This window comes from Streptomyces triculaminicus (assembly GCF_017349075.1).
Taxonomy (GTDB): Bacteria; Actinomycetota; Actinomycetes; order Streptomycetales; family Streptomycetaceae; genus Streptomyces; species Streptomyces triculaminicus.
Window position 1 is genome coordinate 1,031,192 of sequence record NZ_JAFMOF010000003.1, and the last position, 57,671, is coordinate 1,088,862.

Annotated in this window: 46 protein-coding genes and 1 pseudogene (2 of these 47 running past the window's edge); 26 read left to right on the forward strand and 21 right to left on the reverse strand. The window is 71.5% G+C overall.

Annotated features, from left to right (window positions below; all coding sequences use genetic code 11):
* Nucleotides 1-103, reverse strand: partial view of a PP2C family protein-serine/threonine phosphatase gene (locus tag J1792_RS23095; RefSeq protein ID WP_242646350.1) — the 5' end (the start) only. 965 nt of this gene lie to the left of the window's left edge; only the first 103 of its 1,068 coding nucleotides appear in the window; its start codon is at nucleotides 101-103; its stop codon lies off the left edge, out of view.
* 398 nt (nucleotides 104-501) lie between these two features.
* Here J1792_RS23095 and acnA point away from each other — a divergent pair, with 398 nt between their 5' ends.
* The 4 genes from acnA (at nucleotide 502) to J1792_RS23115 (ending at nucleotide 5,515) form a co-directional block, all read left to right on the forward strand.
* Nucleotides 502-3,216, forward strand: coding sequence for an aconitate hydratase AcnA (gene acnA / locus J1792_RS23100; protein WP_086573906.1), 2,715 nt, complete (start codon nucleotides 502-504; stop codon nucleotides 3,214-3,216).
* 291 nt (nucleotides 3,217-3,507) lie between these two features.
* Nucleotides 3,508-3,780 carry a hypothetical protein gene (locus tag J1792_RS23105; protein ID WP_086573908.1) on the forward strand — a complete coding sequence of 91 codons (273 nt, stop codon included), beginning with the start codon at nucleotides 3,508-3,510 and terminating at the stop codon, nucleotides 3,778-3,780.
* 39 nt (nucleotides 3,781-3,819) lie between these two features.
* The gene (locus J1792_RS23110) at nucleotides 3,820-4,152 is read left to right on the forward strand and encodes a hypothetical protein (protein ID WP_086573910.1); all 333 of its coding nucleotides are present in this window, start codon (nucleotides 3,820-3,822) and stop codon (nucleotides 4,150-4,152) included.
* Between the two features lie 97 nt (nucleotides 4,153-4,249).
* A complete protein-coding gene (locus J1792_RS23115; RefSeq protein ID WP_207248084.1) occupies nucleotides 4,250-5,515 on the forward strand; it encodes a hypothetical protein in 1,266 nt (421 codons plus the stop codon).
* Here J1792_RS23115 and J1792_RS23120 read toward each other — a convergent pair.
* Nucleotides 5,487-5,705, reverse strand: a complete 219-nt coding sequence (locus tag J1792_RS23120; protein WP_207248085.1) for a DUF397 domain-containing protein — start codon at nucleotides 5,703-5,705, stop codon at nucleotides 5,487-5,489. The genes J1792_RS23115 and J1792_RS23120 overlap by 29 nt on opposite strands.
* Nucleotides 5,689-6,534 carry a helix-turn-helix domain-containing protein gene (locus J1792_RS23125; RefSeq protein ID WP_086573913.1) on the reverse strand — a complete coding sequence of 282 codons (846 nt, stop codon included), beginning with the start codon at nucleotides 6,532-6,534 and terminating at the stop codon, nucleotides 5,689-5,691. Before J1792_RS23125 ends, J1792_RS23120 begins: the two co-directional genes overlap by 17 nt.
* An 80-nt stretch (nucleotides 6,535-6,614) precedes the next feature.
* Between J1792_RS23125 and J1792_RS23130 the strand changes: the two genes are divergently transcribed.
* Nucleotides 6,615-7,772, forward strand: a complete 1,158-nt coding sequence (locus tag J1792_RS23130; RefSeq protein WP_207248086.1) for a serine hydrolase domain-containing protein — start codon at nucleotides 6,615-6,617, stop codon at nucleotides 7,770-7,772.
* Nucleotides 7,773-7,823: 51 nt separating this feature from the next.
* On the opposite strand, the gene J1792_RS23135 is transcribed toward J1792_RS23130, so the two are convergent.
* Both J1792_RS23135 and J1792_RS23140 read right to left on the reverse strand, forming a co-directional pair.
* Entirely contained in the window at nucleotides 7,824-8,792 is a 969-nt protein-coding gene (locus J1792_RS23135; RefSeq protein ID WP_207248087.1) for an FG-GAP repeat domain-containing protein, read from the reverse strand.
* A 119-nt stretch (nucleotides 8,793-8,911) separates the two neighbouring features.
* Nucleotides 8,912-12,799: a GH92 family glycosyl hydrolase gene (locus J1792_RS23140; protein ID WP_207248088.1), complete on the reverse strand. Its 3,888-nt coding sequence runs from the start codon at nucleotides 12,797-12,799 to the stop codon at nucleotides 8,912-8,914.
* Nucleotides 12,800-13,345: 546 nt separating this feature from the next.
* On the opposite strand from J1792_RS23140, the gene ngcE reads away from it, so the two are divergent.
* From ngcE to J1792_RS23185, 9 genes are all read left to right on the forward strand, one after another.
* Nucleotides 13,346-14,800, forward strand: coding sequence for an N-acetylglucosamine/diacetylchitobiose ABC transporter substrate-binding protein (gene ngcE / locus J1792_RS23145; protein ID WP_207248089.1), 1,455 nt, complete (start codon nucleotides 13,346-13,348; stop codon nucleotides 14,798-14,800).
* 12 nt (nucleotides 14,801-14,812) lie between these two features.
* Entirely contained in the window at nucleotides 14,813-15,730 is a 918-nt protein-coding gene (locus J1792_RS23150) for a carbohydrate ABC transporter permease (RefSeq protein ID WP_207248090.1), read from the forward strand.
* Complete coding sequence (locus J1792_RS23155; protein WP_086571377.1) at nucleotides 15,730-16,659, forward strand: carbohydrate ABC transporter permease; 930 nt, start codon at nucleotides 15,730-15,732, stop codon at nucleotides 16,657-16,659. Before J1792_RS23150 ends, J1792_RS23155 begins: the two co-directional genes overlap by 1 nt.
* Nucleotides 16,660-16,879: 220 nt before the next feature.
* Nucleotides 16,880-18,082: an ROK family transcriptional regulator gene (locus J1792_RS23160; protein WP_307843064.1), complete on the forward strand. Its 1,203-nt coding sequence runs from the start codon at nucleotides 16,880-16,882 to the stop codon at nucleotides 18,080-18,082.
* A gap of 159 nt (nucleotides 18,083-18,241) precedes the next feature.
* The gene (locus tag J1792_RS23165; RefSeq protein ID WP_086571363.1) at nucleotides 18,242-19,348 is read left to right on the forward strand and encodes a substrate-binding domain-containing protein; all 1,107 of its coding nucleotides are present in this window, start codon (nucleotides 18,242-18,244) and stop codon (nucleotides 19,346-19,348) included.
* 119 nt (nucleotides 19,349-19,467) lie between these two features.
* Complete coding sequence (locus J1792_RS23170) at nucleotides 19,468-20,259, forward strand: ATP-binding cassette domain-containing protein (protein ID WP_086571386.1); 792 nt, start codon at nucleotides 19,468-19,470, stop codon at nucleotides 20,257-20,259.
* Nucleotides 20,256-21,554: a sugar ABC transporter permease gene (locus J1792_RS23175; RefSeq protein ID WP_086571361.1), complete on the forward strand. Its 1,299-nt coding sequence runs from the start codon at nucleotides 20,256-20,258 to the stop codon at nucleotides 21,552-21,554. The genes J1792_RS23170 and J1792_RS23175 overlap by 4 nt, the downstream gene beginning before the upstream one ends.
* Nucleotides 21,555-21,799: 245 nt before the next feature.
* The gene (gene dxs, locus J1792_RS23180) at nucleotides 21,800-23,737 is read left to right on the forward strand and encodes a 1-deoxy-D-xylulose-5-phosphate synthase (protein WP_086571384.1); all 1,938 of its coding nucleotides are present in this window, start codon (nucleotides 21,800-21,802) and stop codon (nucleotides 23,735-23,737) included.
* Nucleotides 23,738-23,944: 207 nt separating this feature from the next.
* Nucleotides 23,945-25,468 carry an amino acid permease gene (locus J1792_RS23185; protein ID WP_179198945.1) on the forward strand — a complete coding sequence of 508 codons (1,524 nt, stop codon included), beginning with the start codon at nucleotides 23,945-23,947 and terminating at the stop codon, nucleotides 25,466-25,468.
* 63 nt (nucleotides 25,469-25,531) lie between these two features.
* Here the strand turns inward: J1792_RS23185 and J1792_RS23190 are convergent, their stop codons facing one another.
* Entirely contained in the window at nucleotides 25,532-25,924 is a 393-nt protein-coding gene (locus J1792_RS23190) for a PIN domain-containing protein (protein WP_086571357.1), read from the reverse strand.
* 112 nt (nucleotides 25,925-26,036) lie between these two features.
* On the opposite strand from J1792_RS23190, the gene J1792_RS23195 reads away from it, so the two are divergent.
* Nucleotides 26,037-27,140 carry a hypothetical protein gene (locus tag J1792_RS23195; RefSeq protein WP_086571355.1) on the forward strand — a complete coding sequence of 368 codons (1,104 nt, stop codon included), beginning with the start codon at nucleotides 26,037-26,039 and terminating at the stop codon, nucleotides 27,138-27,140.
* A gap of 47 nt (nucleotides 27,141-27,187) precedes the next feature.
* On the opposite strand, the gene J1792_RS23200 is transcribed toward J1792_RS23195, so the two are convergent.
* A complete protein-coding gene (locus J1792_RS23200) occupies nucleotides 27,188-28,210 on the reverse strand; it encodes a hypothetical protein (RefSeq protein WP_086571353.1) in 1,023 nt (340 codons plus the stop codon).
* Nucleotides 28,211-28,228: 18 nt separating this feature from the next.
* Between J1792_RS23200 and J1792_RS23205 the strand changes: the two genes are divergently transcribed.
* The 5 genes from J1792_RS23205 (at nucleotide 28,229) to J1792_RS23225 (ending at nucleotide 34,629) form a co-directional block, all read left to right on the forward strand.
* The gene (locus tag J1792_RS23205; protein WP_086571351.1) at nucleotides 28,229-29,374 is read left to right on the forward strand and encodes a CapA family protein; all 1,146 of its coding nucleotides are present in this window, start codon (nucleotides 28,229-28,231) and stop codon (nucleotides 29,372-29,374) included.
* A 168-nt stretch (nucleotides 29,375-29,542) separates the two neighbouring features.
* Nucleotides 29,543-31,747 (forward strand): cache domain-containing protein, encoded by a 2,205-nt coding sequence (locus J1792_RS23210; RefSeq protein WP_242646351.1) that lies wholly within the window; start codon nucleotides 29,543-29,545, stop codon nucleotides 31,745-31,747.
* Between the two features lie 4 nt (nucleotides 31,748-31,751).
* Nucleotides 31,752-33,020: a poly-gamma-glutamate synthase PgsB gene (pgsB, locus tag J1792_RS23215; RefSeq protein WP_207248091.1), complete on the forward strand. Its 1,269-nt coding sequence runs from the start codon at nucleotides 31,752-31,754 to the stop codon at nucleotides 33,018-33,020.
* On the forward strand, nucleotides 33,017-33,499 hold the full coding sequence (locus tag J1792_RS23220; RefSeq protein ID WP_086571348.1) for a poly-gamma-glutamate biosynthesis protein PgsC/CapC: 483 nt from the start codon (nucleotides 33,017-33,019) through the stop codon (nucleotides 33,497-33,499). Before pgsB ends, J1792_RS23220 begins: the two co-directional genes overlap by 4 nt.
* Before the next feature lie 29 nt (nucleotides 33,500-33,528).
* A complete protein-coding gene (locus J1792_RS23225; RefSeq protein ID WP_207248092.1) occupies nucleotides 33,529-34,629 on the forward strand; it encodes a C40 family peptidase in 1,101 nt (366 codons plus the stop codon).
* Nucleotides 34,630-34,712: 83 nt separating this feature from the next.
* Here J1792_RS23225 and J1792_RS23230 read toward each other — a convergent pair whose 3' ends face one another.
* From J1792_RS23230 to J1792_RS23250, 5 genes are all read right to left on the reverse strand, one after another.
* The gene (locus J1792_RS23230; protein ID WP_207248093.1) at nucleotides 34,713-36,839 is read right to left on the reverse strand and encodes a 3-hydroxyacyl-CoA dehydrogenase NAD-binding domain-containing protein; all 2,127 of its coding nucleotides are present in this window, start codon (nucleotides 36,837-36,839) and stop codon (nucleotides 34,713-34,715) included.
* Nucleotides 36,836-38,056 carry a thiolase family protein gene (locus J1792_RS23235; RefSeq protein WP_086571343.1) on the reverse strand — a complete coding sequence of 407 codons (1,221 nt, stop codon included), beginning with the start codon at nucleotides 38,054-38,056 and terminating at the stop codon, nucleotides 36,836-36,838. Before J1792_RS23235 ends, J1792_RS23230 begins: the two co-directional genes overlap by 4 nt.
* A 248-nt stretch (nucleotides 38,057-38,304) precedes the next feature.
* A complete protein-coding gene (locus J1792_RS23240; protein ID WP_086571341.1) occupies nucleotides 38,305-39,582 on the reverse strand; it encodes an HRDC domain-containing protein in 1,278 nt (425 codons plus the stop codon).
* A gap of 78 nt (nucleotides 39,583-39,660) precedes the next feature.
* Entirely contained in the window at nucleotides 39,661-40,320 is a 660-nt protein-coding gene (locus tag J1792_RS23245) for a response regulator transcription factor (protein ID WP_086571339.1), read from the reverse strand.
* Nucleotides 40,321-40,604: 284 nt separating this feature from the next.
* Nucleotides 40,605-41,264: a DUF3000 domain-containing protein gene (locus tag J1792_RS23250; RefSeq protein WP_086571337.1), complete on the reverse strand. Its 660-nt coding sequence runs from the start codon at nucleotides 41,262-41,264 to the stop codon at nucleotides 40,605-40,607.
* A 91-nt stretch (nucleotides 41,265-41,355) separates the two neighbouring features.
* On the opposite strand from J1792_RS23250, the gene hemE reads away from it, so the two are divergent.
* Nucleotides 41,356-42,444 (forward strand): uroporphyrinogen decarboxylase, encoded by a 1,089-nt coding sequence (hemE, locus tag J1792_RS23255; protein ID WP_086571335.1) that lies wholly within the window; start codon nucleotides 41,356-41,358, stop codon nucleotides 42,442-42,444.
* A gap of 6 nt (nucleotides 42,445-42,450) precedes the next feature.
* On the opposite strand, the gene J1792_RS23260 is transcribed toward hemE, so the two are convergent.
* The 4 genes and pseudogenes from J1792_RS23260 to J1792_RS23275 form a co-directional block, all read right to left on the reverse strand.
* Nucleotides 42,451-43,821, reverse strand: a complete 1,371-nt coding sequence (locus tag J1792_RS23260; RefSeq protein ID WP_207248094.1) for an FAD-dependent oxidoreductase — start codon at nucleotides 43,819-43,821, stop codon at nucleotides 42,451-42,453.
* A 39-nt stretch (nucleotides 43,822-43,860) separates the two neighbouring features.
* The gene (pcaG, locus tag J1792_RS23265) at nucleotides 43,861-44,409 is read right to left on the reverse strand and encodes a protocatechuate 3,4-dioxygenase subunit alpha (protein ID WP_207248095.1); all 549 of its coding nucleotides are present in this window, start codon (nucleotides 44,407-44,409) and stop codon (nucleotides 43,861-43,863) included.
* Nucleotide 44,410: 1 nt separating this feature from the next.
* Nucleotides 44,411-45,162: pseudogene (pcaH, locus tag J1792_RS23270) on the reverse strand (protocatechuate 3,4-dioxygenase subunit beta).
* Nucleotides 45,163-45,260: 98 nt separating this feature from the next.
* Nucleotides 45,261-46,454 carry a thiolase family protein gene (locus tag J1792_RS23275; protein WP_207248096.1) on the reverse strand — a complete coding sequence of 398 codons (1,194 nt, stop codon included), beginning with the start codon at nucleotides 46,452-46,454 and terminating at the stop codon, nucleotides 45,261-45,263.
* Between the two features lie 130 nt (nucleotides 46,455-46,584).
* Here J1792_RS23275 and hemG point away from each other — a divergent pair, with 130 nt between their 5' ends.
* Both hemG and hemQ read left to right on the forward strand, forming a co-directional pair.
* A complete protein-coding gene (gene hemG, locus J1792_RS23280) occupies nucleotides 46,585-48,018 on the forward strand; it encodes a protoporphyrinogen oxidase (protein WP_086574243.1) in 1,434 nt (477 codons plus the stop codon).
* Between the two features lie 4 nt (nucleotides 48,019-48,022).
* Nucleotides 48,023-48,739, forward strand: coding sequence for a hydrogen peroxide-dependent heme synthase (hemQ, locus tag J1792_RS23285; protein WP_086574244.1), 717 nt, complete (start codon nucleotides 48,023-48,025; stop codon nucleotides 48,737-48,739).
* 42 nt (nucleotides 48,740-48,781) lie between these two features.
* Here the strand turns inward: hemQ and J1792_RS23290 are convergent, their stop codons facing one another.
* From J1792_RS23290 to J1792_RS35885, 3 genes are all read right to left on the reverse strand, one after another.
* A complete protein-coding gene (locus J1792_RS23290) occupies nucleotides 48,782-50,344 on the reverse strand; it encodes an alpha/beta hydrolase (RefSeq protein ID WP_207248097.1) in 1,563 nt (520 codons plus the stop codon).
* A 154-nt stretch (nucleotides 50,345-50,498) separates the two neighbouring features.
* Entirely contained in the window at nucleotides 50,499-51,452 is a 954-nt protein-coding gene (locus J1792_RS23295) for a DUF1996 domain-containing protein (protein WP_372446156.1), read from the reverse strand.
* The gene (locus J1792_RS35885) at nucleotides 51,394-52,335 is read right to left on the reverse strand and encodes a DUF4142 domain-containing protein (RefSeq protein WP_372446157.1); all 942 of its coding nucleotides are present in this window, start codon (nucleotides 52,333-52,335) and stop codon (nucleotides 51,394-51,396) included. Before J1792_RS35885 ends, J1792_RS23295 begins: the two co-directional genes overlap by 59 nt.
* 362 nt (nucleotides 52,336-52,697) lie before the next feature.
* Between J1792_RS35885 and J1792_RS23305 the strand changes: the two genes are divergently transcribed.
* On the forward strand, nucleotides 52,698-53,387 hold the full coding sequence (locus tag J1792_RS23305; protein WP_179199111.1) for a nuclease-related domain-containing protein: 690 nt from the start codon (nucleotides 52,698-52,700) through the stop codon (nucleotides 53,385-53,387).
* Nucleotides 53,388-53,405: 18 nt separating this feature from the next.
* Here J1792_RS23305 and J1792_RS23310 read toward each other — a convergent pair whose 3' ends face one another.
* Nucleotides 53,406-53,807 carry a BlaI/MecI/CopY family transcriptional regulator gene (locus J1792_RS23310; RefSeq protein ID WP_086574590.1) on the reverse strand — a complete coding sequence of 134 codons (402 nt, stop codon included), beginning with the start codon at nucleotides 53,805-53,807 and terminating at the stop codon, nucleotides 53,406-53,408.
* 112 nt (nucleotides 53,808-53,919) lie between these two features.
* Here J1792_RS23310 and J1792_RS23315 point away from each other — a divergent pair, with 112 nt between their 5' ends.
* Entirely contained in the window at nucleotides 53,920-56,049 is a 2,130-nt protein-coding gene (locus J1792_RS23315; protein ID WP_242646353.1) for a transglycosylase domain-containing protein, read from the forward strand.
* A 21-nt stretch (nucleotides 56,050-56,070) separates the two neighbouring features.
* On the opposite strand, the gene J1792_RS23320 is transcribed toward J1792_RS23315, so the two are convergent.
* Nucleotides 56,071-57,333 carry a polysaccharide deacetylase family protein gene (locus J1792_RS23320; protein WP_242646354.1) on the reverse strand — a complete coding sequence of 421 codons (1,263 nt, stop codon included), beginning with the start codon at nucleotides 57,331-57,333 and terminating at the stop codon, nucleotides 56,071-56,073.
* Nucleotides 57,334-57,489: 156 nt separating this feature from the next.
* On the opposite strand from J1792_RS23320, the gene J1792_RS23325 reads away from it, so the two are divergent.
* Nucleotides 57,490-57,671, forward strand: the 5' portion of a protein-coding gene (locus J1792_RS23325; RefSeq protein ID WP_207248100.1) for a hypothetical protein. 61 nt of this gene lie beyond the right edge of the window; only the first 182 of its 243 coding nucleotides appear in the window; the start codon lies at nucleotides 57,490-57,492; the stop codon falls past the right edge of the window.

Sequence of the window (57,671 nt, forward strand, 5' to 3'; positions counted from 1 at the left end):
CGGCCGTGTAGAAGGCCTCGGCGCTGAAGTGGGGAGAAGTGGAGTAGTCGAGGAAGGCGCCGCCGACGAGCAGGAGGACGGGCAGCCACTGCAGGTGGCTCAAGCATCCGCGCCTGATCGCGTCACCTCCCGCGCCCGGTGCCCTCACGTAGCCGCTCCCGCTCCCGCTCTCGCGTGCCGTGCGGTGCCGTGCCCGCCGCCGTGCGGTGTTCCGTACACCACGCTCAAGCATCCTCGGGCCGGTTTGGGGCTGCCAGTCAGGGCATGGCTGTGGGGTTACGCGCCGTATGTCCCGGTCTGTCGACACCGGACGGCCCATCCGGACATGACCGTGCGGCCTCGATGTACTAGAGTTATCTCGACATCGAGATATCTGCCGAGAGGCGTACCGCCGTCGCGCCAGTAAGGCGTACCTAACTTAGGCACACCTTAGCGGATGCGCGCGGTGGGGTGGCGGCAGGATTGCCGCAGTACGCGAATTCATGCATGAAGGAGACTGTCGTGTCGGCGAACAGCTTCGACGCCCGCAGCACGCTGCAGGTGGGCGACGAGTCGTACGAGATCTTCAAGCTGGACAAGGTCGAGGGTTCCGCTCGCCTTCCCTACAGCCTGAAGGTGCTGCTGGAGAACCTGCTCCGCACGGAGGACGGCGCGAACATCACCGCCGACCACATCCGTGCGCTGGGCAACTGGGACTCGCAGGCCCAGCCCAGCCAGGAGATCCAGTTCACGCCGGCCCGCGTGATCATGCAGGACTTCACCGGCGTCCCCTGCGTCGTCGACCTCGCCACCATGCGTGAGGCCGTCAAGGAGCTCGGCGGCGACCCGGCGAAGGTCAACCCGCTCTCCCCGGCCGAGCTGGTCATCGACCACTCCGTCATCGCCGACAAGTTCGGCACGAAGGACGCCTTCGGCCAGAACGTCGAGCTGGAGTACGGCCGCAACAAGGAGCGCTACCAGTTCCTGCGCTGGGGCCAGACCGCCTTCGACGACTTCAAGGTCGTCCCCCCGGGCACCGGCATCGTCCACCAGGTGAACATCGAGCACCTGGCCCGCACGGTCATGGTCCGCAACGGCCAGGCCTACCCCGACACCCTGGTCGGCACCGACTCGCACACCACGATGGTCAACGGCCTCGGCGTGCTGGGCTGGGGCGTCGGCGGCATCGAGGCCGAGGCCGCGATGCTCGGCCAGCCGGTCTCCATGCTCATCCCGCGCGTCGTCGGCTTCAAGCTGACCGGTGAGCTCCCGGCCGGCACCACCGCCACCGACCTCGTCCTCACGATCACCGAGATGCTGCGCAAGCACGGCGTCGTCGGCAAGTTCGTCGAGTTCTACGGTGAGGGCGTCGCCGCCACCTCGCTGGCCAACCGCGCCACCATCGGCAACATGTCGCCGGAGTTCGGCTCCACCGCCGCGATCTTCCCGATCGACGGCGAGACCCTGAACTACCTCAAGCTCACCGGCCGCTCCGAGCAGCAGGTCGCGCTCGTCGAGGCGTACGCCAAGGAGCAGGGCCTCTGGCTCGACCCGGCCGCCGAGCCCGACTTCTCCGAGAAGCTCGAGCTCGACATGTCCACGGTCGTCCCCTCCATCGCCGGCCCGAAGCGCCCGCAGGACCGCATCATCCTGGCCGAGGCCGCCGCGCAGTTCGCGCAGGACGTCCGCAACTACGTCGACGAGGTCGACGAGGCGGGCAAGGAGTCCTTCCCGGCCTCCGACGCCCCGGCCATCTCCACCGGCGCCCCGTCCAAGCCGGTCACCGTGACCGCCCCCGACGGCTCGACCTACGAGATCGACCACGGCGCCGTCACCGTCGCCGCGATCACCTCCTGCACCAACACCTCGAACCCCTACGTCATGGTCGCCGCGGCGCTCGTGGCCAAGAAGGCGGTCGAGAAGGGCCTGACCCGCAAGCCGTGGGTCAAGACCACCCTCGCCCCGGGCTCCAAGGTCGTCACCGACTACTTCGACAAGGCGGGCCTGACCCCCTACCTCGACAAGGTCGGCTTCAACCTCGTCGGCTACGGCTGCACCACCTGCATCGGCAACTCCGGCCCGCTGCCGGAGGAGGTCTCCAAGGCCGTCAACGACCACGACCTCGCCGTCACCTCGGTGCTCTCGGGCAACCGTAACTTCGAGGGTCGCATCAACCCCGACGTCAAGATGAACTACCTGGCGTCGCCGCCGCTGGTCGTCGCGTACGCCCTCGCCGGCTCCATGAAGGTGGACATCACCAAGGACGCCCTGGGCACCGACACCGACGGCAACCCGGTCTTCCTCAAGGACATCTGGCCCTCCGAGGCCGAGGTCAACGACGTCGTGGCGAACGCCATCGGCGAGGACATGTTCAACAAGTCCTACAGCGACGTCTTCGCGGGCGACGCCCAGTGGCAGGCCCTGCCGATCCCGACCGGCAACACCTTCGAGTGGGACGCCGAGTCCACCTACGTCCGGAAGCCCCCGTACTTCGAGGGCATGACGATGGAGACCACCCCGGTCACCGACATCACCGGCGCCCGCGTGCTGGCGAAGCTCGGCGACTCGGTCACCACCGACCACATCTCCCCGGCCGGTGCCATCAAGGCCGACACCCCCGCCGGCAAGTACCTCACCGAGCACGGTGTCGAGCGTCGTGACTTCAACTCCTACGGCTCGCGCCGAGGCAACCACGAGGTCATGATCCGCGGTACGTTCGCCAACATCCGCCTGCGCAACCAGATCGCGCCGGGCACCGAGGGCGGCTTCACCCGCGACTTCACGAAGGACGACGCCCCCGTCTCCTTCATCTACGACGCCTCGCGCAACTACATCGAGCAGGGCATCCCGCTGGTCGTCCTGGCCGGCAAGGAGTACGGCTCCGGCTCGTCCCGCGACTGGGCCGCCAAGGGCACCGCGCTCCTCGGCGTCAAGGCCGTCATCGCCGAGTCCTACGAGCGCATCCACCGCTCGAACCTCATCGGCATGGGCGTCCTCCCGCTGCAGTTCCCCGAGGGCGCCTCGGCGGAGTCCCTGGGCCTGACCGGCGAGGAGACCTTCTCCTTCGCCGGCGTGACCGAGCTCAACGACGGCACCACGCCGCGCACGGTCAAGGTCACCACCGACAGCGGTGTCGAGTTCGACGCGGTCGTCCGCATCGACACCCCCGGTGAGGCGGACTACTACCGCAACGGCGGCATCATGCAGTACGTGCTGCGCAACCTGATCCGCGGCTAGCGGTTCCGGTAGCAGAGCGGCGAGGGCCGCACCCCGTTTCGTACGGGGTGCGGCCCTCGTGCGTTTCCCTTGCGAACACGGCACCTTGAGGAACGCGGCACCTTGAGGAACGCGGCGCTTTGACGAACACGGCGCTCCCGGGCGCGCGTTCACCCCACCACCCTCCCGGGGCATCCCTCAACACGACCGGGTGATCGGGGGGTTGGGGAAGTGTCGGGCGTTACCCCGCTGGTTAGGCTCCCCGCCGGGACGGAGCGACTGCTTCCTCCCAGAGGGAGGGATTTGTCAGCGATGGGATCCGCCGTCACCTTCGGGGAGCTTGCCGGGATCTCCGGCGAGGAACTTCCCCCGCGGATCGCGCTCTCGAGCGTGTTGCTGCCCGCGGGCACCGATCAGCCCGTGTTTCCGACGCTGGTGCGAACGGATCACGGAACGACGGTGGCCTACGCCTGCCAGTACCGGCAGGACGCCGGCAGCCCCGGCCTTCTCGTCGCGCTGGGACTGGCTCCCAGCTCTCCCGGCTACAGCACCACCTGCATTCCTGCGGCCATTTCCAGCCGCTGATCTTCGTCATTCGAGCGCCATTCGAGAAGGGGAACGCACATGGTCAACGCCATCAGCTTCGAGGAACTCGCCGACATCGCCGGTGAGGTGCTGCCCGAGCGGACCGTCATGGGCGTCATCGCGACGCCGCTCGGCCTCGCGGATCCCGGCCCCAGCGGGGCGGGCGCCGGCGCCGGCAGCTCCAGCTCCGCGGCGGCCACGGGCGGCGGCGTGTTCGCCCCCGTCCCGCACGACCACGGCACGACGATGCTCTCGGCCTGTCAGGCCGTCGACCGGCAGGGCACCCCGGGCCTCCTCGGCTCGCTGGGCCTGCCGTCCACCAACCCCACCACCAGCATGACGTGCATCCCCACGGCCGTCTCCAGCCACTGATTCCCGCCTAGCGGCTCGCCGTACGCGTTCGGGGAGGGGCCGGGGCATCCCGGTCCCTCCCCGGCCCGTCCCGCCAGCAACCCCACGGAGTGCGCCCATGTCACCGCCCACGCTCGTGGCCGGCATCGAACTGGTCGGTGAGTTCGAGGACTCCGGCTACTGCGAGCCGCCCCACCTGGTCTGCCGCCCCGACGGGCAGATCGTCCGGCTGCCCGCCCTGCTCTACCAGGTCGTCCGCGGCCTGGACGACAGACACGCGCGTCGGGCTGACGGGGAGACGGCCATGGCACGGGTGGCCGCCGAGCTGAGCCGGGAGACCGGCCGGCACTTCGCCCCCGAACACGTCGCCTACCTCATCGACGAGAAGCTCGCCCCGCTCGGCATCACCACCCACAGCGACGGCTCACCGCCACCGCCCACCGCGAAGAGCGACCCCTTCCTCGCCTTCCGCTTCCGGCTGGCCGTACTCCCGGAGCACGTCACCTGGTTCCTCTCCGGCCTCTTCGCCTGGCTGTTCCGCCCACTGCTGGTCGCCTTCGGTCTCGGCGCGTTCCTGGCCTGCGAGATCTGGCTCTGGGCGACCCAGGACACCGGCGCCGCCCTGCGGACCGTCCTCACGTCCCCGACCGGCGTCCTCCTCGTCGTCCTCCTGGCCATCGCCTCCTGCGCGTTCCACGAGATGGGCCATGGTGCCGCCTGCCGCTACGGAGGCGTACGGCCCGGCGAGATGGGATGCGGCATCTACCTCGTGTGGCCCGCCTTCTACACCGACATCACCAACTCCTACCGGCTGGGCCGCGCCGGCCGCATCCGCGCCGACCTCGGCGGCGTCTACTTCAACGCCCTCTGCGCGCTCGCCCTGGGCCTGGCGTACGCCGCGACCGGCTTCCCGCCGCTGCTGGTGGCCATCGTCTCCGTCCACCTCGAGATGATTCAGCAGCTGCTTCCCACGCTCCGCTTCGACGGCTACTACATCGTCGCCGACCTCGTCGGCATCCCCGACCTGTTCAAGTACATCGGGCCGATCGTGAAACGGGTCGTGCTGCGGCGCCCGGCGGACGAGCGGCTGCGCGCCCTCAAGCGATGGCCGCAGGTGGTGGTGGCGGCGTGGGTGCTCTTCCTGATCCCCGCGCTGACGTTGCAGCTGGGCATGGTCCTCGTCAACATGCCGCAGCTGCTACGGGCCGACTGGGCAAGGATCACCCTGCTGGTGGCCGACGCGGGCGCCTCCGGCAACGTGGCGGTCGGGGTGACCGCGGCGTTCCTGCAGATCGTGCTGCTGGTCCTCCCCGTCGCCGGGGTGGTGCTGGTGCTGGCCCAGCCGGTACGGGCCCTTATCCGCCGATGCCGTCGTTCCGCTTGACGGTACGGATGAAGGCCGCCCAGCTGGCGGTGGGGAAGGTGAGGGCGGGGCCCCCGGGAGCCGTCTTGGTGTCGCGGACGGGGATGATGCCGGGAAGGTTGTCGGCGATTTCGACGCACATCCCGCCGTCTCCGTTGGTGTAGGAGGACGTGCGCCAGTTCGCCATGCTTAAGTCATGTGCGGTGCTCATGGGTCGCCCATTCCTTTGCCGCCGAATCGATCAGGGCCAGGGACGCCTCCGGCGACAGTGCGGCAGCCCTGGCCAGATCGTAGGCCGATTGGCACTGCGCGACCAGGGCTGGGTCTTCGATGAGCTGCCCGTTGTACGCGCTTTCGGTGTAGACGACCGGTGGCGCGTCGTTGAAGTGCATCACTGCAAGGCTTGTGCTCATGAACGGATGGGCGCCAGCTGCGAAGGGCAGAATCTGCAGCACCACATTCGGCCGGGCCTGTACTGCTTGGACCAGGTAAGCGAGCTGTTCGCTGATCACGGTGGGGCTGCTCACGGGTACGCGAAGCGCTGCCTCGTGAACGATGGCCCAGAAAACCGGGGCAGTTGGGCCATCGAGTAGGTGGGCGCGCTCCAGCCGGGCATCGACAAGTTGCTCCACCACCTGGTCCGGGGCGAAGCGTTGCGCTGCACGGGTCACAGCGCGTGCGTATGCCTCTGTCTGCAGCACTCCTGGCACGAACATGACTGAAGACTCGCTGATGCTCTTCGCCTGTCGCTCGAGCTCCGCCGCGTCGGCGAAGTAGTCGGCGACCTTCGAGTTACGCGCGAGCCGGCACAGGCGCTGGAGGTGCTCGCCACTTCCCAGCACTTCGTCGAGCAGCTTCGAGATTTCCAACTGGGGCCGCCGTGCCGCTGTCTCGAACTGTCCGATGTACGTCCCGGAGCAGAACGCGCGCTGACCGAGCTGGTCCTGAGAAAGGCCAGCATCCTCTCTCAGACGGCGCAGTTCCGATCCGTAGAACGCTCGAGCGTCGGCGTACGGGTCCGTGTTCCTGGGCTGGGTCACCGGGCCAGCGTAGCCCCGGCGACAGGTCAATTCCTCGCATTCCATAGGATCGACGAACAGTCGAACTCCTGGGGGAATACGTGAGATTGAGACTTCGCTCCATCGTGGCGACGGCCGCGCTCGCCATCGGCCTGGCCGTCCAGCCCGGTACCGCGACGGCCGACTCCGAACTCGACGGCAAGGCCCTGCAGTCCGCCCTCGACAAGCTGACCGCCGCCGGCGCGCCCGCCGCACTCGCGGAGGTGCGGGTCGGGGGAAAGACGTGGTCGGGGGCCAGCGGGGTGCGGGACACGCGGACCAAGCGTCCCGCGCGGCCCGGTGACCGGTACCGCGTGGCCAGCGTGACCAAGTCGATGGTCGCGGCCGTCGTCATGCAACTCGTCGACGAGGGGCGGCTGAAGCTCGACGATCCGGTGTCGCAGCACCTGCCGGGGCTGCTGCCGTACAAGGAACCGATCACCGTACGACAGCTGCTCAACCACACCAGCGGTGTGCCGAATTACTTCGACCAGCTGTATGCGGAGACGGGCGACAAAGAGCTCGAGGAGATGGAGCGGAACCGCTTCCGCTATTTCCCGCCGCGCGATCTCATCAAGATGGCGACGGGAAAGCCGCTGGTGTCCAAGCCCGGCACGGAATTCCATTACTCCAACACCAATTACCTCGTCATCGGGCAGCTGATCGAGAAGAAGACCGGTCGTTCTCTCGCGACGGAGCTGGAGCGGCGGGTGTTCCGCCCGGCGGGCATGAAGGACACGTCGTACCCGGCCGTGAATCCGTATCTCGCCGGCCCGCATGTCAACGGCTATCACCTCGTCGAGGGCCGGCCCGCGCGGGACGTCACGGTCTACACACCGACGGTGTGGGGAGCGGCGGCGGGGGTGGTGTCGACCAACGCCGACCTCAACCGGTTCTTCAAAGCGTTGTCCGACGGCACGCTGCTCTCATCCGCCCGGTGGGCCGAGATGCGGGAGTTCACGGTGGCGCCCTACGCGTTGGGTGTGGCGCCGGGAGGCGACCTGTGTCCGGCGCGGCCCGGCGAGTACCTGTGGGGGAACACCGGCAACGGGTTCGGGTACCGCACGATGTCGTTCAGCTCCCCGGACGGCCGGCGGCAGCTGAGCTTCAGCTGGACGCTGTCGGTGTCCGAGGTCGACGGCCCGCCTGCCGTGAGCAAGGCGGTCCAGGAGATGGTGGTGGCGGCCGTCGGCGCCACCTGCCCGAAACCGGCGAAGTAGATGCGAAAGGGCCGCACCCCCTCATCAGGGGGTGCGGCCCTCGCGTCAGGCTCAGAACATCCAGCGGTACTGGTTCCAGCCGGAGTTGCCGACCTTCTCGCGGGACTTGAAGGGGGACGAGGCGTTGCCCGTGCCCTTGTAGAGCCACAGCGAGCCGTCGCCGTTGCGGGCGATCAGGTCGGAGCGGCCGTCGAGGTCGACGTCACCGGTGGCGACCAGCTCGTTGAACTGGTTCCAGCCGGGGCCGATCTTCGTGCGGGCCTCGAACGGCTTGGTGGAGTCGCCGGTGCCCTTGTAGAGCCACAGCACGCCGTCCTTGTCGCGGGCGACGATGTCGGTCTTGCCGTCGCCCGTCAGGTCGCCGCGGCCGGTGATCTCGGTGAACTGGCCCCAGCCCGGGCCGACCTTCTTGCGGCCGGACAGCGAGCCGTCGGCGTTGGCCACGTAGAGGAAGAGCACGCCGGAGCGGTCGCGGACGAGGATGTCCGACTGCTTCGAGCCGCCCAGGTCGCCGGGGGAGAAGAACGCGTCGTACTGGCCCCAGTCGTCGGCGACACGCTTTCCGTTGCCGCCGTCGGAGTACCAGACCTCCTCGGCCTTGCTCAGGACGTACGTGCCGTCGGCGACGCCGTTGCCGTCGTGGTCGACGTGGGTGGCCGCGCGGATGGAGTCCCAGCCGGTGTCGACGAGCTCGCGGGAGGTCAGGCCGCCCTTGCCGTCGGGGCCGTAGAAGTACAGCTCGCCGGCGTCGTTGACCGCGCCGAGCGGCATGACCGGGGCCTTGGCCGAGGGGGCCGCCACCGCGCGGGGGGCCGCCAGGCCCTTGGCGGTGCTCTGCTGGGTCGCCGGCGCGGCGGAGACCTTGGACAGGCCGCGGGCGGCGTCACGGGCAGCGGTGGAGCCCGCCGGGGTGGCCGCCATGGCGGTCCCGGCGGTGGTGCCGGCCAGGGTTGCGGCTATCGCCGCGGTGACGAGACGCGACAGGGCGCGCCCACGCGAACGGCCGGAAGATCGAGCCATGTATTGCTCCATCAGTTCGAAAGGAAATGTCGTGGTACGCCCGGATAAAGCCGGGCGCACCACGTGATCAGCGCGATCCTTTCACACGGCCTTTACGAGTCAACCGGTTTGGGTACCCCTCAGATCCCCTTGCTCCCGAGCAGTTCCACCTCCGCCAGGACGGCCTCCCCGCCGCCCAGCGGCTCCAGCCGGTAGTGGCGGTACTCGCCGGGGGAGCGGAGCCGGAAGACGCGGGTCTGCCGGTCCCAGGCGAAGGCCTCGTCCGCGCGGCGGTCGACCTCCTGCCAGCTCCGCCCGTCCGCCGAGCCCGCCAGCACCCAGCCGTGCGGGGCCTTGGCCCGGTCGGCGGAGGTGAGCGTGTAGGAGTCGACCCGGGCGCCGGGGGCGACCTCGAAGCGGGTCGTCGTGAAGGTCGTCTCCGTGCGGGAGCTGTCGTCGGTCAGGGCCGTGGCGCCCGGCACGGTCAGGTCCGCCGGCGGCACCGGCACCTTGTCGTCACGGGTGATGGAGGTGGGGCCGGCGTCCTCTCCCGAGCCCCACGACGATGGCCGGGGCCCCATGGCGAACTCCAGCGTGCCGCCCTGGGCCAGCAGGGCGTGCGGGAGGGCGGTGGAGGTCCAGGGCCGGCCGTTGAGGCGCACGTCCTGGACGTAGATGTTGCGGGCGCTGTTGCGCGGCGCCTTCACGACGAGGTCGCGGCCGCCCTCGAGGTGCAGGGTGGCCTTGGTGAAGAGCGGGGAGCCGATCGCGTACTCGCCCTGCCCCATCACCAGCGGGTAGAAGCCCAGCGCGCTGAAGAGGTACCAGGCGGACATCTCGCCGTTGTCCTCGTCGCCCGGGTAGCCCTGGCCGATCTCGCTGCCGAGGTAGAGGCGGGAGAGGACCTCGCGGACCTTCTCCTGGGTCTTCCAGGGCTGGCCCACGGCGTCGTAGAGGTACGCGATGTGGTGCGAGACCTGGTTGCTGTGCCCGTACATGCCCATGCGCACGTCCCGGGCCTCGGTCATCTCGTGGATGACGCCGCCGTAGGAGCCGGCGAACTTCGCCTCGCCGGTCTCGGGGGTGGTGAAGTAGCCGTCGAGCTTCTTGGCCAGGCCTGTGCGGCCGCCGTACAGCGCGGCCAGGCCCCGGGTGTCCTGGGGGGCGGTGAAGGCGAAGTTCCAGCCGTTGGTCTCGGTGTAGTCGTGGCCCCACACGCGCGGGTCGTAGGCGCCGGGCTGCAGCCGCCAGGCGCCGCTCGCGTCCCGGCCCTGGAAGAAGCCGGTCCGGGTGTCGAAGAGCCGGACGTAGTTGCGGGCGCGGCCCAGGAAGTACTCGGACTCGTCCAGGTAGCGCGTCTTGTGCGTCCGCTCGTACAGCGCCCGGCCCATCCTCGCCAGCCCGAAGTCGTTGAGGTAGCCCTCCAGCGCCCAGGACAGGCCCTCGCGGGTGGCGGTGCTGGTGTAGCCGAGGAAGACCGAGGTGTCCATGCCCTTGCGGCCGGTGCCGGGGCTCCCGGGCGCCACGGTCGCGTTCTTCAGCGCGGCCTCGTACGCCGCCTCCGCGTCGAAGGAGACGCCCTTGACGTAGGCGTCGGCGAAGGCGACGTCCGAGCTGGTGCCGGTCATCAGATCGGCGTAGCCGGGGGAGGACCAGCGGGAGATCCAGCCGCCGTCCTTGTACTGCCGGACGAAGCCGTCGACGAGCCGTCCGGCGCTCTTGGGGGTGAGCAGGGTGTAGGCGGGCCAGGTGGTGCGGTAGGTGTCCCAGAAGCCGTTGTTGACGTACACCTCGCCGTCGACGACCTTCGCCCCGGTGGCGGTGGGGGTGTTCTGGCCGGCGGGCGGGGAGAAGGGGCTGGCGTAGCGGGGGCGCGGGCGGGCGGCGGAGCCGGTGTTCTCGAAGCCGGAATTGGGATAGAGGTACAGGCGGTAGAGGCTGGAGTAGAGCGTCGTGAGCTGGTCGCGGGTGGCGCCCTCGACCTCGACGCGGCCCAGCACGGCGTCCCACGCGGCGCGGGCGCGGTCGTGGACCCGGGCGAAGGAGGCGCCCGCCGGGATCTCCTGCTCGAGGTTGGCACGGGCCTGCTCGGTGCCGATGAGGGAGGTCGCCAGGCGCAGCGTGACCGTGCGGTCCCGGCCGGCGTCGAAGCGCAGGTAGCCGGTGACGCCCTCGCCGCTGCCGGGGCCGTCGCCCTTGAGCCTGCCGCTCGCGGTGACCGGCCGGTCGAAGACGCCGTAGACGAACAGCCGGCCCGCGCCCGTGGACAGCCCGCTCCTGACGTCGGAGTAGGCGGTGAACGAGCGGCGGTCGGCGTCGAGGGTCAGCCCGCCCTGGTTCTTGACGTTGTCGAGGACGACGGCCGCGTCGTCGCCGGGGAAGGTGAAGCGCATCATCGCCGCGTGGTCGGTCGGGGCGATCTCGGCCTTGAGGCCGTTCTCGAAGGTGACGCCGTAGTAGTGGGGCCGCGCGCTCTCGCGCTGGTGCCGGAAGGGCAGGGCGCGGGCGGCGCGCGAGGCGTCGGGGGTGCCGGCGGCGGCCGAGGGCATGACCTGGAAGGTCTGCCGGTCGCCCATCCAGGGGCTGGGCTGGTGACTGGCGGCGAAGGCCTGGACGGAGGGGAGGTTGGCCGCGTTGTTGGTGGCCGCGTACTGGTAGAGCCAGTCGGTCGAGCCGGCGTTGGTGACCGGCGTCCAGAAGTTGAAGCCGTGCGGGACGGCGGTGGCGGGGAAGGTGTTGCCCCGGGAGAAGTTGGAGCTGGAGTTGGTGCCGCGCGTGGTGAGGGCCCGGTCCGCCGGGTGGGCCGGGGGCCGCTCCGCCGGGGCCGGGCCGATGGAGATGTCGTCCACCCAGCCCCGGAACTTCGCCGGGCCCACGGGGGAGTCGTAGGCGATCAGGATCCGCTCGACGGTCTTGCCGGCGGCCACGGCCCCGATGTCCGCCTCCTTGTTGTTCCACTGGTTGACGTAGAGCGTCTTGGAGGCGGCCTGCCCCTGCGGCGTCAGCTCGGCCCCGTGCTGGTCGACGGCGCCGAGCCGGCTGAGGTACGTACCGTCGGTGAACGCCAGGTCGAGGGAGACGTGCGTGGCGGGGTAGCGGGCGTCGGCCTCGGGCAGGGCGGGGAAGACCTTGTACGCCAGCAGGGTGTTCCGGGCGATCTTGGTGTTCACCGCGAACACCTTGTTGTACGAGTAGCCGCGGCCGGTCGCCTGGTGCATGCCGCCGTAGCGCAGGGCGTGGGTGCCGGTGAAGCCCGCGCGGGCCTTGGCCGTGGGGGAGCCGGTGGGGCCGCGGTCGATGTGGCTGCGCATGTCGGCGGGTGGCGGGGTGCCGCCGCCGGCGGTGGCCAGCTGCACCTCGGCGAGCTGGAGGATGGGCTCGCCGCTGTTGCGCGTTATCTCCAGCCGGAACTGCCGGTAGGGGACGGCGCCGTCGAAGGCGAACTCCCGTGTCTGCAGGCGGCTTTCGAAGCTCTCGTCATGGCGGGTGTCCAGCACCTTCCAGTTCTTGCCGTCGTCGGAACCCTTGAGCGTCCAGTCCCTGGGGTCACGGCCGGGCGCGTCGTTGGCCGAGGTCAGCGCGTACCGCACGGCCTTGACCGGCTCGGACAGCTCGAACTCCAGCCAGGCGGACCGCTCGAAGTCCAGCCACTTGGTGGCGCTCTCGCCGTCGATCAGGTTCTCCTTCACCTCGCCCGCCTCGGCGTGCTCGCCGCTGGCGCGGACGGTGGTGACCTTGTCCGTCACATTGCCGGGGATGCCGCTGGAGTCGTCGCCGTCGATGCCGGCGGAAAGCCGCCGTCCGTCGTGGTCGGTCTCGACGGTGTTGCGCCAGTCGGGCTGCGGCTCACCACTCTCGAAGGAGGAGGCGAAGCGCTCGGTCGCGGCCCCTTTGGGCCCTTCGGGTGAGGCCGCCACGCCCATGGCGCCTTGCGTGACCTGAGCGGTCGTCATCACTACGGTGGCTGCGAACAGAGCGGTGGGGCGGGCGAGCGTACGCCATCGGAGGTACCCGAGTCTGTGTCGCATCCCTTGCCTCTCCACCAGGCCGACAACGTTGTCATACAAGCCGCGCAGTGTTAAGTAGGGCGTGAGACACCAGTGGTGTCAAGGGTCTCGGCGCTGGTGTCGCCGGGCGGGCGCCGGGTGCCGGTGGCGGTGTGCCGGGGGGCCGCCGGGTGTGCGCCGGGAGGCCGCGGGCGGTGCGCCACGAGGTCTCAACTCGGGAAAGATGCGCGGTCGAAGCCGCTTGCGATCTTGCCCAGTTGATCGAAGTGGACTATACCTGTCGGCGTCCGGGACGGGTTTTTCCGGCCCGCCGCGCGGACCGCGCAACACTCCGCGCTTCCGGTTCGCGTACGCCCCGCACCATCCGGTTCACGTAGACCCCGCACATCCGGTTCACGTACGTCTCGCACCATCCGGTTCTACGCACATCTCGCACATCCCGCACCATCCGGTTTCACGCACATCCAGCTTCAACCGACGCGCGGTGTCGGGCCCTTCGTCGACGGCGAACGCCCAAGGGGAGAGGTGTCACACCGCCTGAGTCCTGGAGAAGGCGAGGACTTGAGCATGGGATCCACCCCGGAACACGGCCGGCGCCCGGAATACGGCCGACGCGACCTGATCAAGCGAGCGGCGGCGATCGGCCTGATCTCGGTGCCGGCCATGAGCGCGCTCAGCGCCTGCGCGAGCGGCGGGGACGGCGACGGCGGCAAGCAGGTGGACAAGGGGAAGAAGAGCGAGAAGAACCCCCTCGCCGTCAACGAGAAGGCGGCCCTGGACGTCGTCATCTTCGACGGCGGATTCGGCCAGCAGTACGCCAAGGACGCGGAGGCCGAATACCGCAAGGCCTTCCCCGACGCCCAGGTCAAGCACTCCGCCACCCAGGAGATCCAGACCCAGCTCCAGCCCCGCTTCAACGGCGGCACCCCACCGGACCTCATCGACAACTCCGGTGCCAAACAAATGGACATGGGCACCCTGGTCGGCAAGAACCAGCTCACCGACCTCACCGCCCTGCTGGACGCGCCCTCCTACGACGACCCCGCCAAGAAGGTGCGCGACACCCTGCGCCCCGGCGTGGTGGAGATGGGGCAGTTCGAGGGCAAGGAGACCTGGATCCTCTACTACGCCTACACCGTCTACGGCGTCTGGTATTCGAAGACCAATCTCCAGAAGCTCGACGCGCAGTACCCCGAGACCTGGGACGAGATGCTCAAGGTCTGCGAGGCCGCGAAGAAGAAGGGCATCGCCGGCTGGACGTACGCCGGAAAGTACCCGTACTACGTGCCGTTCAGCCTCTACCCCTTCATCGCCAAGATCGGCGGCGTGGAGGTGCTGAGGAGAATCGACAACCTCGAGCCCAACGCGTGGAAGGACCCGGCCGTCAAGGCCGCCTTCGAGGCGTACTACGAGCTCTACAAGAAGGGCTACATCCTCCAGGGCTCCCCGGGCCTGACCCACATCGACTCGCAGACCGCCTGGAACCAGGGCAAGGCGTTGTTCCTCCCCAACGGCTCCTGGGTGGAGAACGAGGCGAAGAAGACCACGCCGCAGGATTTCCGGATGGCGGTGGGTGCCCCGTCCAGCCTCGACAAGAACAGCGACAAGATGCCGTTCGGCACCATCTGGGCCTCCGGCGGCGAACCGTTCATCGTGCCGAAGAACGCCCGCAATCCGCAGGGCGGCATGGAACTGCTCCGCGTCATGCTGGGCAAGAAGTCCTCCCGGAACTTCATCAAGTCCGTCTCCTCGCTCACCTCCCTCAACGGCGGCACCGAGGGCCTCACCCTCCCGTCGGGGCTGGCCTCCTCGCAGCAGGTGCTCGAGGCGGCCGGGAAGAACGTGGTCAACCCGCGGCTGCAGGACTGGTACGTCGCCCTGCAGAAGGAGAAGATCGGCGTCGCCGCGATCGGCGAGATGATGGCGGGCCGCCTCACCCCCGACGAGGCCATCACGAAGATCCAGCGCTTCGCCGACGAGACCGCCAAGGACGACTCGGTCAAGAAGTACAAGCACAAGTGAGCGGTGGCGGCCATGCAGCACGGTAAGTACCGTTTCATCGCGGGGTTTCTGGCCCTCCCGCTGGCGATCTACGGCATCTTCGTCATCTCGCCGTTCGTCCAGGCCATCTACTACTCCTTCACGGACTGGACCGGACTGAGCCCGGACTTCCGCGTGACCGGGACCGACAACTACCGGCGGCTCTGGAACGACGACGTGTTCTGGACGTCCGTCGGGCACAACGTCCTGTTGCTGCTGGTGCTGCCGCTGGTGACCATCGGGCTCGGACTCTTCTTCGCCTTCATGCTCAACGTCGGCGGCCGCCGCAGGAAGAACGCGGCGGTCGCCGGAGTCCGCGGCTCCGGCATCTACAAAGTCGTCTACTTCTTCCCGCAGGTGCTCTCGATCGCGATCGTCGCCCTGCTGTTCCAGTTCGCCTACAACCCCAACAGCGGCGCCCTGAACTCCTTTCTGAGCGCCGTCGGCCTGGACTCCGTACGCCCCGAATGGCTGGGCGACCCGGACCTGGCCCTGTGGTGCGTGATGGCGGTGATGGTCTGGAGCAACGTCGGCTTCTACGTCGTGCTCTTCTCGGCCGGAATGAGCTCCATTCCCCGGGACTTCTACGAGGCCGCGCTGCTGGACGGCGCCAACCGCCTGCAGACCTTCTTCCGGATCACCCTGCCCCTGCTGTGGGACACCGTGCAGACGGGCTGGGTCTACATGGGCATCATGGCGCTCGACTCGTTCGCCGTGGTCCAGATCATGACCATCGGGCCCGGCGGACCGGACTACTCCACCGAAGTGCTCTCCTTCTACCTCTACACCAAGGCGTTCCGCGACGGCCAGGCCGGATACGCGACCACGCTCGGGGTCGCGCTGCTCATCGTCACGCTGCTTTTCGCGGGCATCGTCATGAAGCTCGGCCGGCGCGAGCGACTGGAGTACTGATGCGCGTACGTACGACCACCGATGCGGCCGATGCCGCGGCCACCGGAATTCCGGCGCAGCGCGGACGGCGGGCGCGGGGCCCAGGGGGCCGCGTCGGCAGCGAGGGCGGACTGCTCAACGTCTTCTCGCACGGCGTCCTCCTGCTGTGGGCCCTGATGGTCACGCTGCCCCTGCTGTGGGCGGTGATGAGCGCCTTCAAGACCGACAAGGAGATCTTCACCTCGCCGTGGTCGCCCCCGAGCGGCCTCCACGTCGACGCCTGGGGCCGGGCCTGGTCCCAGGCCCACATGAGCCAGTACTTCCTCAACTCGGTCATCGTCGTGGCCGGTTCGCTGGTCGGCACCATGCTGCTGGGTTCGATGGCGGCCTATGTGCTGGCCCGCTTCGAATTCCCCGGCAACCGCTTCGTCTATTTCCTCTTCGTCGCCGGAATGAGCTTCCCCATCATCCTGGCGCTCGTCCCGCTGTTCTTCGTGATGGAGAACATGCAGCTGCTCAACACCTATCCCGGGCTCATCCTCGTCTACATCGCCTATTCGCTGCCGTTCACCATCTTCTTCCTCAGCGGCTTCTTCCGGACCCTGCCCACCTCGGTCGCGGAGGCGGCACTGATCGACGGGGCGTCGCACACCCGTACGTTCTTCCAGGTGATGCTCCCCATGGCCCGGCCCGGCCTGATCAGCGTGGGGATCTTCAACTTCCTGGGGCAGTGGAACCAGTACCTGCTGCCCACGGTGCTGAACGTCGGCGACGACGACAAGAAGCTGCTGCCCCAGGGCCTGGTGGCGCTCGCGGTCAGCCAGGGCTACAAGGGCGACTGGTCCGGGCTCTTCGCCGGCCTGGTCATGGCCATGCTGCCGGTCCTCGGCGCCTACATCGTCTTCCAGCGCCAGGTCCAGGCGGGACTGACGGCGGGGGCGCTGAAGTAGGGAGCCGGCCGTTTCCGGCCGGTGCGGCGGTGGGGCCGGCCCGGGCCGCCATGCCCCAGCCCTACGATGAGGCCTCAATCTGCTTCAAGGCCTTGACGGGCTCTCCTCCTCGCGGCTGAGCTTAGAGTTCAGATGTTGTATGGATGGCCGGGCTTCAGAGTCGCAGTCCGGCCCATGGGGCGGTCGTCGTGCCGTCCCGGTGAGGCAGGAGTGGATGGGCGTGGAGACTCCGGGGTCGCAGTCGTCGCTGCACCGGGCCAACCTGGAGCGGGTCGTGCGCGCGGTGCGCATGGCGGGGTCGCTCACGCAGGCGGAGATCGCTCGGGCCACCGGCCTGTCGGCGGCCACGGTCTCCAACATCGTCCGGGAGCTGAAGGACGGCGGGACGGTGGAGGTGACGCCCACGTCCTCCGGTGGGCGGCGGGCCCGTAGCGTTTCGCTCTCCGGTGACGCCGGGATCGTCGTGGGTGTGGATTTCGGGCATACCCACCTGCGGGTGGCGATCGGCAATCTCGCCCACCGGGTGCTGGCCGAGGAGGCCGAGCCGCTGGATGTGGACGCCTCCGCCGCGCAGGGCCTGGCCCGGGCGGAGCACCTGGTCAAGAGCCTGATCGCGGCGGCGGGCATCAGCCCGGACAAGATCGTCGGGGTGGGGCTCGGTGTGCCCGGGCCCATCGACGTGGAGTCCGGGGTGCTGGGCTCGACCGCGATCCTGCCGGGGTGGGCGGGCACCAACCCGCGTGACGACCTCGCCGCCCGCCTGGGCGTGCCGGTGCACGTGGACAACGACGCCAACCTGGGCGCGCTGGGCGAGCTGGTCTGGGGTGCCGGCCGGGGTGCCGCCGATCTGGCGTACATCAAGGTCGCCAGCGGTGTGGGCGCCGGACTGGTGATCAACGGGCAGATCTACCGGGGGCCGGGCGGCACTGCGGGCGAAATCGGGCACATCACTCTGGACGAGTCGGGTCCGGTGTGCCGTTGCGGCAACCGCGGCTGCCTGGAGACGTTCACGGCTGCCCGGTATGTCCTGCCGTTGCTGCATTCGGCTCATGGAGCCGACCTGACCATGGCCAGGATGGTGCAGCTCGCGCACGACGGCGACCCCGGCTGCCGGCGGGTGATCGCGGACGTAGGCCGGTATATCGGCAGCGGCGTGGCGAATCTGTGCAATCTGCTCAATCCCAGCCGGGTCGTGCTCGGCGGAGACCTCGCCGAGGCGGGCGATCTCGTGCTCGCGACCATCCGCGAGTCCGTCTCGCGCTACGCGATTCCCAGTGCGGCGCGGCAGTTGGAGGTCGTACCGGGCGCGCTGGGCGGCCGGTCGGAGGTGCTGGGCGCGCTGGCGCTCGTCCTCAGCGAGATGGGCGACTCGACCCTGCTGGACGACGCCGGGGCCGGGCACGTTCCCGCGTTCGGCCGCTGAGGCATGCCCGTATTGCGTCGTTCTTGAGTTCAAACAGATAACGAATGGCATCGTTGCCATCTCGTTAAGGATTTACTTCTTGACGGTCACTTGGCGGCCGAGTTGACTTCCAGCCACCTCGGCCGCAACGACGCGGCCTCGTCAGGGAGGTATCTGCACATGAATTCTCATCTGCGTCGGGCCGCGGTGGCCGTTGCCGCCGTTTCGATGGCCGCCGGACTGGCCGCTTGTGGCAGCGCCAAGGAAGCGGCGGGCGGGGAAAAGAAGAAGGACAAGGACGGCCCGCTGACCATCGGCCTCCTGCTCCCGGAGAACCAGACCGCGCGTTACGAGCGGTTCGACAAGCCGCTGATCGAGAAAAAGATCAAGGAATTGGCGGGCGCGGACACCGTCGTCCTCTACGAGAACGCCAAGCAGGACGCCTCGGTCCAGCAGCAGCAGGTCGACACGATGATCACCAAGAAGGTCGACGCGCTGATCGTCGACGCGGTGGACGCGAAGTCGATCGCCTCCTCGGTGAAGAAGGCCGCCGACAAGGGCATTCCGGTCGTCGCCTACGACCGCCTCGCCGAGGGCCCCATCAAGGCCTACACCTCCGTCGACAACGAGCGGGTCGGCAAGATCCAGGGTGAGTCGCTGCTCAAGGAGCTCGGCGACAACGCCTCCAAGGGCGAGATCGTGATGATGAACGGGGCGATCACCGACCCGAACGCCAAGATGTACAAGGACGGCGCCCACTCCGTACTCGACGGCAAGGTCAAGGTCGGCAAGGAGTACGACACCAAGGAGTGGAAGCCGGAGAACGCCAACGAGAACATGAAGGGCGCCATCTCCTCGCTGGGCAAGGAGAACATCGTCGGCGTCTACTCCGCCAACGACGGCATGGCCGGCGGCATCATCACCGCCATGAAGAGCGCCGGCTTCGACAAGCTCCCGCCGGTCACCGGCCAGGACGCCGAGCTCTCCGCCGTGCAGCGCATCCTCGCCGACGAGCAGTTCATGAGCGTCTACAAGCCCTACAAGCCCGAGGCGGACGCGGCGGCCGAGCTCGCCGTCGCCCTGGCCAAGGGCAAGGGCGCCGAGAGTGTCGCCAAGTCGACCGTCGACAGCGGCACCCAGAAGAAGATCCCCGCCGTCATCGTCACCCCCTTCGCGCTGACCAAGGCCGACATCGGGAAGTACGTCGGCAAGGAGGGCTTCTTCGGCCTCGACGAGATCTGCACCGACAAGTACAAGGAGCAGTGCGACAAGGCCGGGCTGAAGTAGCCCCCGAAGCAGCCCCGCCCCCTCTCGAGACTCCGTCCGGCGCCCTCCCCCGGCGCCGGGCGGAGCACCCCCCCGCCGGTTTCCGGCGGAGCAGTCCGCCGGTGAAGCCGGCGAAGGAGATGATGCACGTGTCCGCTACGCCCGTGCTGGCGTTGCGCGGGATCTCCAAGCGGTTCGGCGCCGTCCAGGCGCTCACGGACGTAGAGCTGGAGATTCACGCCGGTGAGGTGGTCGCCCTGGTCGGCGACAACGGTGCCGGAAAGTCCACCCTGGTCAAGACCATCGCCGGAGTCGGTCCCGCCGACGACGGCGTCATCGAGTGGGACGGCCGCCCCGTCACCGTGGACCGGCCGCACGCCGCCCAGGAACTGGGCATCGCGACCGTCTACCAGGACCTCGCCCTGTGCGACAACATCGACGTGGTCGGCAACCTCTTCCTCGGGCGCGAGATCGTCCGCGCCGGGGTGCTCGACGAGGTCGAGATGGAACGCCGCTCGCGCGAGCTGCTCTCCACCCTCTCCATCCGGATCCCCAGTGTCCGGATCCCCATCGCCTCGCTCTCCGGCGGGCAGCGGCAGACCGTCGCCATCGCCCGTTCGCTGCTCGGCGAGCCCAAGATCGTCATCCTCGACGAGCCCACCGCCGCGCTCGGCGTCGAGCAGACCGCCCAGGTCCTCGACCTCGTCGAGCGGCTGCGCGAGCGAGGCCTCGGCGTGATCCTGATCAGCCACAACATGGCCGACGTCAAGGCCGTCGCCGACCGGGTCGCCGTGCTGCGCCTGGGCCGCAACAACGGCACGTTCGACGTCGCGACGACCTCGCAGGAAGAGATCATCTCCGCCATCACCGGCGCGACGGACAACGCCGTCACCCGCCGCAAGGCCCGCACCACTGCGGAGGGCACCAAGTGACCACCGACCTGTCCAAGGACCCCCAGGACACCCCGCAGGAGCCCGAGGACACCCCGCAGGCCGCCGCGGCGGCCGTCACGGCCGTCGACCCGCGCCTGCTGGTCCGCCAGGAGGGCTTCGCCGGCTACTGGAGCGAGTTCCGCCGCAAGCTGCGCAGCGGCGAGCTGGGCTCGCTGCCCGTGGTGGTCGGCCTGATCATCATCGGCCTGGTCTTCCAGCTGCGGGACTCCGCCTTCCTCGGCGCCGAGAACCTCTCCAACCTCTTCGTCACCGCCGCCGGCACCGGCCTGATCGCGGTCGGCATCGTCTTCGTGCTGATCCTCGGCGAGATCGACCTGTCCGTGGGCTCGGTCAGCGGCCTGGCCGCGGCCACCTTCGCCGTCCTCAACGTCAACCACGGCATGCCCGAGTGGCTCGCCCTGGTCGTCGCGATCCTCTCCGGCACCGTCGTCGGCGCGCTGCACGGCTTCTTCTTCGCCCGTATCGGCGTGCCCGCCTTCGTGGTCACCCTGGCCGGCCTGCTGGGCTGGAACGGCCTGATGCTGCAGGTCCTGGGCTCCAACGGCACGATCAACCTCGACGACTCCGGCCTGGTCGCGGGGCTGACCAACCACTACTTCAGCGACGTCGCCGCCGCCTACGGGCTGGCCACGCTGAGCGTCGTGGCGTTCCTGCTGGTGTCCCTGCGCGACGCCAAGCGGCGCGAGGCGGCCGGCGTGCCCAGCCGTCCGGTCAGCGAGATCGTCCTGCGGACCGCCGCCCTGGCGGTGCCCGCCTACGTGGTGGCGTGGCTGTTCAACGAGTACAAGGGCCTGCCGATGGCCGTGGTGATCTTCCTCGGGGTGGTGGTCGCGCTGGACTTCGTGCTGCGCCGCACCTCCTACGGGCGCAAGGTCTTCGCCCTGGGCGGCAGCGTCGAGGCGGCCAGCCGGGCCGGCATCAACGTCGCGGCGGTCCGGATCTCCGTCTTCGCGCTCTCCGGCACCATGGCGGCCCTCGGCGGCATGTTCCTGGCCTCCCAGATCAACGCCGCCAACCAGTCCTCCGGCGCCGGCAGCCTGCTGATGAACGCCATCGCGGCGGCCGTCATCGGCGGCACCAGCCTCTTCGGCGGCCGCGGCAAGACCTGGTCCGCGCTGCTGGGCGTGCTGGTGATCCAGTCCATCGCCTCCGGCATGGCCCTGCTGGGCATCGCCTCGGCCGTCCAGTACATGATCACCGGCGCGGTGCTGCTGGCCGCCGTCGTGATCGACTCCGTCTCCCGCCGGACGCAGAAGACGGCCGGGCGGGCGTAGGGGCGGCCGGACGGTCGTCACGGACCGTCCCCCGCGAACGGGTGGGCGCCGGCCAGTGGGGGCCGGCGCCCACCCATGCCCCTTTGCGGCGATTTACGGGGTGGCTGCGCCGATCGCGTGACATTGGTCGCATCACCCGTTCACCGCCACTCCGGGCGGAACATTAGACTCGACGGATCTAGAAGGCCCGCATGCGGCGTCTAGAGCTCGACAACGGCGACGACAGCTCGATGAAGGAGGCACGGGTGGCCCTGCTGACCCGCATCAGGGGACCGCGCGATCTGGACCGGCTGAGCCCGGAGCAGCTCGACCGGCTCGCCGCGGAGATCCGCACCTTCCTCGTCGACGCCGTCTCCAAGACGGGCGGCCACCTCGGCCCCAACCTCGGCGTCGTCGAGCTGACCATCGCCCTGCACCGCGTCTTCGACTCGCCCAAGGACAAGGTCCTCTTCGACACCGGCCACCAGGCCTACGTCCACAAGCTGCTCACCGGCCGCCAGGACTTCTCCCAGCTGCGCGCCAAGGGCGGCCTGTCGGGCTACCCCTCGCGCGAGGAGTCCGAGCACGACGTCATCGAGAACAGCCACGCCTCCACGGTCCTGGGCTGGGCCGACGGCCTCGCCAAGGCCAACCAGGTGCTGGACAGGTCCGACCACGTCGTGGCCGTCATCGGCGACGGCGCGCTCACCGGCGGCATGGCCTGGGAGGCGCTGAACAACATCGCCGCCGCCAAGGACCGCCCGCTCGTGATCGTCGTCAACGACAACGAGCGCTCCTACGAGCCCACCATCGGCGGCCTCGCCAACCACCTGGCGACCCTGCGCACCACCGACGGCTACGAGCGCTTCCTGGCCCGCGGCAAGGACCTCCTCGAGCGCACCCCGGTCCTCGGCAAGCCCCTCTACGAGACGCTGCACGGCGCCAAGAAGGGCCTGAAGGACTTCATCGCCCCGCAGGGCATGTTCGAGGACCTGGGCCTGAAGTACGTCGGCCCGATCGACGGCCACGACATCGAGGCCCTGGAGTCCGCCCTGCAGCGCGCCAAGCGCTTCGGCGGCCCCGTCCTCGTGCACTGCCTCACCCAGAAGGGCCGCGGCTACAAGCACGCCGAGCAGAACGAGGCCGACCGCTTCCACGGCATCGGCGCCATCCACCCCGACACCGGCCTGCCCGTCGCCTCCGGCGGCGCCAGCTGGACCTCCGTCTTCGCCGACGAGATGGTCAAGCTCGGGCAGGAGCGCGAGGACATCGTGGCCATCACCGCCGCGATGATGCAGCCCGTGGGCCTGGGCAAGTTCGCCAAGGCCTTCCCCGAGCGCGTCTACGACGTCGGCATCGCCGAGCAGCACGCCGCCACCTCCGCGGCGGGCCTGGCCACCGGCGGCCTGCACCCGGTCTTCGCCGTCTACGCCACCTTCCTCAACCGCGCCTTCGACCAGGTCCTGATGGACGTCGCCCTGCACAAGTGCGGCGTGACGTTCGTGCTGGACCGGGCCGGCGTCACCGGCGACGACGGCGCCTCCCACAACGGCATGTGGGACATGTCGATCCTCCAGGTCGTCCCCGGCCTGCGGATCGCCGCCCCGCGCGACGCCGACCAGGTCCGCGCCCAGCTGCGTGAGGCCGTTCAGGTCAAGGACGCGCCCACCGTCGTGCGCTATTCCAAGGGCACCGTGGGCCCGGCCGTCGAGGCCGTCGGCCGCGTCGGCGGCATGGACGTCCTGCGCGAGCCCGCCGAGGGCACGGCCCGGCCCGACGTGCTCATCGTCTCCGTCGGCGCCCTCGCCCCGATGTGCCTGGAGATCGCCGACCTGCTCGACAAGCAGGGCATCTCCTCGACCGTCGTCGACCCGCGCTGGGTCAAGCCCGTCGACGAGGCCCTGCCCGGCCTCGCCGAGAAGCACCGCGTCGTCGTCACCGTCGAGGACAACGGCCGTGTCGGCGGCGTCGGTTCGGCCGTCTCCCAGGCGCTGCGCGACGCCGGCGTCGACCTGCCGCTGCGCGACTTCGGCATCCCGCCGCGCTTCCTCGACCACGCCTCCCGCAAGGAGATCATGGCGGAGATCGGGCTGACGGCCCCCGACATCGCCCGTCAGGTCACCGGCCTCGTCGCCAAGCTCGACGGCCGCTACGAGGACACCCCCGAGGACCCGGCCGAGACCGCCGGCGCCGTCCGGGACTGACGCTCACTCATATCGCCGTAGCCGAAGGGCCGGCCGCACCACCTTCCGAGGGTGGTCCGGTCGGCCCTTCCGCACTGGTGCGCCGGACCTCCATCGGGTGAATCCTGGACGGGGTGGCTGTGGCCGCCCGGGAACGGCCCCGAACATCGCGGACACTCGCTCAGTTCAGAGGAGGACGAGTGACGCCGAGCAGGTGGAGGTGAGCCGATGAGCACAGCGCATTCCGACCGGAGCGGCCGCGGCAGGAGCGGCATGTTCCGGACCAAGACCGTGGAGCAGTCCATCCAGGACACCGAGGAGCCGGAGCACGCGCTCCGGAAGGACCTCTCCGCCCTGGATCTGACCGTGTTCGGAGTCGGTGTCGTCATCGGCACCGGCATCTTCGTCCTCACCGGAAAGGTGGCCAGGGAGAACGCCGGCCCCTCGGTGGCGCTCGCCTTCGTCCTCGCCGGCATCGTCTGCGGGCTCGCCGCCCTGTGCTACGCCGAATTCGCCTCCACCGTGCCGGTGGCCGGCTCCGCGTACACCTTCTCGTACGCCTCGCTCGGCGAACTCCCCGCCTGGATCATCGGCTGGGACCTCATCCTGGAACTGGCGCTGGGCTGCGCCGTGGTGGCCGTCGGCTGGTCCGGCTACATCCAGTCGCTGATGGCCAACGCCGGCTGGTACCTGCCCGGGCCGCTCACCGGGGCGCACGACGGCACCTTCGGCTTCGACCTCCTCGCCTGCCTCCTGGTCCTGGTGCTGACGGCCATTCTGGTCGCCGGAATGAAGCTGTCCTCGCGGGTGACGGCGGTCGTGGTCGGGATCAAGGTCACCGTCGTCCTCATCGTCATCATCGTCGGCTCCTTCTTCATCACGGGCAGCAACTACCACCCGTTCATCCCGCCCACCCAGGAGGCCGCGTCCAGCGGCGGGCTCGCCGCCCCGCTGATCCAGACGATGTTCGGGTTCACCCCGTCCAACTTCGGCGTCATGGGCATCTTCTCGGCGGCCGCCGTCGTCTTCTTCGCCTTCATCGGCTTCGACATCGTCGCCACCGCCGCCGAGGAGACCCGCAACCCCCAGCGCGACCTCCCGCGCGGCATCCTCGGCTCGCTGCTCATCTGCACCGTGCTCTACGTGGCCGTGTCCATCGTCGTCACCGGCATGGAGAAGTACGACCGGCTCTCCGTGAAGGCACCGCTCGCCGACGCCTTCAAGGCCGCGGGCCACCCCTTCTGGGCGGGCCTCATCAGCTTCGGCGCGGCCGTCGGCCTCACCTCCGTCTGCATGATCCTGCTGCTGGGACAGAGCCGGGTCTTCTTCGCCATGAGCCGCGACGGCCTGCTGCCCCGCTTCTTCTCCATCGTCCACCCCCGCTACGGCACGCCCTACCGCTCGACGATCCTCCTCGGCGTCATCGTCGCCGTGGTCGCCGGCTTCACCTCGATCGACGTGCTGGCCGAACTGGTCAACATCGGCACGCTCTTCGCCTTCATCGTCGTCGCGATCGGCGTGGTCCTCCTGCGCCGCGCCCGGCCCGAGCTGCCCCGCGCCTTCCGCACCCCGTTCGTGCCCTACGTCCCCGCGCTGTCCGTCCTGGCCTCGCTGTGGCTGATGCTGAACCTGCCCACCGAGACCTGGGTGCGGTTCGCCGTGTGGATGGTCATCGGCGTCGTCGTGTACTTCGTCTACGGACGCCGCAAGAGCCGGGTCAGCCAGGCCGCCGACCGGCGGCCCACCGTCTGACCCGCTCCTCGCGGCTTCCCCCGCCGTTCGCGCCCCGCCCGGGACGCGGACGGCCCCGCGGCCCTACGGCCGTACCGTGCGCGGCCCGGTCACCTCGGCGCCCAGCGCCCCGACCCGCCGCCGCAGCTCCCGGTCCGCGGTCACCACCACACAGCGCCGGCCCGCCGCGCGGCCGGCCACCACCTCCACCACACGGTCGTCGCCGCTGCCGCCGGCCGCCGCCACGTCCACCCCCGGCACCGGCTCCACCCCGAGTGCCGCGCCCTCCACCACCAGCACGACCTCCAACGGCCCCGGCAGCGGCGGATCGACCGTCCCCGGCGGCAGCCCGGACTCCGCGTACGCCGCCAGCGCGTCGCGCAGCCGCCGCGCCGCGCCCGCCCGGTCGCGCCACCAGCCGTCGGGCACGGATCCCACGACGTTGGCGGCGTCCACGACAAGAAGGGGGAGGGTCATGGCGACAGCCTGGCACGGCCCGGCGCGCTCCCGACGGCCCGGCAGCCGCGGGGAAACGCAATGTTATTGTCGAGGGTCGACAAAAAGCTCCAAGAGAGGCTGGCAGCGAGTCATGGCAGTGCGGACGTCCACCCCCACCACCGGCTGGTTGCTGCGGGGCAAGGACGGACGGCTGACGGCCTACGCGCCGGCGTCCGGAGGCCTCGTCCGCTGGACCGAGACGCGCCCCGGCGGTCCCGAATGGACCGGCCCCGAGCGCTTCGAGGTGCCGGGCCTGGAGCCCCACCTGTCCATAGCGCAGAGCCCCGAGGGCTACGTCAGCCTGGCCGGCCTGCGCCGCCGCGCCCATGACGACGGCCGTGCCGAGACCGACGTGGTCTACACGACCCAGTTCCAGCCCGGCCGCGCGCTGACCACCTGGCGCTCGATCGGCACCCCCTACGGCCAGGACTGGCAGCGCGCCGACCAGATCGGCGCCCCCACCGCGGTCGTCGACCGCGTCGGCCTGCACGTCTTCGTCCGCAACGCCGGCGGCGGCGTCTGCGGCCGGCGCCAGGACGCGCGCGGCATCTGGGGCCCCTGGACGGACATGAAGGGCAGTCACGTCCTCGACACCATGTCCGCCGCCGTCACCGCCGACGGACGCGTCGAACTCCTCGCCCCCGCGAGCGAGTTCGTCCTGCGCTGGCGCCAGGAGGAGCCCGGCGGCCCGCTGCGCCGCGTCCTGAACACCCCCGCCAAGCCGCTGGCCGGCTCGGCGTCCTCGGCCCCCGCCGCCGACGGCGCCATCGCCCACCTCTGGCGCGACTCCGCCGACCGCGTCCTGCACGTCCAGCGCCCCGCCGCGCCCACCGGCCCCGGCAGCCAGGAGGGCGCCGAGGCCCCCGCGCCCGTGGCCGTCCCCTCCCTCGGCGGCGACGCGAGCGGCCCCGTGGCCGTGCTGCGCACCACCCTCGACGGGCGGGAGTGCACGATCCTGGCCCAGCGCGCCGGCTCCGGCCTGCCCGCCGTGGCCGCGTACGCCGGCCAGGAGGACGAGGCCGCCGAGGCCACCTGGTCCGAGACCGGCGAGGAGTGCGTGGGCGCGCCCGCGCTGGCCCTGGACGCCAAGGACCGGGTGGTCGTGGCCGCCCTCGGCGCGGACGGCGTGCTGCGCGTCGCGCGGCAGCGCGTGGACGAGCCGGGGCTGGCGCTGGGGCCCTGGACGCGGGTGTAAGGACCCCACTGAGCGGTCTCTCCGCAAGCACCGGAGAGACCGGCGGTCTAGGTGCGCCCCGCGCTCCAGCGCTTGGTCACCTCGGTCAGGGCCCGTACGGCCTTCGCCACCAGGTCGTCGCTCATCCGCACCCGCCGGCTGTGCTCGACGTGCAGGAACGGCACCCCGACCGCGTCCGCGTGGTCGCCCTCGACGTTGGTGCGGCCCTCCAGGCGGCCGCAGTAGCGCTGCCAGACCTCGCAGACCCGCAGCTGCTGCTTGCGGAGCCCGGAGGCGAGGCGGCGGGCGGCGGGCAGGCCCGCGTCGCCCTTGCCGGGCGAGACGACCACGTCGTGGTCCGGGAGGCTGCTGTCGGCGAAGCCGTGGACCTGCACGGCCGGCAGGCGGCGGTCGGCGAGCGCGTCGGAGACGGCGGCGAAGACCGAGTCGGAGCGGTGCGCGACGTCGGCGGGGCCGGACCCCTCCTCGCCGTCGCCGCTCTCGGTGCCGGGGCCGGCGGCGCGATGGGCTCCCGCCAGGATCAGCACCCCGCCCGGCGAGCTGCGCAGCAGCCCGATGCCGAGCTGTTCGGTGCGCTGGTCGGCGCTGGGGTGCGGCACCTGGACCGACCAGTGGGCGGGCCCGTGCAGGTCCACGTAGACCCGGCCCCAGCCGCGCGTGGTCTCGCCGTCCTTGGTGGCGTCGGCGATCTCGGCGAACTCGCGGCCGCCGTCGCGGTCGACGAGGGTGCGTACGGTGTAGCCGGCCCTGGCCAGGGAACGCTCGGCGGCGGCGTGGTCGCCGTCGAGGAGGAAGCGCACGCCGTCGGCGATGGCCCGGCGGTCGCCGGGGGCGGGGATCCGGTACTGGCCGCCCTGTGTGATGCGGTCGGTGAAGGACGTGATCCAGGCCGCGAGGTCGACGGAGCCCGCCGGAGCCGGTGAGACGGTGTGCCGGGAGGAGCCGTCCGTGGCCGACCGGACGGGGCCGCCGGGTCTGGCGCAGCCGCTCGCCCCGGCCAGCGCGGCCAGCGTCGCCGCGCCGAGCAGGGCGGGGACGACGCGGGCGGCGATTACCGGCTTGAGCCTCATGGCGGTAAAACTACCCCGGTGAAGCTCTTCCCCCGCCGCCGCCTCGTCCCCGCCATAGCCGCTGTGGCCCTCGTCGCGACAGGGACGGCGGGCTACGTCTGCCTCGGCGGGGGCGACGACGCCGTCGAGGCGTCGTTCACGCTCGCGGCGGGCGGTGACGTCCTGATCCACCCGGAGATCACCGACCAGGCGAACAAGGACGCCAAGGAGGCGGGCCGCCCGGGCCCGGACTTCGGCGCCGTGATGGCCGGGATCAAGCCGGTGGTCGGCAAGGCCGACCTCGCGGTCTGCCACCTGGAGACGGTCATGGCCGACCCCAGGGGCCCCTTCCTCGGCTACCGGAAGTTCAGCGTGCCGCCGCAGATCGCCGGCACGCTCAAGGACATCGGCTACGACACCTGCTCGACGGCCTCCAACCACACCCTCGACCACGGTCCCGAGGGCGTGAAGCGCACGCTGGACACGCTCGACAGGGCGGGGATCAAGCACACGGGCTCGGCGCGCGACGCGAAGGAGGCGGCCACCCCGAACATCCTCGACGTGAAGGGGGTGAAGGTGGCGCAGCTGTCGTACGCGTACGGCTTCAACGACACGACCGTGCCCAAGGACAAGCCGTGGCTGGTCAACGAGACCGACGTCAAGCGGATGGCGGCGGACGAGAAGGCGGCGCGGGCGGCGGGCGCCGAGGTGGTATTCGCCAGCGTGCACTGGGGCAGCGAGGGCCACAACGAGCCCAGCAAGACACAGCTGCGGCTGGCCCGGCGCATCGCGAAGGAGACCGGCATCGATCTTGTCATCGGTCATCACGCCCATGTGGTGCAGCCCTTCGAAAAGGTCGAGGACACCTGGGTCGCCTATGGGCTGGGCAATCAGGTGGCGCGGCACGCCGAACCCCTCGGGATCACCGAGGAGGGCGTGACGGGCTGGTTCGAGTTCAGCAAGAGAAACGGCAAGTGGTCGGTTTCGGACGCCCGGTTCGTGCCGACGCTGGTGGAGCTGGAACCGGAGATCCGCCTGGTGGACGTGGGGGCGGCGCTGCGTCGCGAGGACCTCACGAAGGAGCGGCAGGCGCGATATCGGACGGCGTACGAGCGCACGCGCGGATTCGTCCTCAATCGTGGGGCGGATGCCGACGGATTGCGGCCGCTCACCATCACAGAATAGTCACGACTAAAGGGATGAATTTGACCGTGGGCACACAAATCCTTTTGTCAAGACTTTAGTAATTGTCTACAATCCGAACGATTCACGCTAGAACGACGCAGTGCGGCCGACAGTTCAGGAACCTCGTGGTCCCGGCATGCCCGCGTGCCGTGACCGAGAGGAAGACCGTTGTCCGCTTCGCGCGGCGCCCGCCGTCGCAAGGTCCGCCGCCGCGCCGACATGCCCCTGCTGGGCGGCGCCCGGCCGCCGATAGCCGCGCTGCTGGCACTGCTGCTGGCCGTGGCGGGCACCACGGCGCTGGTCCTCGGCGACCGTGACCGGTCGGCGATCGACACGGCCGTCCTCACCTCGCAGCAGCACGTCGCCGAGGACGGCGCCCTCTCCCTGCGCGCCTCGCTCGACGAGAGCATCACCGACCTCCAGCGCGCCGCCGCCGTCTACGCGGGCTCCGACCCCGACGCGGTCCTGGACAAGCTCGGCAAGGTCTACAACAAGTGGCGCGGCACCGCCGTCATCGACCCGGCCGGCGGCACCCTGCTCGCCGCGCGCGGCGAGAACATCCCGCTCGCCACCGTCCTCAAGGGCAGGACCGGCAAGGACGGCAAGGACGACGACCCGCTCGGCCCGCGCCTGGTGAAGCTGCCCTCCGGTGACACGCGCATGCTCGTCGTGGCCGCCCTGCCCGGCGCCGCGGCGCCCCGGTTCCTCGTCGCCTCCGGCACCCTGAACGTCCCCGGCATCTCCTCCGGCGAGGACCGCTCCCTGCTGGTCGTCGACTCCGCCGGCACCGTCCTGGCCAGCGACGGCCCGTCCGTGGCCCGCAAGGCCTGGGCGAAGACCGCGCGCAAGACCGCCGCGGCCGACTCCGCCAAGACGCCCGAGGCCGGCGGCCACCCCGGGGCCAGCGGCCACCTGATGGGCGACAAGCGCGGCGACGTCCGTACGGCCGTGGGCTACGCGGCCGCCGGCCGGCTGCCCGGCGAGAGCAGCGCGGCCGGCACCCTCGGCCTGTCGGTGATCACCTCGGTCGACGTCACCGAGGACCCGGCCGTCGTCCGCACCCAGGCCTTCGGCCTCGTCGCCGCCGGCGTCCTGCTCGTCCTCGCCCTGCTGGTCGGCTGGGTGCTGCTGCGCACGGTCCAGCGGCCGCTGCTCCAGCTGTACCTGGAGAGCCGCCGGCTGGCGCGCGGCGAGCTGGACCGCCCGGTGGCCCGCTTCAAGGGCCGCGAGGCGGCCCGTACCGCCGCCGCCCTGGAGAGCCTGCGCCGCCAGCTGCTCGGCGGCCGCCCCACCCGCACCGGCCGGGCCCGCGGCGGCATCGGCGCGACGGCCACCGTCCTGGTGTGCGCGGTGGTCCTGCTGGCCTGGGCCGGACCGCTGCTGCTGCTCGTCAACCGCGCGGGCAGCACCGTGGCCGTGCCCCAGCAGCTCGTCGACGACCAGCGCCGGCGCACCGACACCGCCTCCGACCGCGTCCGCAAGGCCCTCAACGAGGGCTGGGCCGACGTGGCCTCCGTGGCACAGACCCTCGCCGGCGGCGAGGCCAAGGAGGACGCCGAGAAGGCCGTCCTGGACAAGACCCTGCGCGAGCACGGCCGCTACCGCGCGGTCTACGTCATCGACGGCCAGGGCAAGATCCTCTCCCGGGCCGGCGACTCGCCCCGCCACCCGGCGGGCAAGCCGCCCCGCCCGGACTCCGTCGCCCAGCTGAACACCTCCGGCAAGGAGCCGGCCGTCGCCGCCTACGCCGCCGTGCCCGGCGCCAAGGACCGCACGGTGGTCGGCGAGTACGACCCGCAGTTCCTGATATCCCTGGTCACCCGGCCGGGCCTGGGCCAGGTCTGGCTGATCGACAAGGGCCACCGCATCATCGCCGCCGACCGCGGCCACGGCTTCCGGGCCTTCTCCAAGCTCCCCGGCGGCCACCTCGACGACCTCGCGGTCACCGCGCGGAACCACACCACCAAGACCTCCGGCACCGCCATCCTCCACCGCGGCGACGGCTCCTCCGACATCGCGGCCGCCGCGCCCTTCACCGGCGGCGGCGCGGTCAAGGACCTCCAGTGGCAGGTCGTCAGCTCCCAGCCGACGTCCTGGCTGGAACTGCCCGAGTACAGCGCCCAGCGGCGCACCATGCTCGCCGGCCTGCTCGGCCTGACCGCCGCCGTGGCCTGCCTGGGCTGGCTGTACATCATCGTCATCCGCCCCCTGCACGCCCTGGCCGACCGGGCCGAGGCGCTGGCCGGCGGGGACCGCAAGACCGTGCTCTTCCCGCAGCACCACGACGAGGTCGGCGCGGTCGTACGCAATCTGGAACTGATCCGGCAGCGGCTGCGGACCTCCGCCGAGCGGCCGACGGCCGGAAGGAACTGACCCCGTGCTCTTCCTCTACACGGTCCTCGTGATCTGCTGCGCCATCGTGCTGGTCGCCGGCGTGATCGAACAGCGCCGGCACTTCACCAACCTCGAGATGATCCCCACCCGGGTGCTGATCAACGGCATCCGCGGCAAGAGCTCCATCACCCGGCTGTGCGCGGGCGCCCTGCGCGGCGGCGACCTGGTCACGGTCGCCAAGACCACCGGCACCGCGGCCCGCTTCATCCACCCGGACGCCACCGAGGAGCCGGTCTACCGCAAGTTCGGCATCGCCAACGTCGTCGAGCAGATCGGCATCGTGCGACGGGCCGCCGCCTACCGGCCGGACGCCCTGGTGATCGAGTGCATGGCCGTGATGCCGGCCCTGCAGGAGGTCAACCAGACCAAGCTGATCCGCTCCACCATCGGCGTGCTGTGCAACGTCCGCGAGGACCACCTGGCCGAGATGGGCCCGACGCTGGACGACGTGGCGCGCTCCCTGAGCCGCTCCATGCCGCATGGCGGCATCTGCGTGACCGCCGAGCGCGACCGGCTGCACATCCTGCGCGAGGAGGCGGCCAAGCGCGACTGCCGGCTGATCGCCGTGGACCCGGAGACGGTCACCGACGCGGAGCTGCGCGGCTTCAGCTGGTTCACGTTCAAGGAGAACGTCGCCATCGCGCTCGCCGTCGCCGAGCTGCTCGGCGTCGACCGCGCCACCGCCCTGCAGGGGATGTACGACGCGCCGCCGGACCCGGGCGTGCTCTCCGTCGAGCGCTACCTCACCCCCGAGGGCATGCCGTTCCGCTTCGCCAACATCTTCGCGGCCAACGATCCCGAGTCGACCCTGATGAACGTCGAGCAGCTGCTGAGCCTCGGCGCCGTCGAGCGGCCGCTGCACGTACTGATCAACTGCCGTCCCGACCGCGTCGAGCGCAACGGCCAGATGGGCGAGATCATCCCCCGGCTCGCCCCGGACTCGGTCTTCCTCATCGGCCACCCCACCAAGAGCGCCCACGACGCGATCCCCGCCGAGTGGCGCGACCGCGTGGTCGACCTCGGCGGCGACCGCCGCGACGCCGCCGAGCTGGAGCGGGAGATCCTGGGCCAGCTCGGCCCCGGCGCCTCGCTGGTGGCCATCGGCAACATCCACGGCCAGGGCGAGCTGCTGCTCGAGCGGCTGGCCGAACTGCCGGCGGACGAGTCGGCGCCGACACAGCAGCCGCAGCAGCCGGAGGAGCCCCCGGTGTATGTCCCGACGTATATAGAGCCCACAGGAGATTTCCGTTGATCCCCGCCGTCCTCACTCCGGAGATCGCCGCCATCGGGATCGCCCTGGGCCTGCTGTTCTCCCTGGTCTGCTACCTGACGACGAACCTCTCCCCGGGGGGCATGATCACCCCCGGCTGGCTGGCCCTCACCCTGGTCGAGGACCTCCAGCGCGCGGCGATGGTCGTGGGCATCACCGTGCTGACCTACCTGGGCACCCTGCTGCTGCAGCGCTACGTGATCCTCTACGGCAAGCGGCTCTTCGCCGCGGTGGTGCTGACCGGCGTGGTGCTGCAGGCGACCCTGTACGTCGTCCTCCAGCAGCAGTTCCCGCTGATGTACGCCAACCAGACGCTCGGCTTCATCGTCCCCGGCCTGATCGCCTACCAGCTGGTGCGCCAGCCCCGGGGCGCGACGCTGCTGGCCACCGGCACGGTGTCGCTCGCCAACTACGTCGTGCTGACCGCCGGCATCCTGCTCGGCTTCATGCCCACCGCCTGACCGTCCCCGACCTCACGGAGCGCACATCCATGTCCCGGAAGACAGCGGAACGGAAGCCGAACTCCCGGAAGAAGGCCAAGGGCCCGGGCCGCCGCCGCGCGATACAGACGCTGGTCGTCCTCGGCCTGCTGGGCACCAGCGCCTACCTGACGGTGGAGCTGCGCGACAAGCAGCAGGAGACGGCCCCGCCGGTGCAGTCCGTGGGCGGCTCCGGCACCGCCGCGGGCAAGGCGCTCCCCTCCGGCGAGCGGCGCTTCGAGCGGCTGGCCAACCCGGCGCGCACCGTCGTCCGCTCCGGCGACGGAGCGGTCCTGGCCACCTTCACCGACAACGCCCGTACCGCCGTGCTCACCGGCCCCAGCCGTACCTTCACCGAGCCCAGCACCACCTCGGCCAAGGTCACCACCGACAGCTGGGTACGGCTCCTGCCGGAGCAGTGGAAGGAAGGCTCGGAGAAGGCGGCCTGGTTCAAGGACTGGTTCGGCAAGAACCTGGGCGGCAAGGACCCCGACATCTTCGCGTTCGCCATGGACTACCTCGAGGGCGCCCCGCAGAAGAAGGACGCCCGGGGCGTCCCCTACGCCGGCGACGCCCAGTTCGGCCCGCTGAACCCCAAGGGCTCCGAGGCCGGCGACATGCGCCTGGAGCAGTCCGACTTCTACGACTACCTCGGCATCCCCTACACCTTCCGCGACGGCACGGTGGAGAAGCCCGAGACGCCGCGCTTCCGCGCCATGGACTGCTCCGGCTTCGTGCGCACCGTCTTCGGCTACCGCGCCCGCTACCCGCTGATGGGCAAGGACGTCAAGGGCGACGGCCTGCCCCGCACCGCCAACGGCATGGCCCGCCTCGCCCCCGGCGTGCCGGTGCTGGAGCTGACCGGCAAGCGCCCCGAGGCCATCGACAAGCTGCAGCCCGGCGACCTGGTCTTCTTCGAGATCGACAAGCGCACCGGCGACCGGCTCGACCACGTCGGCATCTACATGGGCCTCGACACGGACGGCAAGCCCCGCTTCATCTCCAGCCGCGAGGAGGCCAACGGCCCCACCTTCGGCGACAAGGGCGGCACCGCCCGCCTCGACGGCAACGGCTTCTACGCGACGGGCCTGCGCAGCGCCAAGCGGCTCTGAGAGCCGCACCCCCGCCGTCCTGACACGACGCGAGGGGGTCCGGGGCGAATGCCCCGGACCCCCTCGTTCGTTCGGTGCGTGCCTTACGCCGGGACGCTCGCCACGCCCTCGGCCAGGAAGCGGCGGCCGATGACGCGCTCGGAGACACCCTCACGGTCCAGGTACGGCGTGATGCCGCCCAGGTGGAAGGGCCAGCCCGCGCCGGTGATCAGGCACAGGTCGATGTCCTGCGCCTCGGCGACGACGCCCTCGTCGAGCATCAGGCCGATCTCCTGCGCCACCGCGTCCAGGACGCGGGCGCGGACCTGCTCCTCGGTCAGGACGCTGTCGCCCTGCACCAGGAGGGCGGCCACCTCGGGGTCCAGCTCCGGCTTGCCGGAGTCGTAGACGTAGAAGCCGCGCTTGCCCGCCTTGACCACGGCGGCCAGGTTGGGGGAGACCGTGAAGCGCTCGGGGAAGGCGCCGTGCAGCGTCTCGGAGACGTGCAGGCCGATCGCCGGGCCGACCAGCTCCAGGAGCACCAGCGGGGACATCGGCAGACCGAGCGGCTCGACGGCCTTCTCGGCGGTGACGACCGGGGTGCCCTCGTCGATGACGTTCTGGATCTCGCCCATGAAGCGGGTCAGGATGCGGTTGACGACGAACGCCGGGGCGTCCTTGACCAGCACCGCGGTCTTCTTCAGCTTCTTGGCCACGCCGAAGGCGGTGGCCAGCGAGGCGTCGTCGGTCCGCTCGCCGCGCACGATCTCCAGCAGCGGGAGGATCGCGACCGGGTTGAAGAAGTGGAAGCCGACGACCCGCTCGGGGTGCTTCAGCTTCGACGCCATCTCGGTCACCGACAGCGAGGAGGTGTTGGTGGCGAGGATGGCGTGCTCCGGCACGACCGCCTCGACCTCGGCGAACACCTGCTGCTTGACGCCCATCTCCTCGAAGACGGCCTCGATGACGAAGTCCGCGTCGCCGAAGGCGGCGGCCTTGTCCAGCGAGCCGGTCACCGCGGCCTTGAGGCGGTTGGCCTTGTCCTGGTTGATGCGGCCCTTGAGCAGCAGCTTGTCGATCTCGCCGTGGACGTAGCCCACGCCCTTGTCGACGCGCTCCTGGTCGATGTCGGTCAGCACGACCGGCACCTCGAGGCGGCGGGCGAACAGCAGCGCCAGCTGGGAGGCCATCAGACCGGCGCCGACGACGCCGACCTTGTTGACCGGGCGCGCGAGGGACTTGTCCGGGGCACCGGCGGGGCGCTTGCCGCGCTTCTGCACCAGGTTGAAGGCGTAGATGCCGCTGCGCAGCTCGCCGCCCATGATCAGGTCCGCGAGGGCCTGGTCCTCGGCGTCGAAGCCCTGGCGCAGGTCGCCGTTCTTGGCGGCGGCGATGATGTCCAGCGCGCGGTAGGCGGCCGGGGCGGCGCCGTGCACCTTGGAGTCGGCGATGGCGCGGCCGCGCTCGACGGCCTGGTCCCAGGCCTCGCCGCGGTCGACCTCGGGGCGGGCGACCTCGAGCTCGCCCTTGAGGACGGAGGCCGTCCACAGCAGCGACTGCTCGAGGAAGTCGGCGCCCTCGAAGATCGCGTCGGCGATGCCCAGGTCGAAGACCTGCTTGCCGCGCAGCTGCTTGTTCTGGTTGAGCGAGTTCTCGATGATCACCGAGACCGCGCGGTCCGCGCCGATGAGGTTCGGCAGCAGGGCGCAGCCGCCCCAGCCCGGGACCAGACCGAGGAAGACCTCGGGCAGCGAGAAGGCGGGGATCGCCTTGGAGACCGTGCGGTAGGTGCAGTGCAGGCCGACCTCGACGCCGCCGCCCATCGCCGCACCGTTGTAGTACGCGAAGGTCGGGACGGCCAGGGAGGACAGGCGCTTGAAGACGTCGTGGCCGCCCTTGCCGATGGCCAGCGCGTCCTCGTGCTTCTTCAGCAGCTCGACGCCCTTGAGGTCGGCGCCGACGGCGAAGATGAACGGCTTGCCGGTGATGCCGGCGCCCACGATCTCGCCGGCCTCGGCCTCGGCCTCGACCTGGTCGATCGCGATGTTGAGGTTCGCGAGGGACTTCGGGCCGAAGGTGGTCGGCTTGGTGTGGTCGAAGCCGTTGTCCAGCGTGATGAGCGCGAAGCGCCCGGCGCCGGGGAGGTCGAGGTGGCGGACGTGCGCCTGGGTGACGACCTCGTCGGGGAACAGCTCGGCCGCGCCCTTCAGGAGTTCAGCGGTGGTGCTCACTTGTTGCCTCCGTCGAAGTGCGGGTTCTCCCAGATGACCGTTCCGCCCATGCCGAAGCCGACGCACATCGAGGTGATGCCGTAGCGGACGTGCGGCTGCTCCTCGAACTGGCGGGCCAGCTGCGTCATCAGACGGACGCCGGAGGATGCCAGCGGGTGGCCGAAGGCGATCGCGCCGCCGTACTGGTTGACGCGCGGGTCGTCGTCGGCGATGCCGTAGTGGTCCAGCAGCGAGAGCACCTGGACGGCGAAGGCCTCGTTGATCTCGAACAGGCCGATGTCGTCGATCGACAGGCCCGCCTTGGCGAGCGCCTTCTCGGTGGCCGGGACCGGGCCGATGCCCATGACCTCGGGCTCGACGCCGGCGAAGGCGTAGGAGACCAGGCGCATCTTGACCGGCAGGCCCAGCTCGCGGGCGACGTCCTCGGCCGCGATCAGGGAGGCGGTGGCACCGTCGTTGAGACCGGCGGCGTTGCCCGCGGTGACCCGGCCGTGCGGACGGAAGGGGGTCTTCAGACCGGCCAGGTTGGCCAGCGTGGTGCCCGGGCGCATCGGCTCGTCGGCGGTGGCCAGGCCCCAGCCCGTCTCGCCGCCCTCGGGGGACGTACGGCGGATGGAGATCGGCACCAGGTCGGCCTGGATCTTGCCGTCGGCGTAGGCCTTGGCGGCCTTCTCCTGGCTGCGGACCGCGTACTCGTCGGCCCGCTGCTTGGTGATGTGCGGCAGGCGGTCGTGGAGGTTCTCCGCGGTCATGCCCATGAACAGGGCGGACTCGTCGACCAGCTTCTCCGAGACGAAGCGCGGGTTGGGGTCGACGCCCTCGCCCATGGGGTGACGGCCCATGTGCTCGACGCCGCCGGCGAGGGCGATGTCGTAGGCACCGAGGGCGACGCCGCCGGCGACGGCGGTCACGGCGGTCATGGCGCCGGCGCACATGCGGTCGATGGAGTAGCCGGGCACGGACTGCGGGAGGCCCGCGAGGATGCCGGCCGTGCGGCCCAGGGTCAGGCCCTGGTCGCCGATCTGCGTCGTCGCGGCGATGGCGACCTCGTCGATCCGGGCCGGGTCGAGGTCCGGGTTGCGGCGCAGCAGCTCCCGGATGACCTTGACGACCAGGTCGTCGGCGCGGGTCTCGTGGTAGATGCCCTTCGGGCCCGCCTTGCCGAACGGGGTGCGGACGCCGTCGACGAAAACGACGTCCCTAGCGGTACGAGGCACGTTGGCTCTCCTCCAGGTGCGGATCGCTGCGCGCGGGCATGCCAGATACGGCTCCGCCGCGGTGCGGGCTGACACCGTCATGCTACTTACGAGTAACCACGCTGCACAGACCCCTGGGCGACAGCGGTGAAGGTCACACTCCGCAGTCGTCCGCCGGTGCGCGGCCGGGTGCGCGGCCGGGTACGCGGCCGGGTACGCGAAAGCCCCGGCTCGCCGAGCCGGGGCTTTCGACGGGGAGGCCGGGCCGGTCAGACCGCGGTCTCGCCGAGGGCCTTCACCAGAATCGGAGTCACCTGCTCCACCTGCCAGGCGCGGGCCCCGTGCGAGGAGAGGATCTCCGCGACGGTGTCCGACGTGGCCACCCTCGGCGGCTCCCAGCACAGACGGCGGACCGTGTCCGGGGTGATCAGGTTCTCCTGGGGCATGGTGAGCCGCTCGGCGAGCTCCGAGACCGCCGCGCGCGCGGCCGACAGCCGGGCGGCCGCGACCGGGTCCTTGTCCGCCCAGGCCCGCGGCGGGGGCGGGCCGGCCAGGGGCTGGCCGGGCTGCGGCAGCTCCGACTCCGGGAGCGCCTTGGCGCGCTCGACCGCCGACTGCCACTGCTCGAGCTGCTTGCGGCTCATCCTGTTCCCGAAGCCGGGCAGGGCCGCGAGCGCCTGGGCGTTCGGCGGCATGTTCAGGGCGGCCTCGACGATCGCGCCATCGCCGAGCACCTTGCCGGGCGAGACGTCGCGCCGCTGGGCGATGAGGTCGCGCGCGGTCCACATCTCGCGCACCACGGCCATCTGGCGGCGCCGGCGCACCTTGTGCATCCCGGACGTGCGGCGCCAGGGGTCCTTGCGGGGCGGGGGCGGCGGCGCGGAGGCGATGGCGTCGAACTCCTGGCGGGCCCAGTCGAGCTTGCCCTGCCGGTCCAGCTCCTCCTCCAGCGCGTCGCGCAGGTCGACCAGCAGCTCCACGTCCAGGGCGGCGTAGCGCAGCCACGGCTCCGGCAGCGGGCGGGTGGACCAGTCGACGGCGGAGTGGCCCTTCTCCAGGGCGTAGCCCAGGACGTTCTCGACCATGGCGCCGAGCCCCACGCGGGCGAAGCCCGCGAGCCGTCCCGCCAGCTCCGTGTCGAAGAGCCGCGTCGGCGTCATCCCTATCTCGCGCAGACAGGGCAGGTCCTGGGTGGCGGCGTGCAGCACCCACTCGGCGTCGGTGACGGCCTTGCCGAGGGCGGACAGGTCGGGGCAGCCGACCGGGTCGATCAGCGCGGTCCCGGCGCCCTCGCGGCGCAGCTGGACGAGGTAGGCGCGCTGGCCGTAGCGGTAGCCGGAGGCACGCTCGGCGTCGACGGCGACGGGGCCGGTGCCCGCGGCGAAGGCCGCGACCACGGCGGCCAGGGCGTCGGCGTCGGCGACGACCGGGGGGATTCCCTCGTGCGGCTCCAGCAGGGGGATCGGCGCCGAATCGACGTCGTCCGGGGGGCCGCCCCCGGTGGTTCGCAGTGCAGTGTCTTCTGCGGTCTCTTGGGCGTCGGTCACCGCTCAAGGGTATCCGTGGATGGCAAGCGCCCGTCGCCGGAACGTTCCGGCGACGGGCGCGGCGCGCCGGGAGAGCGGTCAGTGGATGATGCCGGTGCGCAGCGCCACGGCCACCATCCCGGCCCGGTCGCCCGTGCCGAGCTTGCGTGCGATGCGTGCGAGGTGGCTCTTGACGGTGAGCGCCGACAGGCCCATGGAGACGCCGATGGCCTTGTTGGACTGGCCCTCCGCAACCAGCCGCAGGACCTCGACCTCGCGCCCGGACAGCTCGCGGTAGCCGCCGGGGTGGCCGGGGGCGCCGGGCGGGCGCCGCTGCATCCGGGCGGCGGCGGAGCCGATGGGGGCGGCGCCGGGACGCCCGGGGACGCCGAGGTTCGTGCGGGTGCCGGTGACGACATAGCCCTTGACGCCGCCCGCGAGGGCGTTGCGCACCGCGCCGATGTCGTCGGCGGCGGACAGGGCCAGGCCGTTGGGCCAGCCCGCGGCGCGGGTCTCGGAGAGCAGGGTCAGGCCGGAGCCGTCCGGGAGGTGGACGTCGGCCACGCAGATGTCGCGCGGGTTGCCGATGCGCGGCCGGGCCTCGGCGATGGACGACGCCTCGATCACGTCCCGCACCCCCAGCGCCCACAGGTGGCGGGTGACGGTGGAACGGACCCGGGGGTCGGCGACGACGACCATGGCGGTCGGTTTGTTCGGGCGGTAGGCGAGGCTAGCGGGTTGCTCGAGGAGTACGGACACCGGGCCTCCAGTTGGGGGGAGTGGCGGGGACGGGTGCCGACTTGGGGATAAGCCGGGGCGATCCGTATGGGAAGGGTCACAAGGTCCTTCGGCAGCGAAACGGTCCGGCTTTAGGGAATGATCACGAATTGGTGGTAACAATTCGGGCAATTCAGACGGTTGACCGATCAACTTGCTTCGCTTCGCGACAACGGGACGCGGCCCCGCGAGGGCGACGGCCACGGCGGGACACGGCAGGGCGCAGCGGCGTACGACCAGACGTACGACCAGGGGAGAGGTACAGCTCAGCGGCTGTGCGGCCCCCGGCGCTGCGGCAGCGTCACGATGCCCGCCTCGGGCGCGCCGCCCGGCGGCAGCCCCGCGATCTGGCACAGCAGATCGCACCATGCCGACAGATGGGCCGCCGTGTCCGGCACGCCGCCCGCCGCGCCCGGCGCCGCGGGCGGGACCGTCGGCGACCACGACGCCCGGATCTCGATCCGCGTCGAGGGCTCCCGCTCGCGCAGCCCGCCGAAGTAGTGCGAGGCCGCCCGCGTCACCGTGCCGCTGATCGCCGCGTACGGCACCCGGCGCGCCTCCAGCGCGCCCGTGAGCCACGACCAGCACACCTCCGGCAGCAGCGGGTCCGCCGCCATCTCCGGCTCCAGCTCCGCGTGCACCAGCGTCACCAGCCGGAACGTACCGCCCCACGCGTCATGACCCGCCGGGTCGTGCAGCAGGATCAGCCGCCCGTCCGCCAGCTCCTCGTCGTCCACGACGACCGCCGCCTCCAGGGCGTAGGAGTACGGGGCCAGCCGCTGGGGCGGCGGGGTGGCGTCCAGCTCGATCTCGGGCCGCAGGCGCACCCCTTGCAGCCCCGCGACCGCCTGCCGGAAGACGGACGGGGTGCCCTCCCCATCCGCGTCGTCCGGACCGTCCGAGAGGTGTCCCTGCGCCGCAGCCATGCCCGGAAGACTAGGCGGAACCACCCCCGGTTCCGGGTAGGGACACCCACACGGGCGGGTCACTCGTTCGGCCCGTGCGAAGATTTGGGGCATGAGTGAGCGCAGCCAGCAGCAGACGGGCCGCACCGCGGCACAGGTTTCGGTCCCCGCCGCCGTCCGTGATTCGGCGTTCCTGCGGGCCTGCCGCCGCGAACCCGTGCCGCACACCCCGGTCTGGTTCATGCGGCAGGCGGGGCGCTCGCTGCCCGAGTACCGCAAGGTCCGCGAGGGCGTCCCCATGCTCGAGTCCTGCATGCGGCCCGACCTCGTCACCGAGATCACCCTGCAGCCGGTGCGCCGCCACGGCGTCGACGCCGCCATCTTCTTCAGCGACATCGTGGTGCCGCTGAAGGCCATCGGCGTCGACCTCGACATCAAGCCCGGCGTCGGCCCGGTCGTCGCCGAGCCCGTGCGCACCCGCGCCGACCTCGAGCGGCTGCGCCCCCTCGACGCCTCCGACGTCCCCTACGTCACCGAGGCCATCGGCATGCTCACCGCCGAGCTGGGCTCCACCCCCCTCATCGGCTTCGCCGGCGCGCCGTTCACGCTGGCCAGCTACCTCATCGAGGGCGGCCCGTCGCGGACGTACGAGAACACCAAGGCCATGATGTACGGCGACCCCGAGCTGTGGGCCGACCTCGTGGACCGGCTCTCCGTCATCACCTCCGCGTTCCTGCGGGTCCAGATCGAGGCCGGCGCGAGCGCCGTCCAGCTCTTCGACTCCTGGGCCGGCGCCCTGGCCCCGGCCGACTACCGCCGCTACGTCATGCCCGCCTCCCGCAAGGTCTTCGACTCCGTCGCCGGCTACGACGTGCCGCGCATCCACTTCGGCGTCGGCACCGGCGAGCTGCTCGGCCTGATGGGCGAGGCCGGCGCGGACGTCGTCGGCGTCGACTGGCGCGTGCCCCTGGACGAGGCCGCCCGCCGCGTCGGCCCCGGCAAGGCGCTGCAGGGCAACCTCGACCCGACCGTCCTCTTCGCCCCGCGCGAGGCGGTGCGCGCCAAGACCGACGAGGTCCTGGCGGCGGCGGCCGGTCTCGAGGGCCACGTCTTCAACCTCGGCCACGGCGTGATGCCGACGACCGACCCGGACGCGCTCACCCACCTCGTCGAGTACGTCCACGAGCGCTCGGCCCGATAGCGGGCGCTAGCGGATCAGGGTGGCCGTCTTCCGGGCGGCCACCAGCACCGGATCCCACACGGGCGAGAACGGCGGCGCGTACCCCAGGTCCAGCGCCGTCATCTGCTCCACCGTCATCCGCGCGGTGAGCGCGACCGCCGCGACGTCCACCCGCTTCGCCGCGCCCTCCCGCCCCACGATCTGCACGCCCAGCAGCCGGCCCGTGCCCTGCTCGGCCAGCATCTTCACGGTCATCTCCCGGGCGCCGGGGTAGTAGCCCGCCCGGCTCGTCGACTCGATCGTCGCCGTCACGAAGCGCAGCCCCACCGCGCGGGCGTCCTTCTCGCGCAGCCCGGTGCGGGCGATCTCCAGGTCGCACACCTTGCTGACGGCCGTCCCGACCACGCCCGGGAACGTGGCGTACCCGCCGCCCACGTTCATGCCGATCACCTGGCCGTGCTTGTTGGCGTGGGTGCCCAGGGCGATGTGCCGGGTGCGCCCCGACACCAGGTCGAGGACCTCCACGCAGTCACCCCCCGCCCAGATGTTCGCGTGCCCGCGCACCCGCATCGCCAGGTCCGTCAGCAGCCCGCCCGACTCGCCGAGCGGCAGCCCCGCCGCCGCGGCGAGCGAGGTCTCGGGGCGTACGCCCAGGCCGAGGACGACCACGTCGGCCGGGACGTCGCCCGCCGACGTCGCCACCCCCACCGCCTCGCCGTCCGCCCCGGTGCGAACGCCCGTCACGGCCGTGTCCGTGACCACCTCGATGCCCATCCCCGACATCGCCTCGCGGACCAGCGCGCCCATGTCCGGGTCCAGCGTCGCCATCGGCTGCGCCGAACGCTCCACGACCGTCACCGCGCAGCCCCGCCGGACGAGGGCCTCCGCCATCTCCACGCCGATGTACCCGGCGCCGATCACCACCGCCCGGCGGGCGGCCGTCCGCTCCAGGCCCTCCAGCAGCGCCCGCCCGTCCTCCAGGGTCTGCACCCCGTACACCCCGCGGGCGTCGATGCCCTCGAGCGGCGGGCGCAGCGGCCGGGCGCCCGTGGCCAGGACCAGGTCGTCGTAGCCGTGCCAGGTCTCCCGGCCCGACGTCAGCTCCCGGGCCCGCACCCGCTGTCCGGCGACGTCGAGCTCGGTCACCTCGGTGAGCATGCGCAGGTCGATGCCGCGCTCGCGGTGGGCCTCGGGCGTCCGGGCGACGAGCGCGTCGGGGCCGTCGACGACGCCGCCGGTCCAGTAGGGGATGCCGCAGGCGGAGTACGAGGCGAGGCGGCCGCGCTCGAACGCGGTGATCGCCAGGTGCTCCCGGTCCCTCAGCCTGCGGGCCCGCGACGCGGCGGACATGCCCGCCGCGTCGCCCCCGACGACCACCATCCGCCGTTGCCCCGCCATCGCGCGCCTCCCGTCGTCCCGCCGGTCGTGCGGCTCACGCTACGGGGCCCCGCCGAAGCGGAGGAACACCGTCTCCTCGTGGAGCGCGTCGCCCTGGAGACGGACGTCGAAGCGGTACGAGCGCGGGCGCGCCGCGTCGTGGGCGGCCAGCAGCGTGGCGCGCCGCTCGGCCGGCAGCGAGGCCAGCAGCGGGTCGTCCCCGGGCGGGCGGACGTAGACGCGGGTGAAGAGGTGGTGGGTCAGCCCGCGGGCGAACAGGCACAGCGCCAGATAGGGCGCCCCGCCCGGCAGCAGGGTGCGCAGCGCGTAGTGGCCGTCCTCGCCGGTGGGCACGCGCGCGAAGCCGGTGAAGGCGTCCCCGACGCGGTACGGGCCGCGGGCGGCGCCCGCCGGCGAGCCGTCCGGAGCCGCCTGCCAGAACTCCAGCAGCGCGTCCGGCACCGGCGCGCCCGGCCCGTCGAGGACGTACCCGTGCAGGGTGATCGCGTCGGGGTGTCCGGCGGGGGCGAGGTCGTCGCCGCCGGGGAAGGGCAGGGCCATGCCGAAGTAGGGCCCGACGGTCTGCGAGGGCGTGGGGTCCAGCGGCATGTCAGCAGCCCTCCCGCGTCGGGGTGGCGGGGGCCGTCCAGGTGGCGGCCGGACCGTCCAGAACGATGTCCCAGTGGTAGCCGAGGGAGAGCTCGGGCTCGTTCAGGTCGGGGTCGTAGACGGCGACCAGGCGGCGCCGGGCGTCCGCGTCGGGGAGGGCGTTGCGGATGGCGTCGTAGGGCAGGAGCGGGTCGTTCGGGAAGTACATCTGGGTCACCAGGCGCTGGGTGAAGGCCGTGCCGAACAGGGAGAAGTGCAGGTGGGCGGGGCGCCAGGAGTGGGGGTGGGAGGCCCAGGGGTAGGCGCCGGGCCGGATGGTGGTGAAGCGGTAGCGGCCGGAGTCGTCGGTCAGGCACCGGCCGGTGCCGGTGAAGTGGGGTCGAGCGGGGCCCGGCGGTCGTCGAGCCGGTGGGCGTAGCGGCCGGCGGCGTTGGCCTGCCACAGCTCCACCAGCTGGCCGCGCACCGGGCGGCCCCGGCCGTCCAGGACCCGCCCGCTGACGGTGATGCGCTCGCCGATCGGCTCGCCCAGGTGCTGGCGGGTCAGGTCCGCGTCCAGCGGGCCCACGTCGCGGGCGCCGAAGAGGGGCGCGGCCAGCTCGACGGCGCCGGGGCCGAGGACGACCGGCACCGGTGGCCGCAGGGGTCTGCGCTCGACGACGCCGACGTAGGGCGGCGCCTCGCCGAAGCCGGCCCCACGTCCGGTCCGTCGCCGCTCCCCGTGCCGTTCACGTGCCGGTCCGTTCGCTGCCATGGCCTTGCCCTACCCCGGTCCGGCACCCGCGATCCCCGCCCGGACGGCCGTTATCGGTCAGGCTCGAGGCTCGCGGCGGGCGGAGGACGGCGGGCGGGTCAGCGCTCGAGGACCAGCGCCTGGCCCTGGCCGACGCCGATGCACAGCGCCGCCAGCCCCGTGCCGGAGCCCGCCGCCGCGAGCTGGTGGGCGACCGAACCCGCCAGCCGGGCGCCGGAGCAGCCCAGCGGGTGGCCGATCGCGATCGCCCCGCCGCGCGGGTTGACGACGTCCGGGTCGAGCTCCGGCCACTCGGCCAGGCAGCCCAGCGCCTGCGCGGCGAAGGCCTCGTTGAGCTCGAGGACCGCGAGGTCGGCGAAGGTGCGGCCGGCAGCGGCCAGCGCCCGCCGCACCGCCTCCACGGGGCCGAGCCCGTACAGGTCCGGCTCGATGCCGGTGACGGCCGACGCCCGCACGCGGGCCAGCGGCTCCCGGCCCGTGGCCGCGAGGCCCGCCTCGTCGCACAGCAGCAGGGCCGCGGCACCGTCGTTCAGCGGGGAGGAGTTGCCCGCGGTGACCGTGCCGCCGTCCATGCGGAAGGCGGGCTGCAGCGCGGACAGTGCCTCGAGGGACGTGCTGTCGCGGATGCACTCGTCGCGGGGCAGGTCCACCCCGGGCAGCGGCACGACCTCGCCGTCGTAGGCCCCCTCCTTCCAGGCCCGCGCGGCCTTCTCGTGGCTGGCCAGCGCGAACGCGTCCTGGCGCGCCCGGGTGATGCCGTGCTTGTCGGCGATGCGCTCCGCGCCCTCACCGAGGGAGACGGTCCAGCGCGGGGGCATCCGCGGGTTCGTCATCCGCCAGCCGAGCGTGGTCGAGTACATCTCCTGGGGACCTGCGGGGAAGGCACGGTCGGGCTTGCGCATCACCCAGGGGGCGCGGCTCATCGACTCCACGCCGCCCGCGATCACCACGGAGGCGTCGCCGACCGCGATGGCGCGGTAGGCCTGGACGACCGCCTCCAGGCCCGAGGCGCACAGCCGGTTGACGGTGGCGCCCGGCACGGTCACCGGCAGCCCGGCCAGCAGTACGGCCATCCGGGCCACGTCGCGGTTCTCCTCGCCGGCGCCGTTGGCGTTGCCGAGGACCACGTCGTCGACGCGGGCCGGGTCCAGTTCGGGCGAGCGGTCGACCAGCGCCCGGACGACGTGCGCGGCGAGGTCGTCGGGACGTACGCGGGAGAGGGCGCCGCCGTACTTGCCGACCGGGGTGCGGACGGCGTCGACGATGTACACATCCCGGATGCGGTCGTTCATGGGGTCTCCGTAAACGTTCGTGACGGGTGGGACGGTGCGACGGTCGTGTGCGCGCGAGTCTCGGCGCGGCGCGGGGCTCTGTCAATGGGGTGCCGACGGGCGCCTCGTGGGGATTTGAGACAGTGGGGCCATGAGCCAAGCGCACCCCTCTTCGCGGCACGTGGTGGTCATCGGCGGCGGGATCTCCGGCCTGGCGGCCGCCCACCGGCTGCTGGAGGGCGGCGCCCGCGTGACGCTCCTGGAGGGCTCGGCCCGCCTCGGCGGCAAGCTGCACTCCGGCGAGATCGCGGGCGTGCCCGTCGACCTGGGGGCCGAGTCGATGCTCGCGCGGCGGCCGGAGGCCGTCGAGCTGGCCCGCGCGGTCGGCCTCGACGACCGGCTGCAGCCCCCGGCCACCGCCACGGCGAGGATCTGGTCGCGCGGCGGCCTGCGCCCGATGCCCACGGGCCACATGATGGGCGTGCCCGGCGACCTCGCCCCCCTGGCCGCGTCCGGGGTGCTCTCCGAGGAGGGCGTCGCCCGCGTCGCCCGGGACGCCGAGCTGCCGCGCACCGAGGTCGGCGACGACGTCGCCATCGGCGAGTACGTGGCCGGGCGGATGGGCCGCGAGGTCGTCGACCGGCTGGTGGAGCCCCTGCTCGGCGGCGTGTACGCGGGCGACCCCTACCGGATCTCGATGCGGGCCGCGGTTCCGCAGCTCTTCGAGATCGCCCGCTCCCACCGCTCGCTGATCGAGGGCGTGCGCGAGCTGCAGGCGCGCGCCGCCGCCCGGCCGGCGGCCGCCGGCCCGGTCTTCATGGGCATCGACGGCGGCATCGGCACGCTGCCGGTCGCGGTCGCGGACGCGGTGCGCGCGGCCGGCGGGGAGATCCGCACGAACGCCCGCGTCACCGGGCTCGACCGCCGCCCGGACGGCTGGACGGTCGTCCTCGGCGAACGGACGCTGACGGCCGACGCCGTCGTCGCGGCCACCCCGGCACCGCACACGGCCCGCCTGCTCGCCCCGCACGCCCCCGCGGCCGCCGCCGGCCTCGCGTCGGTGGAGTACGCCTCCATGGCGCTGGTCACCATGGCCTTCCGCCGCCCGGACGTCGAGGGACTGCTGCACGGCAGCGGCTTCCTCGTGCCCCCGGTCGACGGCCGGAAGATCAAGGCGTCCACCTTCTCCGGCAACAAGTGGGGCTGGAACGCCGCCGGCGACCCGGACCTGTTCGTCCTGCGTACCTCGATCGGGCGGTTCGGCGAGGAGGAGGACCTCGGGCGCGAGGACGCCGAGCTGGTCGCGATGTCGCTCAAGGACCTCGGCGACGCCGTGGGGCTCGCGGCGGCGCCCGTGGAGAGCGTCGTCACCCGCTGGGACGGCGGCCTGCCGCAGTACCCCGTGGGCCACCTCTCCCGTGTCGCCCGCATCCGCGAGGACGTCGCCCGCCTGTCCGGCCTGCGGGTCTGCGGCGCGGCCTACGACGGCGTGGGCATCCCGGCCTGCGTCTCCAGCGGACGACGGGCCGCCGACGAGCTACTGGTCACCCTGACGCCGGGCGCCGAGGGGCAGGGGGGAGAATAGGGACATGACTGACGCCCCTGGGAAGACCCCGAACGCCGGCAAGAAGGCCAAGGACCTCAACGAGGTCATCCGCTACACCCTCTGGTCGGTGTTCAAGCTGCGCGACGTGCTGCCGCAGGACCGCGCCGGCTGGGCCGACGAGGTCGAGGAGCTCTTCGCCCAGCTCGCCGAGAAGGACGTCACGGTGCGCGGCACCTACGACCTGTCCGGTCTGCGGGCCGACGCCGACGTGATGATCTGGTGGCACTCCGAGACCGCGGACGCCCTCCAGGACGCGTACAACCTCTTCCGCCGCACCCGGCTCGGCCGCGCGCTGGAGCCGGTGTGGTCGAACATGGCCCTGCACCGCCCCGCCGAGTTCAACAAGTCGCACATCCCGGCGTTCCTCGCCGACGAGACGCCGCGCGACTACGTCAGCGTGTACCCCTTCGTGCGCTCGTACGACTGGTACCTGCTGCCCGACGAGGACCGCCGCCGCATGCTCGCCGACCACGGCAAGATGGCCCGCGGCTACCCCGACGTCCGGGCCAACACGGTCGCCTCGTTCTCGCTGGGCGACTACGAGTGGATCCTGGCGTTCGAGGCCAACGACCTCTACCGCATCGTCGACCTGATGCGCCACCTGCGCGCGTCCGAGGCACGCATGCACGTCCGCGAAGAGGTGCCGTTCTACACGGGCCGTCGCAAGGCCGTGGCCGAACTGGTGGCGGGGCTGGCCTGAGCCGGACCCGGCGGGGCTCGTCCGAGCCCCGCCGGGGGTTCGTCACGTCGTCGCGCGCGGCTCCGCGCGCGGTGCGCAGTACGTGCGCCGCGCCGGGAGCTGGCCGTCGAGCAGGTACTTCTCCAGGTAGCGGTTGACACAGGCGTTGGGGCCGCCGCCGATGCCGTGGGTGCCGGCGCCGCGCTCGGTGACCAGCGCCGAGCCGCCGAGCCTGCGCTGCAGCTCGAGCGCTCCCTTGTACGGGGTGGCCGCGTCCCGCTCGGCGGCCAGCAGCAGCACGCCCGGCAGACCGCCCTTCCGGTCGACCCTGACCTCGAGCGGCTTCTGCTGCGGGCCCTTCCAGAACGCGCACGGCAGGTTCATGAAGGCGTTGCTCCACGTCTCGAACGGGGCCTTGCGGGACAGCCGGTCGTTGTCGTGCTCCCACGTCGGCCAGGAGTGCGGCCAGGCGGTGTCGTTGCACTCCACGACGGTGTAGACGGCGTTCTCGTTCTCGGCGGCCCGCGCGCTCTCCGCCCCCGGCGCGGCCAGCGCGATCAGCGGCTTGTCGTCGCCGCGCAGGTACGCCGAGAGCGCCTGGGCGTCGCGTGCCCAGTGGCTGTCGGCGTAGCCGGACTTGAGGAAGGCCGACTGCAGCTGGCCCGGTCCCACCGTGCCGCCCGCGGGTCGCTTGGCCAGGCGCTTGCTCGCCTTCTCGTACGAGGCCAGCACCTCCTTGGGGGTGCGTCCCAGGTGGTAGACGGCGTGGTGGTGGCCCACCCAGCGCCGCCAGTCGGCCCAGCGCCGTTCGAAGGCCTCCGACTGGTCGAGGTTGTTGCCGTACCAGATCTTGCGCGGGTCGGGGTTGACGATGCTGTCGAAGACCATCCGGCGCACGTGGGTGGGGAACATCTCGGCGTACAGGGCGCCGAAGTAGGTGCCGTACGACGCCCCCATGTAGGTGAGCTTCTTCTCGCCGAGCGCGGCCCGCAGGACGTCGAGGTCGCGGGCGTTGTTGAGGCTGGTGAAGTGGCGCAGGCCGGCGCCGCCCCGGCGGGCGCAGCCGCGCGCGTAGGCCTCGGCCTTGGCGAGCTGCCGCTCCTTGTACGCGGCGGAGGGGTGCTGGGGCGCGTCGGTGGGGCCCTTGACGAAGCCGGCCGGGTCGACGCAGGACAGCGGTGCGGAGCGGCCGACGCCGCGCGGGGCGTAGCCGATCAGGTCGTACGCGTCGGAGATGTCGCGCCACTGCGGCAGGCGGGTGAGCAGGGGGTAGAACATGCCGTTGCCGCCGGGACCGCCGGGGTTGAAGACGATGGCCCCCTGGCGCTCGTCCTCGTCGCCGGCCGCGCGGGCGCGGCTGACGGTGAGGCGGATGTGTTTGCCGTTGGGGTGCGCGTAGTCCAGGGGGACGGAGACGGTGCCGCACTCGATGGGTTCGGGCAGCCCCTCGACGGCCGGGCAGTCGCCGAAGTCGATCCCCTTGGCGGCGGCCCGCGAGGCGGCCAGGGCCACGCCCCGGGCCTCGACGAGGCCGGGGTCCAGGGCGTGGGCCGGGGCGGCCGGGAGGCCGGTGAGCCCGGTGAGGATCAGAGATCCGAGGGTTCCGTACAGGGCTGCTGATCTCACGGGGATATATCCCTTCATATGCAATACGGCAAAAGGGATAATTCGGAAATGGATCGGCGAAGTAAAGCACTGGATGCGATGTCGGACGCGAATGCGCCCGAAGAGAGCCCGCTCCCGGTGCCGTTGCCCGTCGCCGACCCCTCCCGTCCGAACGTCAGCCGCAGCGGCGGCCGCTGTTGATGCAGCGCACGGCGGTGTCCATGAGCCGCTCGGGCATCACGTTGGCGAAGTCGGCGTGGTCCGTGACGGGCTTGCGCAGCTGCTCGGGGAAGCTGTCGACGGCGAACGCCGGCTGCCGGGGCACGCTGTACGTCAGCTCCATCCGCAGCTGCGGCACGGGCCGGAAGCCGCCGGCGCAGCGGCCGGTCCGCGCGTCCGGGAAGACGATGTGCGCGCGGTGGTCGCCGCTGTCGGTGTTCCGCCCGTCCCAGCAGCTGGGGAAGTCCAGCTGCCGTACGACCTTGCTGTCACCCGGGCAGAGCGGGTACGCGTCCGTGAGGTGCCGGCCGGCGACGCCGGTGCAGCCCCAGCGGGCCCGGGCGTTGCCGGGGCCGTTCGTGAACGCCTTGGCGTCGCCGGTGATCACCCGCAGTCCGGGCGGCATGGCACCCACCTTCGCCGCCGGGTTGCCGCGGAAGGTGAGGGAGGCGCTGTCGGGGGTCAGCACGCGGCCGGTGTTGCCGTCGCGGCTCTCCTTCTCGCCGCCGTTCTCGTCGCCGTTCTGGCCGGTCAGGCGCAGGACCGGCCAGAAGTAGGCGGACTTGTCGCCCTGGGCGCAGGTGGTGCCCGCGGCGCGCAGCGAGGCATCGGTGGAGAAGGCGTCGGTGGAGCGGTTCCCGACGTAGTCGTGCAGGTGGTGGGCGCCGTTGGTGACACCCGGCGTGACGATGAAGTTGTCGGGGTTGCGGTGGCCGTTCTCGTTGCGGCCGCAGCGGGTGGTGAAGGTGCCGGTGGAGGCGGAGGCCTGGTTCCGGGGCGGCGGCGCGTCGGGGCGGGCGCGGCGGATGTCGGTGAAGTCGGCGGGGGAGGGGCCCGCGTGGTCGTGACTGTCAGTGGGGAATGTCACTCTGGGTGACGAGTCGGGGTGGGCGGAGGCGCTGCCGGTCACGGCGGCGAACGTGCCCGCCGAGCCGAGCAGCGCCAGTAAGGCGATGAGGATCAGGTGCTTGGCGCCGAGGCGGCGCCGGTGACTGACCGGCATGAGGGATCAACTCTCTTCGGAGGGGGACGGGGATGAGGGGGACGGGGATGAGAGGGGCGGGGTCGCGGTCGTGGTCGGGTCCGGGCCGGGGAGGCCGGCTCGGGCGCGTCGTGGGCGTGGGGCGCGGCGGGGCGGGCGGCGGCTCGGCTCCCGAGGCGGGCGGAGCCGGCCGGGGCGGCCCGGACGCCAGGGCGTCGAAGTCGACCAGTCCGGTGTCCTCGAGCACCTTCATGTGATCGAGGACGGTCGTCGCCGCGTCGTCGGCCAGCTCGCGCACCGCGGAGTTGCGGGTGCTCGCGCGCACCTGCCCGACGAGCGCGAAGACCTTGCCGTGGGCGAAGCGCAGGATGTTGGCGAACTCCCGGTCGTACGCCCCGCCGTGCGCGGCGCCGAGCCGGGTCAGCCAGCGGCGCTGCTCGGCGTTGGGCTGGCTGGGCAGCTCGAGGCCGAGCCGCTGCCCCACGTCGCGCACGTGCTGGTCGAGGGCGGTGTGGCCGTCGACGAGATGCCGGCCGGCCAGCTTGACGGCGGCCGTGGTGCCCCGCTCCAGCGCCTGCTGGCCGGCGGGGGTCTCCCAGAGTCCGGCCAGTCGGACGCGTTCGACGAAGTCGCGGTCGGTCGCGGACAGCGGGCCGAACCGCGTCGGGACGGAGCCGGCCGTCGGGTCGGCGGCGGCCGCGCCCGCGGCCGTGCCGGTGCGGTCGGCGTAGGACCAGAGGGGGAAGAGCAGAGCGGCCACGGTCGCGGTGAGGGCGGTGACGATCAGGCCGGTGCCGGTGAGGGATCGCATGGGGCCTCCTTGTGCGCGACCGCACGCTAGGGGCCCGGAGCTGATCGGCGAGCGGATTCGGCGGATCCGTGGGCGGGGGCGGGGCCCCGATTCCCGCGTCGGCCTGCGCGTTCGGGGCGTCCGAGAAAAACCGGAGGGGAATGTGTGCTGCGTCACGGCGCGGGCAAGGCGGCCCGGGGCGGTGGGGGCGGTTGGTACGTTGTGCGGTTTCGCCCTGGGGGCGCGGGGGCGTGCGCGGGCGGCGCCGGGGTGGCGAGGCCCCGCGGTCGGGGGACGCCGCGGGGCCTCACCTCACCCAACGGGTGGTCGATTGGGTTGGTTCCCGTGCTTCTGCGGCAGTATGGCGGGTGGGGGTGATGGGCGTGCGTGAACGGCCGGAAGCGAAGAGGGGCGCGAACGGAAAGCGGTACGACCCTGAAAGGCTCTTTCTGCCCCCCGACGACGATCTCGCCCCGAACAGGCCGGGCGAGACCCTCCGGGCCCGGCTCGACGCCTCCCGGGCGGGCCGGGTGCGCCTGGCGATCGCCCGGCTCCTCGGGCGCCGGCCCGTGGAGGACTCCTGGCGCCGCGCGCTGGCCGCCGAACAGCTCGTCGGGGCGGAGCTGGAGGGACTGACACCGGGCGGCTGGGAGGTCGTGCACTCCATCGTGCTGCCCGGCGAGGCCGTCATCTCCCATCTGCTGATCGGGCCCGGCGGCGTCTTCAGCGTGGCCGCCGAGCGGATCCGCGGGGGCCGGGTCGAGGTGGACGACGCCTCGGTCCTGGTACCGGGGGAGCGCCACCCGCTGCCGTACGTCCGCCGTGCGCGGCACAGCGCGCGCCGGTCCTCGCTGGTGCTCTCGCGGGGCTGCGGGTTTCCGGTGCGGGTGCTGCCGGTGCTGGTGCTCGTCGGCGCGGCCGGCGTGGACGGGGCGGACTCGCTGGAGGACGTACGGGTGCTGCGGGAGGAGGAGGTGCCGGGGCTCGGCGAGCTGGGCGGGGTGCTGCACCCGGACCGGGTGGACCGCATCCACACGGTGGCGCGCAACCGGCGCGTGTGGCTCGGGGCGTGAGGCGCCGGGCGGCGGTGCCTACCAGGGGCCGGGGACGGCCCCGGTCAGCAGCCGGCGCAGCAGCGCCGCGTCCTCGTCGTTCAGCCCGTCGGCGAAGCGGGTGAGCACGACCTCCCGGTCGGCGCGGCCGTCGAGGACCTTGTGCATGCGCCGGGCGGCGAGGCCCGCCTCGTCGGTCAGCGGCGCGTAGGCGTAGGCCCGGCCGCGCGGGGTGCGGGTGAGCACCTCCTTGCCGTGCAGCCGCGACAGGATCGTCACCACCGTGCTGTACGTCAGCTCGCCCGAGAGCGTGGCCTGCACCTCGCGCGGGGTGAGGGGGGCGCCCGCCCGCTGCAGTGCGGCGAGGACCTCGCCCTCCAGTGCGCCGCTGGCGCGGCGCCTGCCCTGGTGGGGGACGACGGGGGGAGTGGGCGTTGCCATGTCTGGTCGGAGATCCTTCTGTCAGTCTTCCGCTTGCCTCTACAGGAGTGTAAAGGCTTCCTAAGGTGTAGAGAGAACCCTGGGTAATCTGACTGAGTATCAGATTCCGGTTATGGCAGACTCGCCCCAGAATCGAGCTGTAGACACAGCGATGGATGTTCGAACGGGGTCGGGGCAAGCGGTGGGCGAGCGACGGAAAAACGGGGCACATGCGGACAAAGGCTCCGGACTTGCTTATGGTCGCCGGGGGAAGCGGGGCACCCCGCGCCGCGTCGCACCGTACCGCGACGTCCTGAACCGTCTCCGGCCCGCCTACCCCCGCCCCGGGCGCACGGGCCACCGCCGCTGGATACCCTCCTGGCGCCAGGTCCTGGGCTCCTTCGGCATCCTGGCCGGCGCGTTCACGGCCACCGTCGCGATCCTCTACGCGCGCACCGACATACCCTCCGACCTCAACGCCTTCGCCACCCAGCAGGACAACGTCTACTACTACGCCGACGGCACCGAGATGGCCCGCACGGGCCCGGTCGACCGGCAGGACACGGCCCTGGAGAAGGTCCCCGAGAAGGTGCGCTGGGCCGCGCTCGCCGCCGAGAACGAGACCTTCTACTCCGACAGCGGCATCTCCGTCAGCGGCATGACGCGCGCCGTCTCCCGGATGCTCACCGGCGGCGACACCCAGGGCGGCTCCACCATCACCCAGCAGTACGTGAAGAACGCCTACCTCAACCAGCAGCAGACCTTCAGCCGCAAGCTCACCGAGATGTTCATCGCGATCAAGCTCGACAACAAGATGAGCAAGTCGGACATCCTCGAGGGCTACCTCAACACCAGCTGGTACGGGCGCGGCAGCTACGGCATCCAGCGCGCCGCCCACGCCTACTACGGCAAGGACGTCTCGCAGCTCGACGCGAGCGAGGGCGCCTTCCTCGCCTCCCTGCTCAAGGGCGCCGCGCTCTATGATCCGGCGGTCAGCGCCAAGAACCACGAGCGCGCCGTGGAGCGCTGGAACTGGATCCTCGACCGCATGGTCACCATCGGCAAGCTCTCGCCGAAGGAGCGGGCCGGCTACACCCGCTTCCCCGAGCCCAAGGCGCCGCCCAAGCCGGCCGGGCTCAGCGGCCAGACCGGCTACCTCGTCGACACCGCCCGCGCCTATGTGAGCGCCCACACCGAGGTCTCCGACGCCGACTTCGACCTCGGCGGCTACCAGATCCGCACCACCTTCCGGAGGCAGGACGTGGAGGAGCTGGCCAAGGCCGTCGAGGACGTCCGCAAGGGGCTGGACCCCGACAAGCGCGAGAGCGACCGGAACGTGCGCGTCGGCGCCGCCTCCGTGGCCACCGACGGGCGCATCCTCGCCCTCTACGGCGGCCCCGACTACCTCAAGCAGGGCTTCAACGACGCCAACTCCACCGTCGTCCCCGCGGGCACCACCTTCGGCCCCTTCGTCTACGCGGCAGCCCTGCGCGACGGCATCCAGCGCCAGCGCGGCGGCCCCCGCGTCACCGTGACGCCCGCGACCGTCTACAACGGCGACGACAAGGTGGCCATTCGCACCCCCGAGGGCCCCTACTGGGACCGCTCGGGGAAGATCGTCAAGGCGTCCAACGACGGCGGCAGGTCCTACGGCCCCATCACCCTCAAGGACGCCGTCGCGCGGTCCGTGAACTCCCCGATCATGCAGCTGGGCATGGACGTGGGCCTGGACCGGGTGGGCAGGGTGGCCGTGCAGACGGGCCTGCTCGCCGAGAGCCTGGGCGCCAAGGTGCCCGCCTTCTCCCTTGGTACGAGCACGCCCAGCGCCATCCGTATGGCCGGCGCCTACGCCACCTTCGCCGCCAAGGGCATGAACAGCGAGCCGTACTCCGTGGACCGGCTCAGCCGCAATGGCGACCCGCTGGAGGTGGAGAAGCCCTCCGCCGAGCGCGCCCTGCCCGTGAGCGTGGCCGCGGCGGTGGACGAGGCGCTGCGCGACTCCGTCCGGCGCGGCGCCGCGACGGCGGCCGCGGCCGCCGGGACCGGCGTGGCGGGCACGCCCGGCACGGGCCCGGACAACAAGTCGGCCTGGTTCGCCGGCTACCGCGGCCGGACCGCGACCGCCGTCTCGCTCTTCCGCATCGACCCGAAGACCCAGGAGCCGCTGAAGCTGGACGGCCTGGGCGGCGCCGCCGCGTCGGTGCGCGGCAGCACGTACCCCCTCGCCATCTGGACGGGCTACATGAGCCACGGCGGGAAGTGACGGGGCCGGCGGCCCCGCCGGCTACTTGATGAAGGTCTTCCAGTCCGGGGACTGCGCGGGGTCCAGCCCGCGCAGCTTGGCGAGCACCTTCGGGTCCTGGGCGTCCAGCCAGTCGGCCACCTGCCGGAAGGAGACGCAGCGCACCCCGTCCCGGCGGCAGACGTCCTTCATCACGTCCTCCATGGCCTTCATGTAGATGCCCCCGTTCCAGGTCTCGAAGTGGTTGCCGATGAACAGCGGGGCGCGGCTGCCGTTGTAGACGCGGTTGAAGCCGTTGAGGTACCCCTCGGTGGTCTCCTTCTGCCATGCCGCGCGCTTGGCGGGATCGCCGTTGGTGTTGTCACCGGACTGGTTGAAGAGGAAGTTGAAGTCCATCGAGAGGACCTGGCGCTCGCTCTTGGGGTAGGGCAGCAGCTGCAGCGGGAAGTTCCAGATGCCGTCGATCTGCGACGGCCACAGCTGGAAGTCGCCGGGGGAGCTGGCGTCGTAGCGCCAGCCGAAGGACTTGGCCGCCGGTATGAGCGTCTTCTGCCCCTCCAGGCAGGGGGCGCGGCCGCCGACGAGCTCCTTCTCGTAGTCGAAGGGCAGCGGGGGCAGGCTCTTGAAGCCGGTGTTCGTCTTCCAGTTCTGCACGAACGCGTAGGACTGCTCTATCTCCTTCTTCCACTCCTCGGTGCTCCAGTCCCCGCCGCCGTTCTTGCCGCAGAAGTGGCCGTTGAAGTGCGTGCCTATCTCGTTGCCCTCCAGCCACGCGCCGCGCAGCTGGGCCAGGGTGTCCTTGATGTGCGCGTCGGAGGTGAAGTCGATGGCCGCGTCGCCCGGCTTGTGCTTGGGCGGCAGGTACTTCTGCCGGTCCGCCTTCGGCAGCAGGTAGATGCCGGTCAGGAAGTAGGTCATCTGCGCGTTGTTCTGCCGGGCGACCGCGCGGAAGTGGGAGAAGAGCTTGTCGTCGTTCTCCAGGGCGCCGTCCCAGGAGAAGACGACGAACTGCGGCGGCTTCTCGCCCGGCTTCAGCTTCTCGGGCTTGGCCACCTTCGGCTGCGGACCGGTGTAGGACGTCGAGCCGTCCCCGAGGACCCTGACCTTCCCGTCCCACACCTCTTCCGGCTTCTTGCCGCCGTTGGCCTTCTCCTTCGCCTCGCCGTCCGGCTTCGACGCGGAGGAGGCGGAGGCGTCCTTGCGGCCGTCCCCGCCGGTATCGCCCTGCGTCAGCGCGACCACGAGGGCCACGGCCACGCACGCGGCGCCCAGAGCCGTCCCCCCGTACAGAGACCTCTTCGACAACTTCGTGCTCCTGTGCGCCGGTACATGTGTTTCGGCGCCAGTATCACAGGCCCGTGCGACCGCTCCGCAGCCCGGGATGGTCCGCGACCACCGTGCACGAGCCGGGCGCGATCTCCCTGACCCTCGGCATAACTCGTGTACTAGGGGTGTGTAGTTATGAACGTCTTCATCCCGAAAAGGGCGGCTTTGTACTGCCGGCTCTCCTGCGAGCCCGACGGCTCGCTGGAGAAGGCGGAGCGCCAGGAGGCCGACGACCGGGCGATGGGTGCGCGCTTGTCGTGGCCGGAGTTCTGCTGCGTGTACGTCGATGTCCGGTGCAGCTACCTGGTTGGGACGCT

What these genes read in the sequence shown, in the direction of transcription:
- J1792_RS23105 (WP_086573908.1), top strand. Translation starts at nt 3,508, where the DNA reads ATGGGATCCGCCGTCACCTTCGGGGAGCTTGCCGGGATCTCCGGCGAG.
- J1792_RS23110 (WP_086573910.1), top strand. Translation starts at nt 3,820, where the DNA reads ATGGTCAACGCCATCAGCTTCGAGGAACTCGCCGACATCGCCGGTGAG.
- J1792_RS23115 (WP_207248084.1), top strand. Translation starts at nt 4,250, where the DNA reads ATGTCACCGCCCACGCTCGTGGCCGGCATCGAACTGGTCGGTGAGTTC.
- J1792_RS23120 (WP_207248085.1), bottom strand. Translation starts at nt 5,705, where the DNA reads ATGAGCACCGCACATGACTTAAGCATGGCGAACTGGCGCACGTCCTCC.
- J1792_RS23135 (WP_207248087.1), bottom strand. Translation starts at nt 8,792, where the DNA reads ATGGCTCGATCTTCCGGCCGTTCGCGTGGGCGCGCCCTGTCGCGTCTC.
- J1792_RS23140 (WP_207248088.1), bottom strand. Translation starts at nt 12,799, where the DNA reads ATGCGACACAGACTCGGGTACCTCCGATGGCGTACGCTCGCCCGCCCC.
- ngcE (WP_207248089.1), top strand. Translation starts at nt 13,346, where the DNA reads ATGGGATCCACCCCGGAACACGGCCGGCGCCCGGAATACGGCCGACGC.
- J1792_RS23150 (WP_207248090.1), top strand. Translation starts at nt 14,813, where the DNA reads ATGCAGCACGGTAAGTACCGTTTCATCGCGGGGTTTCTGGCCCTCCCG.
- J1792_RS23155 (WP_086571377.1), top strand. Translation starts at nt 15,730, where the DNA reads ATGCGCGTACGTACGACCACCGATGCGGCCGATGCCGCGGCCACCGGA.
- J1792_RS23165 (WP_086571363.1), top strand. Translation starts at nt 18,242, where the DNA reads ATGAATTCTCATCTGCGTCGGGCCGCGGTGGCCGTTGCCGCCGTTTCG.
- J1792_RS23170 (WP_086571386.1), top strand. Translation starts at nt 19,468, where the DNA reads ATGATGCACGTGTCCGCTACGCCCGTGCTGGCGTTGCGCGGGATCTCC.
- J1792_RS23185 (WP_179198945.1), top strand. Translation starts at nt 23,945, where the DNA reads ATGAGCACAGCGCATTCCGACCGGAGCGGCCGCGGCAGGAGCGGCATG.
- J1792_RS23190 (WP_086571357.1), bottom strand. Translation starts at nt 25,924, where the DNA reads ATGACCCTCCCCCTTCTTGTCGTGGACGCCGCCAACGTCGTGGGATCC.
- J1792_RS23195 (WP_086571355.1), top strand. Translation starts at nt 26,037, where the DNA reads ATGGCAGTGCGGACGTCCACCCCCACCACCGGCTGGTTGCTGCGGGGC.
- J1792_RS23200 (WP_086571353.1), bottom strand. Translation starts at nt 28,210, where the DNA reads ATGAGGCTCAAGCCGGTAATCGCCGCCCGCGTCGTCCCCGCCCTGCTC.
- J1792_RS23225 (WP_207248092.1), top strand. Translation starts at nt 33,529, where the DNA reads ATGTCCCGGAAGACAGCGGAACGGAAGCCGAACTCCCGGAAGAAGGCC.
- J1792_RS23250 (WP_086571337.1), bottom strand. Translation starts at nt 41,264, where the DNA reads ATGGCTGCGGCGCAGGGACACCTCTCGGACGGTCCGGACGACGCGGAT.
- hemE (WP_086571335.1), top strand. Translation starts at nt 41,356, where the DNA reads ATGAGTGAGCGCAGCCAGCAGCAGACGGGCCGCACCGCGGCACAGGTT.
- J1792_RS23260 (WP_207248094.1), bottom strand. Translation starts at nt 43,821, where the DNA reads ATGGCGGGGCAACGGCGGATGGTGGTCGTCGGGGGCGACGCGGCGGGC.
- pcaG (WP_207248095.1), bottom strand. Translation starts at nt 44,409, where the DNA reads ATGCCGCTGGACCCCACGCCCTCGCAGACCGTCGGGCCCTACTTCGGC.
- J1792_RS23275 (WP_207248096.1), bottom strand. Translation starts at nt 46,454, where the DNA reads ATGAACGACCGCATCCGGGATGTGTACATCGTCGACGCCGTCCGCACC.
- hemG (WP_086574243.1), top strand. Translation starts at nt 46,585, where the DNA reads ATGAGCCAAGCGCACCCCTCTTCGCGGCACGTGGTGGTCATCGGCGGC.
- hemQ (WP_086574244.1), top strand. Translation starts at nt 48,023, where the DNA reads ATGACTGACGCCCCTGGGAAGACCCCGAACGCCGGCAAGAAGGCCAAG.
- J1792_RS35885 (WP_372446157.1), bottom strand. Translation starts at nt 52,335, where the DNA reads ATGCGATCCCTCACCGGCACCGGCCTGATCGTCACCGCCCTCACCGCG.
- J1792_RS23310 (WP_086574590.1), bottom strand. Translation starts at nt 53,807, where the DNA reads ATGGCAACGCCCACTCCCCCCGTCGTCCCCCACCAGGGCAGGCGCCGC.
- J1792_RS23315 (WP_242646353.1), top strand. Translation starts at nt 53,920, where the DNA reads ATGGCAGACTCGCCCCAGAATCGAGCTGTAGACACAGCGATGGATGTT.